The sequence below is a fragment of the Vibrio sp. 10N.222.52.B7 genome (assembly GCF_041474275.1).
Classification (GTDB): domain Bacteria; phylum Pseudomonadota; class Gammaproteobacteria; order Enterobacterales; family Vibrionaceae; genus Vibrio; species Vibrio crassostreae_C.
This window is the reverse complement of sequence record NZ_JBFRTU010000053.1, coordinates 1-51,132: the sequence shown is the minus strand read 5'-3', so window position 1 is coordinate 51,132 and position 51,132 is coordinate 1. Positions and strand designations below refer to the sequence as shown.

48 protein-coding genes are annotated in these 51,132 nt (G+C 44.6%); 29 read left to right on the top strand and 19 right to left on the bottom strand.

The window, feature by feature from the left end:
* Positions 1-193: 193 nt before the first annotated feature.
* The gene (locus tag AB4512_RS14835; protein ID WP_017069848.1) at positions 194-1,219 is read right to left on the bottom strand and encodes a GGDEF domain-containing protein; all 1,026 of its coding nucleotides are present in this window, start codon (positions 1,217-1,219) and stop codon (positions 194-196) included.
* Positions 1,220-1,228: 9 nt separating this feature from the next.
* Positions 1,229-1,684: a hypothetical protein gene (locus AB4512_RS14830; RefSeq protein WP_017069847.1), complete on the bottom strand. Its 456-nt coding sequence runs from the start codon at positions 1,682-1,684 to the stop codon at positions 1,229-1,231.
* Positions 1,685-2,146: 462 nt separating this feature from the next.
* Here AB4512_RS14830 and AB4512_RS14825 point away from each other — a divergent pair, with 462 nt between their 5' ends.
* The 6 genes from AB4512_RS14825 (at position 2,147) to AB4512_RS14800 (ending at position 7,709) form a co-directional block, all read left to right on the top strand.
* Positions 2,147-2,521, top strand: a complete 375-nt coding sequence (locus AB4512_RS14825) for a cytochrome c (RefSeq protein WP_029235248.1) — start codon at positions 2,147-2,149, stop codon at positions 2,519-2,521.
* A gap of 37 nt (positions 2,522-2,558) precedes the next feature.
* Positions 2,559-3,983, top strand: coding sequence for a cytochrome-c oxidase, cbb3-type subunit I (gene ccoN, locus AB4512_RS14820; RefSeq protein ID WP_017069846.1), 1,425 nt, complete (start codon positions 2,559-2,561; stop codon positions 3,981-3,983).
* Positions 3,984-4,598: a cbb3-type cytochrome c oxidase subunit II gene (locus tag AB4512_RS14815; protein ID WP_372175109.1), complete on the top strand. Its 615-nt coding sequence runs from the start codon at positions 3,984-3,986 to the stop codon at positions 4,596-4,598.
* The gene (locus AB4512_RS14810; protein ID WP_102393760.1) at positions 4,595-6,751 is read left to right on the top strand and encodes a cytochrome c; all 2,157 of its coding nucleotides are present in this window, start codon (positions 4,595-4,597) and stop codon (positions 6,749-6,751) included. Before AB4512_RS14815 ends, AB4512_RS14810 begins: the two co-directional genes overlap by 4 nt.
* 265 nt (positions 6,752-7,016) lie before the next feature.
* Positions 7,017-7,244, top strand: coding sequence for a PAS factor family protein (locus AB4512_RS14805; RefSeq protein ID WP_004730426.1), 228 nt, complete (start codon positions 7,017-7,019; stop codon positions 7,242-7,244).
* Positions 7,245-7,526: 282 nt separating this feature from the next.
* A complete protein-coding gene (locus tag AB4512_RS14800; protein ID WP_372131852.1) occupies positions 7,527-7,709 on the top strand; it encodes a hypothetical protein in 183 nt (60 codons plus the stop codon).
* A 171-nt stretch (positions 7,710-7,880) separates the two neighbouring features.
* Here AB4512_RS14800 and AB4512_RS14795 read toward each other — a convergent pair whose 3' ends face one another.
* The 7 genes from AB4512_RS14795 to AB4512_RS14765 all read right to left on the bottom strand — a co-directional run bounded on the left by AB4512_RS14795 (position 7,881) and on the right by AB4512_RS14765 (position 17,465).
* Entirely contained in the window at positions 7,881-9,173 is a 1,293-nt protein-coding gene (locus AB4512_RS14795) for an alpha/beta fold hydrolase (protein WP_017064721.1), read from the bottom strand.
* 396 nt (positions 9,174-9,569) lie between these two features.
* Positions 9,570-10,307: a DUF3726 domain-containing protein gene (locus AB4512_RS14790; RefSeq protein WP_017064722.1), complete on the bottom strand. Its 738-nt coding sequence runs from the start codon at positions 10,305-10,307 to the stop codon at positions 9,570-9,572.
* Positions 10,304-12,115 carry a hypothetical protein gene (locus AB4512_RS14785; protein WP_372175108.1) on the bottom strand — a complete coding sequence of 604 codons (1,812 nt, stop codon included), beginning with the start codon at positions 12,113-12,115 and terminating at the stop codon, positions 10,304-10,306. Before AB4512_RS14785 ends, AB4512_RS14790 begins: the two co-directional genes overlap by 4 nt.
* A gap of 263 nt (positions 12,116-12,378) precedes the next feature.
* On the bottom strand, positions 12,379-13,986 hold the full coding sequence (locus AB4512_RS14780) for a BCCT family transporter (protein WP_372073224.1): 1,608 nt from the start codon (positions 13,984-13,986) through the stop codon (positions 12,379-12,381).
* A 230-nt stretch (positions 13,987-14,216) separates the two neighbouring features.
* Complete coding sequence (locus AB4512_RS14775; protein ID WP_017060833.1) at positions 14,217-15,212, bottom strand: membrane dipeptidase; 996 nt, start codon at positions 15,210-15,212, stop codon at positions 14,217-14,219.
* 206 nt (positions 15,213-15,418) lie between these two features.
* Positions 15,419-16,879, bottom strand: a complete 1,461-nt coding sequence (locus AB4512_RS14770; RefSeq protein ID WP_372175107.1) for an aldehyde dehydrogenase family protein — start codon at positions 16,877-16,879, stop codon at positions 15,419-15,421.
* A 187-nt stretch (positions 16,880-17,066) separates the two neighbouring features.
* A complete protein-coding gene (locus AB4512_RS14765) occupies positions 17,067-17,465 on the bottom strand; it encodes a RidA family protein (RefSeq protein WP_004741170.1) in 399 nt (132 codons plus the stop codon).
* A 157-nt stretch (positions 17,466-17,622) separates the two neighbouring features.
* On the opposite strand from AB4512_RS14765, the gene AB4512_RS14760 reads away from it, so the two are divergent.
* The 10 genes from AB4512_RS14760 to AB4512_RS14715 all read left to right on the top strand — a co-directional run bounded on the left by AB4512_RS14760 (position 17,623) and on the right by AB4512_RS14715 (position 26,165).
* A complete protein-coding gene (locus AB4512_RS14760) occupies positions 17,623-18,507 on the top strand; it encodes a LysR family transcriptional regulator (RefSeq protein ID WP_105058091.1) in 885 nt (294 codons plus the stop codon).
* Positions 18,508-19,264: 757 nt separating this feature from the next.
* Complete coding sequence (locus AB4512_RS14755) at positions 19,265-19,666, top strand: ATP synthase subunit I (RefSeq protein WP_372073222.1); 402 nt, start codon at positions 19,265-19,267, stop codon at positions 19,664-19,666.
* A gap of 1 nt (position 19,667) precedes the next feature.
* Positions 19,668-20,438: a F0F1 ATP synthase subunit A gene (gene atpB, locus AB4512_RS14750; RefSeq protein WP_017060838.1), complete on the top strand. Its 771-nt coding sequence runs from the start codon at positions 19,668-19,670 to the stop codon at positions 20,436-20,438.
* Positions 20,439-20,485: 47 nt separating this feature from the next.
* Positions 20,486-20,722, top strand: coding sequence for a F0F1 ATP synthase subunit C (atpE, locus tag AB4512_RS14745; protein ID WP_004730405.1), 237 nt, complete (start codon positions 20,486-20,488; stop codon positions 20,720-20,722).
* 54 nt (positions 20,723-20,776) lie between these two features.
* On the top strand, positions 20,777-21,247 hold the full coding sequence (locus AB4512_RS14740) for a F0F1 ATP synthase subunit B (protein WP_017060839.1): 471 nt from the start codon (positions 20,777-20,779) through the stop codon (positions 21,245-21,247).
* A gap of 11 nt (positions 21,248-21,258) precedes the next feature.
* Complete coding sequence (locus AB4512_RS14735) at positions 21,259-21,810, top strand: F0F1 ATP synthase subunit delta (protein WP_017060840.1); 552 nt, start codon at positions 21,259-21,261, stop codon at positions 21,808-21,810.
* A gap of 9 nt (positions 21,811-21,819) precedes the next feature.
* Complete coding sequence (atpA, locus tag AB4512_RS14730) at positions 21,820-23,361, top strand: F0F1 ATP synthase subunit alpha (RefSeq protein WP_017060841.1); 1,542 nt, start codon at positions 21,820-21,822, stop codon at positions 23,359-23,361.
* A 46-nt stretch (positions 23,362-23,407) separates the two neighbouring features.
* Positions 23,408-24,277 (top strand): F0F1 ATP synthase subunit gamma, encoded by an 870-nt coding sequence (gene atpG / locus AB4512_RS14725; protein WP_017064727.1) that lies wholly within the window; start codon positions 23,408-23,410, stop codon positions 24,275-24,277.
* Between the two features lie 44 nt (positions 24,278-24,321).
* Positions 24,322-25,707, top strand: coding sequence for a F0F1 ATP synthase subunit beta (atpD, locus tag AB4512_RS14720; protein ID WP_017060843.1), 1,386 nt, complete (start codon positions 24,322-24,324; stop codon positions 25,705-25,707).
* Between the two features lie 14 nt (positions 25,708-25,721).
* Positions 25,722-26,165 carry a F0F1 ATP synthase subunit epsilon gene (locus AB4512_RS14715; RefSeq protein WP_017060844.1) on the top strand — a complete coding sequence of 148 codons (444 nt, stop codon included), beginning with the start codon at positions 25,722-25,724 and terminating at the stop codon, positions 26,163-26,165.
* A gap of 184 nt (positions 26,166-26,349) precedes the next feature.
* Here the strand turns inward: AB4512_RS14715 and AB4512_RS14710 are convergent, their stop codons facing one another.
* The 5 genes from AB4512_RS14710 to AB4512_RS14690 all read right to left on the bottom strand — a co-directional run bounded on the left by AB4512_RS14710 (position 26,350) and on the right by AB4512_RS14690 (position 32,686).
* Entirely contained in the window at positions 26,350-26,886 is a 537-nt protein-coding gene (locus AB4512_RS14710) for an RNA-binding S4 domain-containing protein (RefSeq protein WP_017064730.1), read from the bottom strand.
* 117 nt (positions 26,887-27,003) lie between these two features.
* A complete protein-coding gene (gene yejF, locus AB4512_RS14705) occupies positions 27,004-28,626 on the bottom strand; it encodes a microcin C ABC transporter ATP-binding protein YejF (RefSeq protein WP_372175106.1) in 1,623 nt (540 codons plus the stop codon).
* 9 nt (positions 28,627-28,635) lie between these two features.
* Positions 28,636-29,658: an ABC transporter permease gene (locus AB4512_RS14700; protein ID WP_017060847.1), complete on the bottom strand. Its 1,023-nt coding sequence runs from the start codon at positions 29,656-29,658 to the stop codon at positions 28,636-28,638.
* Between the two features lie 31 nt (positions 29,659-29,689).
* Complete coding sequence (locus AB4512_RS14695) at positions 29,690-30,778, bottom strand: microcin C ABC transporter permease YejB (RefSeq protein WP_004730359.1); 1,089 nt, start codon at positions 30,776-30,778, stop codon at positions 29,690-29,692.
* Positions 30,779-30,790: 12 nt separating this feature from the next.
* A complete protein-coding gene (locus AB4512_RS14690; RefSeq protein ID WP_108208165.1) occupies positions 30,791-32,686 on the bottom strand; it encodes an extracellular solute-binding protein in 1,896 nt (631 codons plus the stop codon).
* A gap of 393 nt (positions 32,687-33,079) precedes the next feature.
* Between AB4512_RS14690 and AB4512_RS14685 the strand changes: the two genes are divergently transcribed.
* Positions 33,080-34,123, top strand: coding sequence for an endonuclease/exonuclease/phosphatase family protein (locus AB4512_RS14685; protein WP_108149531.1), 1,044 nt, complete (start codon positions 33,080-33,082; stop codon positions 34,121-34,123).
* Positions 34,124-34,238: 115 nt separating this feature from the next.
* Here the strand turns inward: AB4512_RS14685 and AB4512_RS14680 are convergent, their stop codons facing one another.
* The gene (locus AB4512_RS14680; protein ID WP_372175110.1) at positions 34,239-34,757 is read right to left on the bottom strand and encodes an outer membrane beta-barrel protein; all 519 of its coding nucleotides are present in this window, start codon (positions 34,755-34,757) and stop codon (positions 34,239-34,241) included.
* Between the two features lie 86 nt (positions 34,758-34,843).
* Between AB4512_RS14680 and AB4512_RS14675 the strand changes: the two genes are divergently transcribed.
* From AB4512_RS14675 to AB4512_RS14640, 8 genes are all read left to right on the top strand, one after another.
* A complete protein-coding gene (locus tag AB4512_RS14675) occupies positions 34,844-35,158 on the top strand; it encodes a winged helix-turn-helix domain-containing protein (protein ID WP_172379169.1) in 315 nt (104 codons plus the stop codon).
* Positions 35,159-35,357: 199 nt separating this feature from the next.
* Positions 35,358-35,777, top strand: coding sequence for a D-ribose pyranase (gene rbsD / locus AB4512_RS14670; RefSeq protein ID WP_017060853.1), 420 nt, complete (start codon positions 35,358-35,360; stop codon positions 35,775-35,777).
* A gap of 99 nt (positions 35,778-35,876) precedes the next feature.
* The gene (gene rbsA / locus AB4512_RS14665) at positions 35,877-37,382 is read left to right on the top strand and encodes a ribose ABC transporter ATP-binding protein RbsA (RefSeq protein ID WP_372175105.1); all 1,506 of its coding nucleotides are present in this window, start codon (positions 35,877-35,879) and stop codon (positions 37,380-37,382) included.
* Complete coding sequence (gene rbsC / locus AB4512_RS14660; RefSeq protein WP_017060855.1) at positions 37,379-38,365, top strand: ribose ABC transporter permease; 987 nt, start codon at positions 37,379-37,381, stop codon at positions 38,363-38,365. Before rbsA ends, rbsC begins: the two co-directional genes overlap by 4 nt.
* 127 nt (positions 38,366-38,492) lie before the next feature.
* On the top strand, positions 38,493-39,371 hold the full coding sequence (gene rbsB, locus AB4512_RS14655; RefSeq protein ID WP_372175104.1) for a ribose ABC transporter substrate-binding protein RbsB: 879 nt from the start codon (positions 38,493-38,495) through the stop codon (positions 39,369-39,371).
* 205 nt (positions 39,372-39,576) lie between these two features.
* A complete protein-coding gene (gene rbsK, locus AB4512_RS14650) occupies positions 39,577-40,521 on the top strand; it encodes a ribokinase (RefSeq protein WP_017064747.1) in 945 nt (314 codons plus the stop codon).
* Between the two features lie 153 nt (positions 40,522-40,674).
* A complete protein-coding gene (locus AB4512_RS14645) occupies positions 40,675-41,676 on the top strand; it encodes a substrate-binding domain-containing protein (protein ID WP_372133071.1) in 1,002 nt (333 codons plus the stop codon).
* 221 nt (positions 41,677-41,897) lie between these two features.
* Positions 41,898-44,357, top strand: coding sequence for a CHASE3 domain-containing protein (locus AB4512_RS14640; RefSeq protein ID WP_372133074.1), 2,460 nt, complete (start codon positions 41,898-41,900; stop codon positions 44,355-44,357).
* Between the two features lie 102 nt (positions 44,358-44,459).
* Here the strand turns inward: AB4512_RS14640 and AB4512_RS14635 are convergent, their stop codons facing one another.
* From AB4512_RS14635 to AB4512_RS14620, 4 genes are all read right to left on the bottom strand, one after another.
* Positions 44,460-45,251 carry a carbon-nitrogen hydrolase family protein gene (locus AB4512_RS14635; protein WP_372175103.1) on the bottom strand — a complete coding sequence of 264 codons (792 nt, stop codon included), beginning with the start codon at positions 45,249-45,251 and terminating at the stop codon, positions 44,460-44,462.
* Between the two features lie 174 nt (positions 45,252-45,425).
* Positions 45,426-45,836, bottom strand: a complete 411-nt coding sequence (locus AB4512_RS14630) for a lysozyme inhibitor LprI family protein (protein ID WP_372175102.1) — start codon at positions 45,834-45,836, stop codon at positions 45,426-45,428.
* Between the two features lie 58 nt (positions 45,837-45,894).
* On the bottom strand, positions 45,895-46,404 hold the full coding sequence (locus AB4512_RS14625) for an NUDIX hydrolase (protein ID WP_372110681.1): 510 nt from the start codon (positions 46,402-46,404) through the stop codon (positions 45,895-45,897).
* Positions 46,401-47,276 carry a hypothetical protein gene (locus AB4512_RS14620; protein ID WP_372110678.1) on the bottom strand — a complete coding sequence of 292 codons (876 nt, stop codon included), beginning with the start codon at positions 47,274-47,276 and terminating at the stop codon, positions 46,401-46,403. Before AB4512_RS14620 ends, AB4512_RS14625 begins: the two co-directional genes overlap by 4 nt.
* Positions 47,277-47,617: 341 nt before the next feature.
* Between AB4512_RS14620 and AB4512_RS14615 the strand changes: the two genes are divergently transcribed.
* From AB4512_RS14615 to AB4512_RS14600, 4 genes are all read left to right on the top strand, one after another.
* The gene (locus tag AB4512_RS14615) at positions 47,618-49,198 is read left to right on the top strand and encodes an EAL domain-containing protein (RefSeq protein WP_372175101.1); all 1,581 of its coding nucleotides are present in this window, start codon (positions 47,618-47,620) and stop codon (positions 49,196-49,198) included.
* Positions 49,199-49,286: 88 nt separating this feature from the next.
* Positions 49,287-49,685 carry a hypothetical protein gene (locus AB4512_RS14610; RefSeq protein ID WP_372175100.1) on the top strand — a complete coding sequence of 133 codons (399 nt, stop codon included), beginning with the start codon at positions 49,287-49,289 and terminating at the stop codon, positions 49,683-49,685.
* 788 nt (positions 49,686-50,473) lie between these two features.
* Entirely contained in the window at positions 50,474-50,722 is a 249-nt protein-coding gene (locus AB4512_RS14605; protein ID WP_004730320.1) for a type II toxin-antitoxin system Phd/YefM family antitoxin, read from the top strand.
* Positions 50,712-51,002, top strand: coding sequence for a type II toxin-antitoxin system RelE/ParE family toxin (locus AB4512_RS14600; RefSeq protein WP_053302227.1), 291 nt, complete (start codon positions 50,712-50,714; stop codon positions 51,000-51,002). Before AB4512_RS14605 ends, AB4512_RS14600 begins: the two co-directional genes overlap by 11 nt.
* Positions 51,003-51,132 lie beyond the last annotated feature (130 nt).

The window sequence follows — 51,132 nt, the reverse complement described above, 5'->3', positions numbered from 1 at the left end:
GTGTTCATGACACGCTTACACTATAGCTATAACTAGTAGTAGAACTATCTTCATCAGAGCAGGAGCTCTCTATTGGCTGCACATTGAATGAGGAGGCAAATAAAGAATGGCAAAAGCCATGATAGTGAAGCGGGAGAATGGTGAGCGTACAGTCAACAAAACCTAATGATCTAACTTATCGCTGATGCGGGGATTAACTCTGCATCGTCGTTAGTAGCTCCATCATATCTTTAGAGCTGATGTTCTTCTTATGCCTGACTACAGCGTCAATCATCAATTCTAAATTCCCCGCAGAGATATAATCCTTAAGCACGTCATTGAATTTTTCCTGTATCTCATCACTTGTGTACAATTGCTCAGGAATGAAGAATAGAAACTGACTGCCACTACTACGAAACGAGATAGTACTTTCCGGTACCTTTGCCGTCAGGGACTTAGCAGCTGAACTCACCACCAAGTCTCCATATTCAAGTCCATACTTTTGGTTTATCTCACTAAGGTTTCTGATTCTTACAAAGTAAAGGTCGAAATTACCGTTTGTTGGATAGCTGTTCTTAACAAACTGCATGAGCGAGACTCGATTGCGAAAGCCAGTAATGAAGTCGGTAGAATGAAGTTTTCGTTTGATTGCAAAGTCGACGTAAAAAATCGCTCCTGTCACAAGCAGTAGCAACACCAGAAATACGCTGCTTATCTGATGCATCATCACCAACTTGTCGACCATTGTGGTGTTTTCTTCAATAACCGGGCTTTGAAGTCGAAACTTTTCGTTAATAAATTCGACCAGCGTGTTGTAACAAATATCAATTTTCTTCTGCAGTGATTCCTTAGGCAAAGCGCCTTGATTCACCAACTTAATTGAGGATTCTAACGACTTAAACTTTTCAAACTCTGCGGTAAAGTACGGTTTAAAGTTTGCTGAGCGAATAAAATTGGACGATTCAGTGCTGTTGATCAGAATATCAAAACGACTCCAAGTAATGTCATATGCCAACCAAAGTTCATCATAATCGATCGTCTTTGCGTGGCTAACCATCAAGAAGTTTGCATACTCTTTGACGAGTTGAAAAACAAACCAAGTGGCCTCATTTTGGCGGTTAGAAAAGCTCTTGTTGATGTCATTAATTCGAGTGACACTGTAGATATTGACGGATAGAACAACCACGGCCAAAGACAAAACAACGACTTTGATTGCGGCCATAGACAACAGCTTCTTCATAATTAGCCTCTACAGGTGAATATCACGAATCTGCCAAATCATCTTGGCATGGAAATCAGGGGTATTGGTTTCAGGGTTCGCAGAGATTGGGTAAATCAACCAAAACGGGCCTTTCTCTCTCACAGACATAAACTCCCCATTCTTTTTAATCGCAATGATGGGTTCATAGGTATCAAAATCTTCTTTGGGCACCGCAATTTTATAGTCATTCAATGCTACGAAAGTGACTTGTGATGATATCGGTAGATCCATATTTTCAAGCACCGTTTGTAACGTCACACCACTATAAACGGTCAGACCCTCGACCCAAGGCAAGGTGGTAGTAATTTCTTTTTGAGGAAGTGACAGGAGTTGCTCTCTACTAAAACCATGCTTTTGCCCGGAGTGGTCGAAAACCGTTAACTCTGAGGCTGCAAAAATCGAAAACGAGCAAAGCCAAAGCATCAACAAGAATACAGTTCTCATTCTAAACTCCATTTAAAAAGGTCACTAATTTGAGTCTAGTATAAATTGACCATTTAACTTGTACCGATACCACTCAGATTGATTGGTATCGCTTTATCCCTAATGCCCCTACACCTCGCTGTTTTTCAATAACTTCGCCGTTTCTCTGTCTCTTCCATCACCGCTCTCGTTCAGCACTCCCTACCCGCTTGACGTATTCCTTCTCAACCGTCTAGTAACAAAAACTCGTATTTTACTCTGCGTAAGTAAACCAATAAGCCCTATGAATACGTATGAAACAACAAAATTAACAATAAATATGAGTAAGTCAGTAGCGAGAATGCTGGTTGCTGCATAACCTTTAATCGAACGTAAGCAGCTTTAAGAGACTTAATAACGAGTTCCAGTCGTTTCTACTTCACCAGTTGATCTCGTGTATTGATCTTAGAAAGCTTACTCATTTCATAATCAAGGGAATCGAGAATGAGTTTGAATATAAAAAAATTTAACCCCATGGCGACACTTTCTACCCTAGTAATGACGCTGGTCATGTTTCCTGTTTCTGCTGAAGTTAATCAAGAACAATTCGAATTAGGTAAACAAAAAGCTAAAGTGTGTATGACCTGTCATGGCGCTGATGGCATCTCAACACAAGATCCCTACCCGAACCTTCGCGGTCAAAAAGTGGGTTATCTCATCTCTTCATTGAAAGATTACCAGACTCGAGAAAGAACCAGTGGCTTAGCGATTCTCATGCAACAACAAGCCGACACGCTCTCAGACCAAGACATCCGTGACATTTCCTATTTCTATTCTGTGCTCGGCAACGAAGCAGGCTCGCTCAGCGATTCAAATTAAGTCAGCGATTCAAAACCTCTAGGCAAGGAGCCTTGTTATGGAACAAGTGACAACGCAATACAGCATTAAGGTCGTGAAGTACTTCATCATTGCATCCTTAGTGTGGGCGATTGTAGGTATGATCATCGGCGTGATTCTCGCCGCGCAATTATATTGGCCAGTCTTAAACTTTGATTCTCAGTATTTCCAATTTGGTCGACTGCGTCCGCTACATACCTCTGGAGTAATTTACGGCTTCGTCGTGAATATCTTGATGGGGACGTCTTTGTACATTGCCCAGCGAACAGGCCATTGTGACTTGTTCAACAAAAGCCTTTCATGGATGGTATTTTGGGGCTGGCAATTCATCCTGTTACTTGCGGTCATTTCCTTACCCGCAGGCCACACGACCTCAAAAGAGTATGCGGAGCTTGAATGGCCAATCGACTTGATGATTGTGTTGGTTTGGGTGCTGTACGCGGTGTTGTTCTTTGGCACCCTTGCTAAACGAAAGGTCAGCCATATCTTTGTGGCTAACTGGTTCTTTGCTGCATTCATTATCGTCGTTGCAATGATTTTCATCGTGAACAACCTCGCGATGCCTGTGTTGGCGATGAAGTCCTACTCTGTGTTTGCAGGCGCTCAAGATGCGATTGTTCAATGGTGGTGGGGACATAATGCCGTCGGTTTCTTGCTGACCGCTGGTGTGATTGGTATGAACTACTATTTCATACCCAAAGCGGCGGATCGACCTATCTACTCGTACCGTTTGTCTGTGATCCATTTCTGGGGCTTGGTCGGCTTTTACACGTGGGCCGGAACGCACCATTTGGTTTATTCTTCTGTTCCCATCTGGATTCAGAACATCGGCATCGTTATGTCTTTGATCCTGTGGCTCCCTTCTTGGGCAGGCGCGTTCAATAGCGCAATGACCCTCCTACAAAATAAAGAAAAGCTGAAGTCCGACTACATTCTTTTATTCTTTTTCTCAGCGATTCTTTACTACTGCTTGGCAACATTCGAAGGTCCGCTACTCGCTATTCGCTGGTTCAACATGGTGGCACACAACACCGAATGGATCATCGGGCACGTACATTCCGCGGCTCTCGGATGGGTTGGGATGTCAGGGATAGCGGTTTTTTACTACTTCATTCCACGCTTATGGGGCCAAACCGATCTATGGTCACGACGACTGATTAAATGGCACTTTTGGCTTGCTCATGCTGGCGTCGCCATCTATGCAATAGCACTTTGGATCGCAGGCATCGGCGAGGGATATATGTGGCTCGCTCAAAATGAAAATGGCGAACTGATTTACAGTTTTGTAGAAGCTATGGACTTTAAAGCACCTTGGCTATTCATGCGTTTCTTTGGTGGCGCGCTGTTTGTACTTGGATTGTTCTTAATGGCTTTCAACTTGTACAAAACGGTTCGTATGCCCGTAACAAATGATGCTAAACACACTGTTAATGAAGGAGCTTAAATGATGAGTAAAGACTTTACACATTCAATCGTCATTTTAATTTTGACCACTGTTGTCGTGGCCTCCTTCTCTTTATTGGTCTGGGTAGTGCCAAGCATTGTCCGTGGCGATGATATTGCCAAAGGCAGCTTAGCGATGCCTCTCACACCGATTGAGTTAGCAGGCCGAGACATATACATCAGTGAAGGCTGCCATGTTTGTCACACACAAATGGTTCGCCCTCTAGAGCCAGAAGTGAAGCGTAATGGTCGCCCGAACCAAGAAGCAGACGATATCTATGAGTTTCCTAACTTGTGGGGCTCTAAACGTACTGGTCCTGACCTCACTAACTTAGGTAGAAAGTATTCTGACCAATGGCATGCTATTCACTTAATTGACCCTCGAAAAGTCGTACCGACCTCGATCATGCCCTCTTACCCGTGGCTATTTGAGCAGACTCTGACTGGCGATGATATTAGCGCCAAAATGGAAGTGTTACGTACCTTAGGTGTGCCTTATACCGATAAAGAAATTGGTGATGCCCGTTTGCAAGTTAGAGGCAAAACCAAAGGTGAAGCTCTGATTCGCTATTTACAAAGCCTGGGTAAAGATACGTCACAGGAGGTATTACAATGAGCACATTCTGGAATCTATGGGCGGTACTCTTAACCTTAATATTCTTTGTTCTGATGGTGTCTGTTGTCGTTAAATACTGGCGTAGCAATCACAAGGCCGATCACGACCACACCATTGGCACCTTTGATGGTATTGAAGAGAAAGATGCGCCTCCACCTAAGCTGTTATTTATCAGTTATGCAGTGGCATTTCTTTTGTCTGCGGGTTATTTGGTGCTCTACCCCGGGCTTGGAGAATGGGAAGGCTTAGTCGATTGGGAACAAAGCGACGATAAGCTCAGTTCACCATCCACCACTCTCAATGAGCAATTTGCACAAACCAGCGAAACCACGTTAGAGGGATTAGCTGCTGTCCCAGAGATCGTGAACAGCGGTAGGATTCTATTCCAAACTCACTGTGCCGCTTGTCACCGAGATAATGCACAAGGTCAGAAACACTTCCCTAATCTTATCGACCAAGAATGGTTATACGGCGGCAGTGATGAAGCTGTGATCCATTCGATTGCCAAAGGGCGAAATGGAGCGATGCCGGGTTGGAGTGAAATCATGCGCCCAGACGAGGTGGCAAAAGTCTCCTACTATCTAGCCTCCCTCAACCAACGTCATACCGATGTGCCGGAGATTAAAGTCGAGCTCGGTAAAACCTTGTTCGTCCAATACTGTTCGTCTTGTCATGCCGATGGTGCTGTCGCTAACCCAGCGATTGGCGTACCTGATCTTTCCGATGATATCTGGCTTCACGGAGGGAGTATTGAAGAGATTCAGCACACCATCAATTACGGTTTGAACAACCTAATGCCTGCGTTTGATGAGCAGCTCAGTGAGAACGAGATACTCGCGCTTGGGGCTTATATCCGACACGCTGGTGACGTAGAGCAACAACGGCTCGCGAGTTTGAAAGCATCATCTGTTGAGCGCGGAGAATATCTCGCTTATGCCGGTGACTGTGTGGCTTGTCATAGTGCAGAAGGTGGCGAACCCTTTGCTGGCGGCCTACCCTTTGTCACCCCCTTCGGCACCGTGTATTCAACCAACATAACGCCACACACTACCGAAGGTATTGGGACTTATGACTTCGATGATTTCCGAGCGGCGTTAGTCGCAGGTAAAGGCAAGAATGGTTACCTGTACCCTGCAATGCCTTACACCTCCTATCAATACCTCACCGACCAAGACATGGTGGATTTATGGGAATACATGCAGTCAATCACCGCCGTGCCGCGACGCAATGATGACAACAGCATGATGTTTCCATCCAATATTCGCTTAGGTTTGCTTGGCTGGAACATCGTATTCATGGATACCGACCCTATTGATTATGAAGTGCCAGAGGAACTCAAAGGAGAAATTGAGAATGTCGATAAGTGGCAACAAGGCAAATATTGGGTCGCAGGACTTGGTCACTGTTCGGAGTGCCATACACCTCGAAATATTGCCCAAGCACTGATACCAGAACGTATTTTCCAAGGTAACTTGATCGACGGTTGGAACGCGCCTGATATTACAGCCAATGAGCTCTATATCGATGGTTGGGATGAAGCAACACTCACAGACTTTTTACACACAGGACATTCAGACAAAGGCACCGCTTTTGCGGGTATGGCTGATGTAGTGAAAAACAGCCTAAGCTTGATGACGCGTGAAGATATTGAGTCGATGTCCTATTACCTACTCAGTGGGGACATCAACAACACCATTGCCAGTGATGCCGTTCAGTTACAGCCTAAAGGGTTTGATGAAGCTGCGTATGCCAGTGAAATCTACACCACGTATCGTCAAACCTGTGGGGCCTGTCATGGTGACGATGGTAAAGGTCGCGATCCAATCGCCCCTACTCTGTTGAACAACGGTATTATCATGCACAGCGACCCATTCAATACCATTGCGGTAACGGTGCGCGGCTTGCAACCCACCTATCTCGACAAAGACAGAAATTTCATGCCAATGGCAAGTTTTGAGGATGTACTGTCGGATCAACGCTTAGCTGAGTTAATCACGTTTGTGCGTTTAAACCTTGGCGACAGAAATGAACCGGTCACGGCTGAGCATGTTCGAGAGGTAAGAGAAACACTTGAAGCAGCAGGCTATGCAGGTGGATTACACACCACACCTGAAATGTACGAAAATCGAGATAAGAACATTAACATACGATAGGCGCTGTAGCTGTGCGTAGCCGATTGGCTCAATAAACAGCGAACAGCACGTAACTTTTATCTTTGCTAACAAGCCAAAAGGAGGCCACTGTGTCTCCTTTTCTTTTGCCCAAACCCGAGTTCCGACACTTTGCCGCACAACACAATTGTAACTAACTGATTACACAATTAAGCAGAGCTGCACATAATGCGATCAATCTCGCAGAACAAAGATGATACCAAGTGCATAATATGCAAAATTTTCTAAAGATGTACTAAGGACAGTTATGGATACAACTACACTCATCTACGATACGTTGGAAGGCCTATCGAGCGCAAAGCCACAGCAACACGCTCAAATCCGCCAAAATCTATATAACCAATTAGATTTATCATTTGAGAAGCAGTTGGCTTTGTATTCATCAGTTCTTGGTCCAGCAAGTGCTGGTAGATTGACCGATTTGGATAGTGCAGTGATGTCTGCACGCAAGATTGTTGGCTTAGAAAACAGCTAAGCAACCTTTAACCTATCTCAACTTTAACGCTGCCATTGTGCAGCGTTTTTTTATGGACGCTATTTACGATAAGTAAGGTTGGTTACAATAAATGCTGTTAGTTGCGATAAATACGGTTAGTTGCGATAAACGCGGTTAAGAAGATAAGTGCAGTTAGGTCTGTTTTTCAAGTTACACGCATTCTCATTTGGTTAATCTTATGTTCCATTTTTAACAGGTGTGTAACCACAATAATGGCGCTAATGTTAGTAGCACGTTAACCACACATCGGATGGAAGAATCATGAGAGTACTTATTGAATATACACAAACAGGCAAATACCGTGATCATGCGTGGGAAGCATTAACGATTCGTTCAAAAGGCGAAATTCAAGCTGTAACTCCCTCTTATGCGGCTCAGCTTATCGAACAGAACCGCGCCAGCTTATTGACCACTGAAAATCAAGATATCGTCATCCAACCTTAATGGCTTCAAGGGCTACCCCTCCTAGTTCCTTAAATCGAATAGTTCGATGACATAAAAAAACGCTGCATGGGTGCAGCGTTTTCTTGTTTCTGGCGTATCGTATTTCTAACGTAGATAGTTTCTAAAGTAGAAAGCTTCTAACGCATCTTGTTTCTAGTGCAAATAGCTTGATTACTTTGGCAGATTTTCTAACGCTTCAACCATCGTCATCAATTTATCGACAATCCTTTCGCCGTCTACTCGCAAGCCATTGTGTTCATATTCATTGGTGATCCACGCTTTCGAGTTAGGAATGTTCGCCAATGTTTCACGGCTGTAATCCAACTCAACGTACATGTCATCGGCGTAAACGGCACACGCCATTGGCACTGTATTCTTGCTCAACTGCTCTGCGTTGTACAAAGTGCCCCAGTCCGACTTTTCAGCCAACATGTTCGCGGCTTCACGCAGTGGCTTCAGCGTTTCAAGTTGGTCGAACATCCATGGGTACACCATTTCACCAGTAAACCAGAACTCACTGCCCGATTGGTAGTTGAAGTGTGGGTACTGCTCACGAACACGATGTGCAGACCAGTTAGACGCTGTACCTTGACAGTAAATCGATTCATGCAAGATTGCGTAAATTGGGTTAGTTAAGTAACCCTGCTCTTGCTGCATTTGATTTAGGAAGCTGTAGCTCAGCTGTCTGTTACCGTTCACTTCAACAAACGCACTCTCCAGTGTGAAATACATTGGAAGGTTTGCTTCGCCGCCACCAAGATTAATACCTATTAGCTGGAACTGTTCAACTGTGAACACCTGACCGTTTGGCAGTCTCACATCGTTGTTGAGCAGGTAATCAGAGATCTCGCGACACATAGCTTGTGCTTGTGGGAACTGAGCAAAGAAAGCTCTGTTTTTGTCTTCTACACGCTTGTAAGTCGCACGATAAACATCGTCAGCTTCTCGTTCAATAGAAGGAATGCCGCCCGTCACATAACAACGCTGCAAGCTCTGTGGGAACAGTGACAAATAGCTCAGTGTACAGAAGCCACCAAAGCTTTGACCAATCGTCGACCATTGCTTAATACCAAACTGTTCACGAATCGCTTCAGCGTCACGAACGATGTTATCCGCTCTGAAATGCGTTAAGTATTCGACTTGTTGTTCTGGAGACAAATGCGCCAAAGTTTCATGGCTGATAACCGTGCTGTTGCCAGTACCACGTTGGTCTAGAAGCAGAACACGGTAGTTTTGTAATGCACGCTTTAGCCAACCCGATTGACCACTCACCCGTGGAGAAGGAAAACCTGGGCCGCCTTGAAAGTAGATCAACCACGGCAGCTCTTGCTCATCTTTAGCGAGATCAACCAGCTCACGTGCGAAGACTTGGATCTGTTGTCCATCTTTGGCTTGATAATCAAGTGGCAACTCGAAAGAGTGCTGACGGTACAGGGTGGTTCCATCAATAAAGTTAGCTTGCACGCTTCATTCCTTTTTATCTGATTCTAAAGTCATTGGTACGAATAAAAATGGCACCCTTTGGCACCGTAGTTAGCAAGATACGCATACTAGCTTGTAAATGAAACCGTTTGTTGAACCTGAATGTGAAGGTACTTCATTAAATCGCCAAATTAACTTTATACGCGTAACAACTTGTGTCAAAACAGAGAGTTTAAGATGTGATCTATTGAGAAGAAGAACAAAAGTGGGACACAAATAAAAAGAGCTTAACGAGGTGAGGATACGTTAAGCTCTTTGGTTTTATCTGTTGTAAATGAGGTTTTTAGGTTGAACAAGCTCAGGCTTTATAGGTTTAGTTTCTATAAGCCAAAGATCTATAAACTGAGCTTCTGTAACTTATAGCTCTATAAAACAAAGCTAAGAAGCCTCGAGCTCACCTGCACCTTGAATTGAACGTTGGCTGTTTTCAACAAGGATAGCCGTCGCCGTTTCTTTCAACGCGCCCCACTCTCCATCGTCAACTTCAATGCCCTCGTTCCACGCCTTCTCTTGAGTTTTAAAAAGCGCTTCCGATTCAATGTGTGTTTGGTAGCCATCTGACAAACGTTCGATATCGAAATCCTGGACGGAAAGCTCGATGGTCATATTGTGGATATGATCGTCCGATGCCAGAGGCAAATCTGATAAAAACAGTTCTGGTGCAACGCAACCACGGTTAAGCACATACAAGGTGCTCTTAGGATTTGAGCCATTATCCCAACGTGCGGTACATGCGATGCCTTTCGCTGCCAGTTTTACAAGCTCACTGTACGCTAACCAACGGTTATGACAGTTGTTTAGCTCGATTTTCAGCGTCTTTTTACCGACCATTTTTTCAATGGCGTAATCCATCACCACAGGAAGATGACACGCTAAGCTCGCCTTGTGCAGGTCCACTTCAACTGTGTTGTCGCTTGTCACTTGGATGTCTACAGGGCAATCGTCTTCTAGCCCCATAAAGTTGCTCGCATTGTTAAAATGACGAACACCATCCAAGCCAACCATTTGTAAATCTGCCACCATGTTCGCTATCACATCGGCTTCACCACATGTACGACGCATACCCAGAAAGGCTTTATTAACGGCCGCTACCAGTTCATTGTGAGAAACGATCATAACGATTTACCTCCATGTTGGCCGTTGATATGTGTAGGAACTTTATTTGAGTCAGCGATCTCCGCTTCACTTGGTAAGATTGGGAACACCCATTCGTCCTGATGAATTTCATCAAGCAACGGTGCGCCTTGGAAGAAGGTCACGCGAACCCAACGATCTGAGCGAGGATCAAACTTAGTCGCTCCAAACATCGCTAGCTTACAACGCAGCAAATGCATTGGTGGCGAGTCTTGGTGCAGCACGTTCATTTGAATGTCGCCCATCGCCTTGTTACCTAACGTCCACACACGGCGCGCAATGGCACGATGCTGCGGTTGTTTAACAAGGAATTCAGCCAATGAAAGCTCTGGCGCGAATTGCAATAAAGCATGGTACAGACGGTAAGCTTGACGGCCGATATCCAACGGCAGTTCGCGCTCTTCGCCGAGTTCCTCGCCTCGAACACCGAGCCTTGGCTCTTCTTTGTCCTGAGAGCGATACCAGAACCAGTAGTTATTTTCTGCTTTCGTAAAGTCAGTCGTGATCGCCCAACGGTACTTTTCTTCTAACACAACCAATAGGTCTTGGATCTTTTTGCCACTAGGAAGCGAGAGTGTTTCGCTACAATTCATTTGCTCTTGATGGGCGTCCACTAATTCTGGGTACAATTCCATCAAGCATGAGATAAGGATTTCTTGGGCTTCCATACTCATGTGCTTAGATTGTTCAACTAACTGCGCCCATGTATCGCAATGGTTTACAGAAGCTTCTAGTGACTGTTCTGCGTGTTTCAACTCATCAACAGCGGTTTTGTTCAACTCTTGCTGATTTTCATTGATGGTAACAACTTGTTCTAAATGACAAATCGCTTTTTTAACTAATGTACGTAGTGGCTCAATCAACTCCGTATCCGTGTGACTAACTAACACGTCAGCTAATGCATGCTCACGTGTTGTCATCCACTGATCGACAATACTCGGGTGGTTAATAAGGTATGGCGCCATGCCTAAACCAGTCGCATTACCAACACCAAGGTAACGCTGTAATCCTCTATGCAAGGTAATCGCTTGTTCACCGCCCTGTTGCTCGGCTAGGTAATGAACCCAATCTAGGCTGAACTCACGCAGCATATAAACCGCACACATTTGCGCACTAAACGACTGATTAAAATCTGGATTCTTTTCCAAGATTTTAAAGTCAGCAATACCAAACTTACCATTACCATAAACCGCTGTGGTTCGTAGGATGTAGCCAACTTCCGCTAGCTCTTTTGGCGTTGGTTGAACACCTTTAGCCAAGTGACTAACAATATGTTCAAACACTCGTACACTTTTGTTGGCACGCGCTAAAACAAGCACATTGTTAGGGTTACGGCCTGCTTCTTGTAGCGGTACATTCGCACGAAGTCTCTCAAGTAGGGTGACATCAACATCACCAAGAACCAGAGCAAACGTTACGTCCCACTTTTCAGCAATTACACGGTCATTTCGTTCGTCGTCTGCAATCTCATCGCAGAAAACAACCAAATGATAAACATGATTTGGCGTCGCAAGCTTATAGATAACATGACCAAAGCCCTGAGCGTCTAATTGCCATTCATGTTTGGTCACTTTCCATTCTTGCTGCGCCATTTTACGAATCAGAGTTCTAACGAAGCTGATACGTGTTTGGTGCATTGCACCTAGCCTTTCCGGTGCCATGACGACAGTCGCGTCACGTAGTGCTGATTCAGTGTAGGTAGAACGATGTGCATCCATTTTGCTCACCACCTTATAGTTATAGGATTTTGCTAGCCATTCAGAACCGATCGTTGCTGTCTTTTGAAGCATATATAGCGACAGTATGTTGGTTAGCTTTCACGTTTTTAATCGTTATTGATATTATCGAGGCAAGCGAACTCGCCACTTATTATTTGTCCTGACTAGATCGATTGACCTAAATACGTGCCGCCCGGTGTATCTTCACCAGTACGGTTTTTATCTTCCTTCCGGAATCTTGTATCAGCCTTCTTTCAAAGGCTCACACCTTGTTTATCTTCAGTTTTTAGAGAGCTTTATCTCTACATTTTCTTCTTTATACCGGCATTGATGTTTTATAAGCCTTGATCTTTCGCCATCTTGATTGCGATTTGAGGCGCATTCCAAAGTGATGGCAACAAGATTAAGGACACCGGTACCGCGGTGATAACAATGAAGGATTGCAGCGCTGAAATACCGCCAGAGCCTAGGGAAATCAGAATTAACGCTGTTACCCCCATCATCACACCCCAGAAGGTACGAATAATTGCATTCGGTTCTGTCTCACCACTGATCACCACACTGATGGTGTAAGTCATTGAGTCACCGGTCGTTACGATGAAGATCGTGGTTAAGATCAAGAACAGAATTGAGATAAGCATTGGCATTGGTAGCTGCTGAGTTACCGCCAGTAGCGCACCTGGTAAGTTAAAACCTTCAAACGCCTTACTTACGCTGCCTGGGTCTGCAATTTCAAACGCAAGGCCAGAACCGCCAACAATGGTGAACCAGAAACATGTTACGAACGGTGCAATAAGACTGATGGTTGATACCAATTGGCGAATACTACGACCGCGTGAAATACGTGCGATGAAGATTGCCATCATTGGGCCGTAACCTAAGAACCAACCCCAGAAGAATACTGTCCACCAGCTCAACCAACCTTCGTCACCACGGTATGTTGCCATTGGGATGAAGTTGTCTATCATGCTGCCTACACCTTGGATGTAGCCATTGAAAATGAAGTTTGTTGGGCCGAAGATCAGAATGTAGACCATCAATGACATTGCTAAAATTACGTTGTAACGGCTTAGCATTTGCATTCCGCGGTTAAGACCACTTAATGCCGACAATGTGTATAGAACGATAGCGAACAGGATGATGATAAGCTGCGTCGTGAAGCCATCAGGAATATCAAACAGTGCGTTCAGTGCGTAGCTCACTTGCAAGCCTAAGAAGCCGATAGGACCAATGGTGCCCGCCGCTACTGCGACAATACAACATGCATCAATCAATGCGCCGGTGTGACCTTTCAATGCTCGCTCGCCTAAAACTGGGTAAAGCAAAATACGAGGTTTAAGCGGTAAGCCTTTGTCGTAGTGAAGGTGCATCACCACAATAGACGTTAAGCTACCGACAATGGCCCATGCTAGAAAACCCCAGTGCATGAAGGATTGCGATAAAGCATTCACCGCGCCTTGCTGTGCGTTTTCTTGTGCGCCGTACAATGGTGGTGGGCTAACGTAGTGAGCGATAGGCTCTGCTGCTGCCCAAAATACACCGCCACCTGCCAGTAGCGTACAGAAGATGATCGCCATCCAACGGAAGCCGTCCATTTCAGGTTTAGCGATGCCGCCTAGGATAACCTTGCCTGTTCGCCCTGCCGCCAGGCCAAGACCAATAAGAAAAGTCAGAAGAAGAAGCATTTGCCAGTAAGGACCGAATACTTTTACAGACCATGCAAAGCCCGTATTTACTAGGCTTGATAACAGCTCGCCATCAAATAGAGCAAGTGCCACGAACAGAGCGATAAAACCGCCGCTGTACCAAAGTGCTGGGTTGGATAGGCCTAATTTGTCTGACGTAGACTCAGACTCGTTTGTGTTGCTTTTTGCATTAATTGTTGTGTGTGCTTGACCCGCATTTAAGCTTGAAGATTTCACGCTATTGGTTAAATCAGACATACTCTGACTCCAGAGGTTTCTTTGCAGCTGTCATTTGAATGATGACTACAAGGGTGTATTTAACACCTGCCCTATTGTTTTTTGTGTTGGGCAGGCTAATCCATGTTTGGGTTACCGCGTTGCGAAATAGACCGTTGTTCCTTTTGAATAGTGAAATTGGTTTAAGCAGCACTTGCTTATTGAACGTTTGTTAGAAGGCTGCTAATTCGATGATGGCTCGCGAGAAACCGTTAACCCTTGGTTTGAGGCTCTAGGCCATCTTTCAAGAAGTTAAACCAGTTTTCTCCCAAGACTTGCCCAGCTTCAGACTCGCTGAAACCATGACGCATCAATCCGTTATATATGTTTTCCATACCCGCACTACCACAGAACCAAGGCAACGCATCTGGCCAACCTGAGTTGTTCGCAGAGCCTTCGCCGTAGTCCATTGCTTTAGACCAACGACCATTTCTCATCCATTCAAGAACGGCTTGAGGTTGGTTTAAGCATAGGTCACTGCCAATACCGAGGTGCTCTACGCCGACCATGTCAGCCGTAGTCGCAACCATCTGGCAGAAATCTTCCAAGGTACATTGGCTGCCGTTTGGTAGGTGGAATGGGTACAAGCTGAATCCGATTAAGCCGCCGCGTGCGGTTAGAGCTTTAATTACATCGTTTGATTTATTTCGTAGTGCATCATGAGCAAACGTCGGGTTCGCATGGCTGATACAAATAGGACGAGAAGACAAGTCGATAGCTTCAAGTGTTGAGCGCTCTGCACTGTGAGACATATCTATGATCATGCCCACTCGGTTCATCTCTTCGATGGCTTGTTTACCAAAGCGAGTAATACCTGTGTCGTTCTTCTCGTAGCAACCCGTCGCCAATAAGCTCTGGTTGTTGTACGTCAGTTGCATGATCAAAAGACCTTGCTTACGCATCACTTCGATAAGACCGATCTCATCGTCGATTGGAGAACAGTTTTGAGCACCAAGGAAAATGCCGACTTTGCCAGTCGCTTTTGCAGTCTCGACATCAGCCATTGAGTGAATCGGCATGATAAGGTCTGCGTTCTGCTCGAATCTTAAATTCCATTCTGCAAAGCGAGATAAGGTTTCACGAGCCGTCTCGTGGTAAACCGCGGTAGCGTGAACTGCTGTAATGCCGCTCGCCTTTAGTGTTTGGAAATATTCTCTGTTCCAATTGCAGTATTGCAATCCATCTATAACAATCCGTTGCTGGTACATAACCACTCCTATTGAAAGCTCAGTGTTCTAGCTCGGTTTTGAAAACACGCTCAAATAACATGTTTTCAAAAATGGGTTAAATCACTTGTCTAAGTTCGTTTGCTGCTTTGGTTTGAATGTTGGCCTGACTCTGTGAATCAGGCCAATTCGATAGCTGGATAGCTAGGAAGTTAATTCAGCTATCCAATTCTTATTTAGAAAGTGGATTAGTAAGGACGTTGGTAAGCCGTCTTAACCACTGTGTAGAACTCTTTCGCGTATTGACCTTGCTCACGAGGACCGAAGCTAGACTCTTTACGACCACCAAACGGTACGTGGTAATCCGTGCCTGCTGTTGGTAGGTTGACCATCACACAACCGGTCTGCGCTTGTTGCTTGAACATTGCGCTAGTACGTAGGCTCTGAGTAATGATGCCGCCTGTTAGACCGAAGCGAGTGTCGTTGGTTGTCGAAATCGCTTCTTCTAGGTCAGCGACACGAATCACACTTGCCATTGGTGCGAACACTTCTTCTTGGTTCACTTCCCAATCGTTCTTAGTGTTCAAGAACAGCGTTGGAGACATGTAGAAACCTTCGTGCTTCATACTCAAGCGTTCGCCACCAAATGCCAGCTCACCGCCGCTTTGACGTGCTTTCTCAACCCAACCTAGGTTTGCTTCAAGTTGGTTGCCATCAACGACAGGGCCCATGAACACACCCTCTTCCAGTGCGTGACCCACTTTCAGCTCGCTCATACGTTTAATCAGTGCTTCAACGTATTGGTCGTGAATGCTATCCATAACCACAAGGCGAGAAGACGCGGTACATTTTTGGCCTGCGCCAGAGAAAGAACCTGCAATCGTTGCATCAACCGCAGTTTGGATATCAGCATCGTCAGCAATAACAAGTGCGTTCTTACTGCCCATTTCTAGTTGGCATCGAACGAAGTTTGGCGCTGTAGCCGCTGCCACTTTACGACCCGTATCAACAGAACCGGTAAAGCTCACACCGTTCACTTCTTTAGAGTTGATCAGTGCATCACCTACTGTTGAACCGCTACCCAGTACAAGGTTAAACGTACCTGCAGGGATACCTTGGCGGTGGATGATCTCTGTAAGCGCGACCGCACTTGCTGGTGTTAGGTTTGCTGGTTTCCAAATAACGCTGTTACCGAAAGCCAATGCTGGAGCAATTTTCCAAGCTGCTGTTGCTGTCGGGAAGTTCCAAGGAGAGATAATGCCGATAACGCCCACCGCTTCGCGAGTCACTTCAACAGAAACACCCGGGCGTACAGAATCTGCGTTGTCACCAATTTGGCGAAGCACTTCAGCCGCAAAGTATTGGAAGAACTGACCTGCACGGTAAATCTCACCGCGACCTTCAGCAAAAGGCTTACCTTCTTCACGAGATAGCAAAGTGCCCAGCTCATCACAACGGGCAATCAGCTCATCACCAATCGCTTGAAGCACCGCTTGCTTGCGTTCAATCGGCGTTTTTTCCCACTCTGGTTGAGCGTGTTTCGCCGCTGAAATCGCTTGTTGAACTTGTTCAGCACTTGCTTGTGCAAAGTTGCCAATATTTTCAGAAATATCTGATGGGTTAATGTTCGCTACGGTGCTTACACCCGCTTGCCATTCGCCGCCAATGTAAAGTGCGTTTTCTGCTTGAACATTCTGTAAGTGAGTCATCATTCTGTCCTTGTAACGTTAGGTTGCGGTTGAGTCTGGCAACCATCGGATTAATTAATAAATTGTTAATTCATATAGAGAATAAGTATTAATTTTGTATCTAGACGTAAAACTATTCGCTTGTATTAGTAAAGATCTGCGTAGACAAACAGCTTTGATTGGCAAATTGCCTCAGTTCACAGTCCATTTATTCAGGTTGAGACGCCGATGCATAAACCACGAACTCAACCAACATCTCTTCTCTAGCTAGCCCTGCAACAACGACTGCTGCACGATTTGGATAAGGTGCGTTGAAGTATTCTCCGTATACGCTGTTTACCGTTTTCAGGTATTCACGGTCAGTCACGTAAATCAGAACCTGCAGCACAGAATCCATCGATTCACCTGCACACTCTAAGGTATGAACAAGGTTGTTAAAAGTCTGACGCGTTTGCGCTTCAATACCGCCTTCTACTACTGCGCCCGTTTCATCGATTGGAATCTGCGCAGTGTATAGAGTGCCGTTATTAACGATTGCCCACTCTAGTGGTGCTTTTGAAGCGAAAAGAGCGGTTTTTACTGGGTGTTTTTTAGTTTGTGCGTTCACGATTCCATCCAACTTTGTAACAACTATGTTTCAAGATGGTTAAATACTGCACCTTGACGCCTGATAAATCTAACGGTAAATTTTGTGCATTTGATAAATAAAATCTATCACCTTTCAAAAAGTAAGGTATAGCAAGGGCTAGAGAAGGATCGGAGTCATGAGTATTAAGCTACAACAGTTAAAACATTTTGTTTTAGTGGTCGAAGAAGGTGGATTTCGTGCCGCCTCTCACCGAGCAAATCGATCTCAAGCGGCACTGTCTACTTCAATAAAAGAGCTTGAGAAAATACTTGGTCAGCCACTGTTTGAAACAGGCAACAAATCTACGCTTACACCTTTTGGTGAAATATGCCTACCGAAAATCATTCAATTCTTGAATGTTTACAAAGCATTAGACAACGACTTACGTGCAGCGGCGGCTGGGCAACAAGGAAGAGTTCGAATAGCGAGCGTGCCTTCGGTGGCAGCCAAATTGATCCCTAGCGTGTTAGGGGCGTTTTGTGAGCAATACCCGAATGTAGAAGTGAGTTTGATTGATGATAATGCGGCAGGTGTAGAAGCACGATTACTCTCTGGAGAAGTAGATGTCGCCCTAGGCAACACCTCCCATTTAGAAGAAGAGAGTATCGACTTCACCCCACTTCTTTCCGATCCTATCGGTGTGGTCTGCTTAAAGGACAACCCTATCGCCGCTCAACCTGAAGGGATCGAATGGCAAACTCTGTTAAAACAGCCCTTCATTCGTAACGGTACTTGCACCCTACTCGATCCAACACCTGCACGTATGCTCAGCGAACAAGCCCTATATTCCGTAGAAAACATTACTTCTCTGTTTTCTGTATTGGAATTAGGCATTGGGGTAACCACGCTGCCTAAGCTTGCTTTTCCAACCAATGAAACGCGTTTAGTGTGGATTCCTTTGATCGACCCGCCGTTACAGAGACAAATTGGAATATTCCGACTGTCTGACCGTACTATCTCACCCCAAGCGCAAGCTTTTCATGACTTGTGTATTCAATATCTGAGCTATGAAGCTTCATAAACAAGGTTTAGCAAATGGCAGTGCTGCACTGCCATTTGTTGCTTTAAAATACGCTTTATCTGGCCGCATCAACCACTATCAACAAGCTCTTAAGTGGAGTTTGAACTTCATAAAAACGGCTTTAACACTCTCAATTCTTCTTCTCACCTTCCAATATAACCGGCCATAAATACCTCGATGAGTAACAAAAATGCGGATAACCATTGATGTGACACAGTTTTTCCACGCTTCATGAGTAATAGATAAAAAATATATATTCCCGCGTTAATAAACGCACGCTGCTCGCTATAAATAACCAAATAGTGATGAATTAACACATCTAGAGTCCGACTCTAACTCTGATGAAAAGTTAATTTAAGTGCCTGAAAAATATAAATTGATTGCCGTCAAAACACTTGGCTTGACCCTGATTTATTCGAGCAGTTATCAATACTTCAAGTTATCAGTAAATCATCTGAAATATTCATGATTATAGTGACAGAATTATTACTTTCATAAATGGAAAACACCCATTTCAAAAATGGAATTATTGATGTCGATATTTGTCGTTTTGATCACATAATTTTAGGCGTAGTTTATATTTTGTCGAAACGAGAGCGAATTAGTTTATATCGTTCTATTTCGTCAGGAGATATAAAACCAGCAAGATTATCTCTTTGTTAACAAGCAAAGTTTTATTAACAAGTAAATGCGAGTAGCAAGACATATTCAAACTGTGTTTTATATGAGCTTACACTGTTAAATATAAGGTTTTATTATGAGGCTTAATGGGATAAGTGGTGACATTCTTGTTGCTGCTAAAAGAGTTGTTCTCTGCCAAGTAGTATTAGCCGTCGGTGTAGTTTTATATGAAGTGTTTTTTGGTAATAAAGTAGATATGGAATCGTCGGCTTTGGGTATCGTTATTGCGATGCTACCTCCGCTGTTTGGTTTTATATATGCAAGCCTAAAGGTGCACAAGAATCCTAATTATAGTTTACGTGACTTAATGCAAATGAGTCGTGTCGTGAAAATAACTTATACGTTCTTAATGTTTATCTTGGCGTTCCAGTTTTTCAAATTGGATAACCCAGTAATATTGTACGCATATATTCTCACTATGGTTGGGTACTTCTTAACACCATTTATTACTGCCTCTACAAGATCGGAGTACGTGTAGTATGGATCAAGTAACTACCGCTCACGAATACATAGAGCATCACTTAACCTTCTTAACTACAGGTGATGGTTTCTGGGCGTTCAACATCGACTCGATGTTGGTATCTTGGATTACGGGTTTACTGTTTATTGGAGCGTTTCGATACGTAGTGACCAAAGGCACCAGCGGTGTTCCAGGTCGATTTCAATGTTTTATCGAACTGATATTTGATTTTGTAAACAACCTAGTAAAAGAGATTTTTCAAGCGGAGGATAAATTAATAGGGCCACTGGCATTAACCACTTTTGTTTGGGTGTTGTTAATGAACGCGGTCGATTTATTACCAATAGATTTCATACCAGCATTAAGTCGTGCAATGGGTCTAGAACACTTTAGAGATCTACCAACGGCGGACGTAAATATACCAATGTCGATGGCACTCGGTGTATTTATCTTACTGTTGACTTATACATTTAAAAATAAAGGATTGAAAGGCTTTATCAAAGAGCTTACTACGCAGCCATTTGATAACCCTCTTTTATACCCTGTTAACTTAGTTCTTGAATTAATAACATTAATTTCAAAACCTATATCACTAGGCTTACGATTATTTGGAAACATGTATGCAGGTGAGATGATATTTATTCTGATCGCATTAATGCCATGGTGGATGCAATGGGCACTGAGTGTTCCTTGGGCACTATTCCACATATTAATCGTATTCTTGCAAGCATTTATATTTATGGTACTGACCGTTGTTTATTTAGGTATGGCAACAGAAGAACACCACTAATTAATAACTAAAAAATTTAACTAACAAATTATTTATCGGAGATACAAATGGATATCGTAAGCGCAGTTTTATATGTAGCAGGTGCATTACTGATCGGTTTAGGTGCAGCAGGTGCAGCATCTGGTATTGGTAACTTAGCAGGTAAATACCTTGAAGGTGTTGCGCGTCAACCAGACCTTACTCCAATGCTTCGTACTCAATTCTTCATCATGATGGGTCTTGTGGATGCAGTACCGATGATCGGTGTTGGTATCGGTCTATACATCATCTTCGCCGTGGCTTAATCAAACCGCTTTGAAAGATCGATTTGTAAATAATCAAGATTTAGTGAGGAAGGTATGAACTTAAATGCAAGCATGTTTGGACAAGCAATCTCATTCGTGATTTTTGTTTGGCTCTGCATGAAATATGTATGGCCCCCTCTCACCGCGATGTTAGACGAGCGCCAAAAAGAAATCGCTGATGGTTTACGCCACTCAGAGAACGCTGCGAAAGAGCTAGAACTAGCAAAATCAAATGGCGCGCAACTCATCGAAGATGCAAGAAAAGATGTGACTGAACTGGTTGAACAGGGCCGAAAACGCCGCAATGAAATCATCAGCTTAGCGCAACAAGAAGCCGAGCAAGAAAAGGCACGCATCTTAGAACAAGGTAGAGCTGAGCTAGAAGGCGAACGCCAAAAGATACGCCGTGAACTTCAGGCAGATATGGCAGACGCAGTAATTCAAAGTGCACAGAAACTGATTAGCAAAAACCTAGATTCCGCAACGAACCGAGCGCTAGTTGACCAAATGATTAGCGAACTCTAAGGAGAGGCAATATGTCAGATTACACCAATATTGCTCATCCCTACGCCAAAGCATCGTTTGAATTTGCTTTAGGTGAAAACCAGTTACAAGAGTGGCACTCAATGCTGTCCATTCTTGTGGCTGTCGCGGAAGAAGAAACGATCGCTAGTCAGATTTCTTCAGCAGAAGGTGCTTCTACACACCAAACAGAAGAGCTGGCAAACCTCATCATTCATATTTGCCAAGGACTCGTTGATGACCACGTCATTAATCTTATTCGAGTCTTGGCCGAGAACGGCCGCCTTTCTGTTGTAAGAGACCTGTTTGAATTGTACTGCGAGCTAAAGGACGAACATGAACGTGTAGTGCCTGTCACTGTCACCAGTTCAGAAATGCTGACACAAGATCAAGTTACGTCACTAACAGCTGCACTTGAGAAGAAATTAGAGCGTCAGGTTGAAATGAAGCAGGTTATTGATGACACGTTAGTAGGTGGAATGGTCATCAAGGCGGGTGAAACCGTTATCGATGGTTCTTTAAACACATCAATTGACCGATTGGCTCATCAACTTCACGCGAGATAGGTAACAATTATGCAATTAAATTCAAATGAAATCAGCGATCTAATCAAAGAACGCATCTCGAAATTTAATGTGAGCACCGAGGCTCGCAATGAAGGCACTATCGTATCGGTTCGTGATGGCATCATCACAATCAATGGCCTTGCTGATGTTATGCAAGGCGAGATGATTGAGCTACCAGGTGGCAAATACGCACTCGCACTTAACCTCGATACGCACTCAGTAGGTGCGGTGGTTATGGGCCCCTACACTGACCTATCTGAAGGTATGAAAGTGAAAGGTACAGGTCGTATCTTGGAAGTCCCCGTCGGTAACGGTCTTCTTGGCCGTGTTGTGAACACATTAGGCGAGCCAATCGATGGCAAAGGCCCAGTAAGTTGTGACCGACTCGACCCTGTAGAAGTGATTGCACCCGGTGTAATCGAACGTAAGTCTGTTGATCAGCCAATTCAAACTGGCTATAAAGCGGTTGATACCATGGTGCCAATCGGTCGTGGTCAACGTGAACTTATCATCGGTGACCGTCAGACGGGTAAAACAGCGTTAGCTATCGATGCGATCATCAATCAGAAAGATTCTGGCATCAAATGTGTGTATGTAGCGATTGGCCAAAAAGCCTCCACTATCGCTAACGTGGTTCGTAAACTCGAAGACCACGATGCGCTTAAAAACACCATCGTAGTCGTGGCATCAGCATCAGAGTCTGCAGCGCTTCAATACCTAGCCCCTTATGCGGGTTGCACCATGGGTGAATACTTCCGTGACCGCGGTGAAGATGCACTGATCATCTATGATGACCTATCAAAACAAGCCGTTGCTTACCGTCAAATCTCGTTGCTATTGAAACGCCCACCGGGTCGTGAAGCCTTCCCTGGCGACGTATTCTACCTTCACTCACGCCTTCTAGAACGTGCAGCACGAGTGAATGCAGAGTATGTAGAGAAGTTCACTAACGGTGAAGTGAAAGGTCAAACTGGCTCATTAACGGCGCTTCCGATCATTGAAACTCAAGCGGGTGACGTATCAGCGTTTGTACCAACCAACGTAATCTCAATCACCGATGGTCAGGTTTTCCTTCAAACCCAATTGTTTAACTCAGGCTTACGTCCTGCAGTAGACCCAGGTATCTCGGTATCTCGTGTGGGTGGTGCGGCGCAATGCAAGATCATCAAGAAACTGTCTGGTGGTATCCGTACTTCATTAGCTCAATATCGCGAGCTGGCGGCCTTTGCTCAGTTCTCTTCTGACTTAGATGAGATGACGCGCAAACAGCTAGACCATGGTGAGCGTGTTACCGAATTAATGAAGCAAAAACAATACTCTCCAATGTCAGTCGCTGAGCAAGCAACGGTTATCTACGCAGCAGAGAAAGGCTACTTGGTCGGTGTTGAGCTAAACAACATTGCCCGTTTTGAAGAAGAGCTGATTGCTTATGCCAAAGGTCAGAACCCTGCGTTGTTCGAAAAAATCAACGCGACAGGCGATTACAATGACGAAATCGACGGTGCTCTTAAAGAGATCCTAGAAGGTTTTGTTGGGATGAAAGCTTGGTAAGTGCTCCGGTTTGTTAGCTGGAAATCAAAACAAATAGGAGCAGATTATGGCAAGTACTAAAGAAATTCGCACCAAGATAGCCAGTGTTAGTAACACTCAGAAAATCACTAGCGCAATGGAAATGGTTGCAGCAAGTAAGATGCGCAAGGTTCAAGACAACATGACGCTAACTCGCCCCTACGCCGAGAACATGCGAAAAGTTATCTCTCATGTTGCATCGGGTTCCCTGGAGTACCAGCACCCTTACCTGCAACAGCGTGAACCTAAGCGTGTCGCTTACATCATTATCTCGTCCGATCGCGGCTTGTGTGGTGGCTTGAACTCAAACTTGTTCAAGAAAGTGTTAGAAGAAATGGAGCAATGGCGCACCAAGGGAGTCGAGGTAGAAACAACCTTAGTGGGATCTAAGGCTATCTCGTTCTTCCAACGCGGCGGCAACGTTATTGCACAAACGTCAGGTCTTGGCGATACACCTAAGTTAGAAGACATCTTAGGTACGGTGAATGCGATGCTCGGGCATTACGACGAAGGTAAAATCGATAGCTTGTATCTCGTTTACAACCAGTTCGTCAACACCATGGTTCAAGCGCCAACGACCTTGCAGTTGCTCCCCCACCCTTCGGATTCTGAGGAAGGTGGTGAGCCTAAAAAAGCGCGTCGTTGGGACTACATCTATGAGCAAGCACCCAAAGACATACTCTCAGAACTGTTACATCGATACATCGAATCGCAAGTGTATCAAGGCATTGTTGAGAGCATTGCCTGTGAGCAAGCAGCCCGAATGGTCGCTATGAAAGCGGCGACTGATAACGCAGGCCAACTCATTGATGACTTGCAGTTGGTCTACAACAAGGCGCGTCAGGCTGCCATTACCCAAGAGCTGAGTGAAATAGTCTCAGGTGCCCAAGCTGTCTAGGGCTAGAAAAGACTGGGTCAAGAACAGAATTTGAGGATTTAAGAATGAGTGTTGGAAAAATAGTTAAAGTAATCGGCGCGGTGGTTGACGTCGAGTTCAGCGGCGGCAACAGCCCACGCGTTTATGATGCATTGAAAGTGACTAGCGACGAAGCAAGCTCGTTAGTATTGGAAGTACAACAACAACTGGGTAGCAATATCGTTCGTTGTATTGCAATGGGTACGTCAGATGGCTTACGTCGTGGCCTAACGGTTGAAAACACAGGCTCTCCAATCACGGTTCCTGTCGGCGAAGAAACGCTAGGCCGTATCATGAACGTGCTTGGTCAACCTATCGATGAGTGTGGTGAAATCGGTCAGAAAGAAAACTACGAGATTCACCGTGAAGCCCCTTCTTATGAAGAACAAGCAAACAGCACTGAGCTTCTAGAAACAGGCGTTAAGGTTATCGACCTTATCTGTCCATTCGCTAAGGGTGGTAAAATTGGTCTGTTCGGTGGTGCTGGTGTAGGTAAAACCGTCAACATGATGGAGCTTATCAACAACATCGCCAAAGCCCACTCAGGTCTTTCTGTATTTACCGGTGTAGGTGAGCGTACTCGTGAAGGTAACGACTTCTACTACGAGATGAAAGAAGCAGGTGTACTAGACAAAGTAGCCATGGTTTACGGTCAAATGAACGAGCCACCGGGAAACCGTCTACGTGTAGCACTTACAGGCCTAACTATGGCTGAGCGCTTCCGTGATGAAGGTCGTGACGTACTGTTGTTCATTGATAACATTTACCGTTACACGCTTGCGGGAACAGAAGTATCAGCTCTGCTAGGTCGTATGCCTTCAGCAGTAGGTTACCAACCAACACTGGCTGAAGAGATGGGCGTACTTCAAGAGCGTATCACGTCAACAAAACAAGGCTCTATCACCTCTATCCAAGCAGTATACGTACCTGCGGATGACTTGACTGACCCATCGCCAGCAACAACCTTTGCTCACTTAGATGCGACCGTTGTACTGTCTCGTAACATCGCGGCACTGGGTCTATACCCTGCGATTGACCCGTTAGATTCAACGTCACGTCAGTTAGATCCGCTGATCGTAGGCCAAGAGCACTACGACATTGCACAAAAAGTACAAACAACGCTGCAACGCTACAAAGAGCTAAAAGACATCATCGCGATTCTTGGTATGGATGAGCTGTCTACTGAAGACAAACAGACCGTATCTCGCGCTCGTAAGATTGAACGTTTCTTAACGCAGCCTTACCACGTAGCCGAAGTGTTTACCGGTCAGAAAGGTGTCTTTGTACCGCTAAGCGAAACACTAAGAGGCTTTAAAGGTCTATTGAGCGGTGAATATGACGATATCCCAGAGCAAGCGTTCTTGTACTGTGGCTCTATCGACGAAGTGCTTAACAAAGCAAAATCACTCTAAGAGGCAGGTGCACCATGGCTATCGGAATTACAGATAATACATTTCAACTTAATATTGTAAGTGCGGAAGGTACGCTGTTTTCAGGTCCAGCGTATGCCCTAGCCGTTTCTGGCGCTGACGGTGAACTGGGGATCCGCCCCGGTCACTCCCCGCTTCTCAGTAAGATCAAACCGGGCGTAACCGTGTTTGTTACAGACCCTAAATCAGAAGGCCAAGTGCTGTATGTCTCTGGTGGGATGCTGGAAGTTCAGCCGGATGTGGTTACGTTATTAGCCGACACGGCCTTGCATGGTAAAGACATTGACCGCGCTCGCGCAGAAGAAGCGAAATATGCCGCTCTAGAGAACATCAACAAGGGCAACATAGACATTAACTTTGCACAAGCTCAGCTAGAACTAGCGAAAGCCGTTGCTCAGTTACGTGCATCAGAGCTAACTTCTTCTCACACAAGACACTGAGAATAAGCGTTATTGGCCGTTAGCTGTGCTAGCAAACAAATACAAAAAAGGCTCACTAACTAGTGAGCCTTTTGATATCTGCGTAACGTAAAACCTAGGTCTAACGTTGCTTGATGTTCAAACGAATAGTTTTAAAAGATTCGTTTTAGAAAAGCAGTTTAGAGCAGTCGTTTAGAACTGTAGTTTAAAAGAACTCAATCGAATTACGGCCGCTTTTGTCATCACGTGTTGGCTTTGGCGTATCCGCTTTCTTTTTCGGTTTCTTCTCTTTTTTCTCTTTCTTTGGTTCAGCCTTTGCGCTTAGCATTTCTGCTTTGCTTTTCTTAGATTCCTTCTTCTTAGAATCCTTTTTAGACTGACCTTTCTTCGCCTTGTTCTCTTTTTTAGGCGTTTCTTTCTTTTTCGGCTTTTCTGATTCTTCTTGTACTGGCTGATCACACACCACTACATAGTATTCTTGGTTGAATTCAAAGAAGTCGCCATCGTACATTTTACGACGCTTACGGGTTTCTAGCTCACCATTTACCGCTACGTAGCCTTCAGAGATGATGTGTTTAGCTTCACCGCCACCACTCACTAGGTTAGCAATTTTAAACACTTTGTAGAGCTCGATTGGCTGTGATGAAACATCAATACCAATTGCTTCAATTTCAATCTCTTCGCCTTCTTCGCCCAGCTCTTGGCCTTCGTAATCAGCGTCTTCGTAATGTTCTTGGTCCATGGTGACCTCTACCTAAGTATGTACTTCTGAAATATTGGGCGCAGTGTAATCTTAAAACAACGAAATGACCATGTTGAATTCAACCAGAGCCCATTTGTTTTAAACAAACCCTCTGCGTTATAAAACACCACCAACATTCGAAAGACTCACCAACTGCTTAGTATATTCATGCTGCGGATTACCAAACAAAGTCTCAGTGTCGCCCTTCTCTATTACCTCGCCAGCTTTCATGACGATGGTGTAATGACACAAGGATTTCACGACATTCAGATCATGACTGATAAACAAATAGGTCAGGCCATACTTTTCTTGAAGTGACTTCAGCAAATCCAATACTTGAGCTTGAACGGTTCTGTCCAATGACGATGTTGGTTCATCGAGCAGGATAAACTCTGGCTTTAAAATCAAAGCACGAGCAATCGCAATACGCTGCCTTTGACCGCCAGAAAACTCATTTGGGTAACGGTGACGCGTTTCAGGATCGAGGTCAACCTCTTTCATTACGTCACAGATGCGTTGGTCGAGTTCGTGCTCATCCAATTGTTGATGCACTAACAAACCTTCGCCAATCACCTGAGCGACCGACATTCTCGGGTTTAGCGCAGAAAACGGGTCTTGAAAGACTACTTGCATACGGCTTCTAAACGGAAGCATCTGTTTTCGATCTAAACCTTGAAGCTGTTCACTCGAGTAGGTGATTGACCCTTCACTATCTACCAGCTTAAGTATCGCCATACCGGTCGTCGATTTACCAGAACCACTTTCGCCAACCAAACCGATTGAGTGCCCTTTCTTCAAAGTGAACTCCATGTCGGTCACAGCTTTAACATGAGAAATGGTGCGCTTGAATAAACCGCCCGTGATCGGGAACCAAACACGAAGTTGATTTACATCGAGTAGCGGTTTGCTTTCGGGTGACACAGGAACGGGCAAACCTTTCGGATCAGAGTTAATAAGTTTTTGAGTGTAAGGGTGAGCAGGCGCGTTAAACAGGGTATGACAGTCGTTACTTTCGACCAAGCGACCATCTTTCATTACTGCTACTCTGTCGGCAATCTTACGAACGATACTCAAGTCATGAGTAATGAAAAGCATTGCCATACCCAGCTCTTGCTGCAGGTCTTTTAGAAGGTCGAGGATCTGCGCTTGCACCGATACATCCAAAGCCGTTGTCGGCTCATCAGCAATAAGCAGCTCTGGTTCATTGATCAGTGCCATCGCGATCATCACGCGCTGGCGTTCTCCACCAGATAGCTCGTGCGGATAGGCTGAAATCTTTTGCTCAGGATAGCGAATGCCAACCTTTGAAAGCCACTCTATCGCCAAGGCTTGTGCTTTGTTGGTTCGCATACCACAATGAATTGCTAAGGTTTCAACAAGCTGTTTTCCAATTCGATGAAGCGGATTTAGGGAAACCATAGGCTCTTGGAAGATCATTCCAATACGACCACCACGAATCCCACGTAGCTGTCTTTCAGAACAACTCAGAATATCGGTGCCAGAGAAATTGATCTTACCGTTTAAGTAATGAGACGAGCCTTTTGGTAACAGCTTTAAAATCGAGTTAGCCGTGACCGATTTTCCGGAACCACTCTCACCCACCAGCGCTAATGTCTCACCTTTGTATATTTCTAAAGAGACATCTTGTGTCACTTGCTCTATCGAGTTTTTTCGCCCGAAACCGACAGACAGTTTATCTATGGTCAAAACCGGAGAAGCAGGCGTTGTATTTGAAGTCATAACCTATCCTTACTTCTGTTGATGCGGGTCGAAAGCATCACGCACCGCTTCACCAACGAAGACCAGTAACGTAAGCATCAGTGAAAGTACAACGAATGCGGAAATACCAAGCCAAGGCGCTTGTAAGTTGGCTTTACCTTGCGCCAGAAGCTCGCCTAACGAGGGCGACCCCGCAGGAAGACCAAAGCCCAAGAAATCTAACGACGTCAGCGTGGTCACCGAACCAGACAAGATAAACGGCATCATGGTTAGCGACGCAACCATAGCGTTTGGCAACATGTGACGAAGCATAATGCGCTTATCATCGACGCCCATCGCTTGTGCCGCGCGTACATAGTCGAAGTTACGACAACGTAAGAACTCGGCGCGAACAATGCCCACCAAACTCATCCAGCTGAACAGCACCATAATCCCCAGCAACCACCAGAAATTCGGCTCGATAAAACTCGACAAAATAATCAGCAAGAACAGGGTCGGCATACCAGACCAGACTTCAATGAAGCGTTGTCCGAATAGATCAACCCAGCCACCGTAGTAGCCTTGTGTTGCGCCAACCACGACACCAATCACGCTCGATACAATGGTCAGAATAAAACCAAATAGAACGGAAATACGGAAGCCATAAATGATACGAGCTAATACATCTCGCCCCTTATCATCAGTCCCTAACCAGTTCACCGAATCGGGCTCCGATGGCACCGCACCTGAAATATCGAAGTTTATTGTGTCGTAGCTAAACGGAATGATTGGCCACACGATGTAACCGTTGTCTTCAATGAGCTCGATAACATACGGGTCTTTGTAGTCGGCCTCGGTTTCAAACTCACCACCAAACTCCGTCTCGGCATATTCATTGATAACAGGCACAAACCACTGATTATCATAAGAAACCAAGAGTGGTTTATCATTGGCAATGATCTCAGCGAACAGGCTCAAGCCAAACAAGATGGTAAATATCCAAAGGGAGATAAAACCACGCTTGTTTGCTTTAAAACGTAACCAACGAGCTTCAGCTAAAGGGTTGTTAAACATTTATTATCAATACCTTGTTATTCGTTCGCCATTAACGCGCTTCAAAATCAATTCGAGGATCAACCCAGGTATACGTCAGGTCGGAGATAATGCTCAGCACCAAGCCAAGCAAGGTCATGATATAGAGAGAGCTGAACACCACGGGATAGTCACGTTGAATGGTTGATTCAAAGCCAAGCAGACCAATTCCTTCGAGTGAAAACATCACTTCAATCAACATAGAACCCGTGAAGAAAATACTAATAAATGCGCTTGGGAAACCCGCAATAATGATCAGCATGGCGTTACGGAAAACGTGCTTATAAAGAATACTGCTCTCGTCCAAGCCTTTCGCTCTCGCAGTCACTACATATTGCTTATTGATTTCATCAAGGAAGGAGTTTTTGGTCAGCATGCTGAGCGTGGCGAATCCACCGATAACCATGGCGAAAATGGGCAACGCCAAGTGCCAGAAGTAGTCGCCAATTTGCTGATACCAGTTGAGCTGGTCGAAGTTACTCGACACAAGCCCTCGCAATGGGAACCAACTGAAGTAGTTACCGCTTGCAAACAAGATAATCAGAATAATCGCAAACAAGAAGCCCGGCACCGCGTAGCCGACAATCACCACCGCGCTCGACCAAATATCAAAGCGAGAGCCGTGATGTATCGCCTTCATAATGCCTAAGGGTATCGAAATCACATAGATGATTAACGTACTCCACAACCCTAAGGAAATGGAGACAGGTAAACGCTCGATGATTAAATCAATCACGTTACCACCCTTAAACAGGCTTTCACCAAAGTTAAAGGTCGCGTAGTTTTTCAACATATCGAAGTAGCGAACGTGAATCGGTTTATCAAACCCAAACTGCTTTTTGATCTCTTCAACCACTTCAGGATCAAGCCCGCGTGAGCCTTTATAGCCACTGGCAGACGCTTGATCACTTTCACTTAAATCAACTTCTTGTCCACCACCAGAAAAACGCTCCATAATGCCAGAGTTATGCCCTTCTAATTGAGCAACAGCTTGCTCTACCGGGCCTCCAGGCGCTATCTGGATGATGAAAAAGTTGATGGTGATGATCGCCCACAGCGTGGGGATCACCAACAATAAACGTCGAAATATATACGCGGCCATGCTAACTAACTCCTAGCGACGTTTTTCAGGAAGCAAAGCCGCCTTCTCTTCTGAAATCCACCATGTATCGATACCTAAATCGTATTTAGGCAATACATCTGGACGCTCAAACTTGTCCCACATTGCTACGCGATACTCGCCAACGTGCCATTGCGGGATGTTGTAGAAATTCCACTGCAATACTCGGTCTAGTGAACGACCTAGTGTAAGAAGCTTTTCAGGGTGCTGTTGGTTACGCGCAATTTCTTCTGTTAATGCGTCAACCACTGGATCCATCACACCTGCAGTATTGTAAGTAGAATCAATGTAGTTAGAGTTCCAAACAATCATTAAGTTCGGGCTAGGATAAGGGTTTGCGGAAAATGAAGACGACACCATGTCGAAATCACGATCACGCAAGCGCTTGATGTACTGAGTGGTATCGATGGTACGGATCTTCATCTCGATACCCATGCGTTTCAGGTTTTTTTGAACCGGTGTTGCGATACGCTCGGTGGTTGGGCTGTAAATCAGCAACTCAAATGACATCGGCTTGCCGGTCTTTTCGTTGGTCATCACTTTGTCTTTCAGCACCCAACCCGCTTCTTTCAGCAATTTGAAAGCTGTGCGCATTTGGCTACGAATACGGCCACTGCCATCGGTGACTGATGGCTGGAATTCTTCAGTAAAAACTCTCGGTGGAATTTGGTCTTTGTATTGAGACAACAACTCAACTTCAGCTTCGCTTGGTAAGCCTTTCGCTTCATAGTCAGTGTTTTGGAAGTAACTACGAGTCCGTTTGTACTGACCATAAAACATGTTCTTGTTCATCCACTCAAAGTCCATCGCGTACGTTAACGCTTCACGAACTTTAGGATCAGAGAACACTGGAGATTGAATATTGAAGACAAAACCTTGAGTCGTTTCAGGCTTCTCATGGTTGATCTCTTCTTTAATGATGTAGCCTTTATCGAAGTTTGCGCCCGTGTAAGAGTTGGCCCAGAACTTAGCCGAGTTCTCGGTTCGAAGATCGAACTCCCCTGCTTTGAAGGCTTCGAGCATTACGGTGTCATCGCGATAGTAATCGTACTGCACTTGCTTGAAGTTATTGCGACCAACATTGACTGGTAGGTCTGCTGCCCAGTAGTTTTCATCTAGGCCGTAGGTAACACTTTGCCCAGATTTATAGCTGATGATCTTATAGGGACCACTACCTACTGGTGGTTCGCTTAGAGGCTCAGACAGTTTTCTGTCTTTCCAGAAATGTTTCGGCAATACACGAGTGCTTTGCGCGAAGCTAAACAGTTTTTCGCGGTTTGGACTGTTCATTTCAATACGAACAACCAAATCAGAGACCGCTTTTACTGACTTAATCTCTTTGTAATACACACGATACTGAGGCACGCCCTCGGTTGAGAACTTGTCAAAAGTAAAGGCAACATCATGCGCAGTGATAGGCTCGCCATCTTGGAATTTAGCATTTGGGTTGATGTCGATTTCCATCCAAGTGAAATCACTGGAGTAGCGAACCTTTGAAGCGATCAATGGATAGTACGCATCAATCTCGTCACTCGGAGAAAACATCAAGGTATCGTAAATCTCTCCGGTATAACTTGCAGCAACGCCGCGGGAACCGAATCGATTAAAGCTATCGTACGTACCTATGCTGCCATAGGTCACTTTGCCCTGCTTTGGCGCATCAGGATTAACGTAATCGAAGTGAGTGAAATCGGCTGGATATTTTGCTTCACCAAAACCAACCAGTTGTGTGGTTTCAATAACGGTGACAGCAGGAGTTGATTGAGTTTCAGAAGCGTAAGTAACGGAGGGTTGTAAAGCAATAAGCGGCAACATGATTGCACATGACTTCAATTTAAACCTGAAAAACTGAGTGCGTTGCGAGGCTTTGCGTCGAAAAACTGTTCCCATTTGACTCTCCCTTCAAATGTCATGAATTCTATATTCAAGTTGATTTATCGGCTTTGAATGCATGCCGTTAAATCAAGTATAGGTTCAAATCTAACATCATGTAATAACTAATAAAACCATCAGCACTCTATCTCTGACGGTTTATTTACAATTAACTCGTCACAGCTCGAAGTTATTGGATGCAGTGAGCTTTGATTGAGTTGATTAGCTTGGTGGCGTTGGAAAGCTCGGGGGAAGGCAGAAGCACTAAGATTGCTTAGCGTGAATGACACAAACCTCCACGGCTTAGATTCCTTTGGTTGGCTTCTAAAGTGAAATTTAGGCTCTAAATAATCAACAAACTATACTTTTACTGGAGTATCCTTGCAGCCTAGGTCTAAATGGAATGACACTTTGAACAAACCAAACCAAATAACATTCGCAACGTTCAATCTTCTGAACTATCTCGAGCCACCGAATGCTTATTATGATTTTGAGAACATCTACAGCTTTGAAGAATGGCAGAAGAAGCAACATTGGATGGCTGAAGCGATTCGTTCGTTAGATTGCGATGTGATTGGCTTCCAAGAGATATTTAGCCCGCAGTCTTTAGAGCAATTGATGAACGAGTTAGGGTATCCATACTTTGCAGTGGTCGATAGCGCACACGTTGAAGATGATTACCTATACACCTCACCTGTCGTTGGGATCGCTTCCCGTTACCCGATTGAAAACGTACAGCCTGTTGCGCCAGATTCGAAGTTACTGACAGCATTCAACCTTGACGACAAATTCTCATTCAACAGAACGCCTGTTCACGCGACGATTACGTTACCCCATTTAGGTTCAACCGACTGTTATGTGGTGCACTTCAAATCACAACGTCCGACAGAACCAAAGGTAGAATCTGGTGATGCGAACAACACTCAGCAAGGTGCAAAACCACAAAGTGACACGCTCACTCGTTTTCACCAAGAACAGCTTGGTTCTTGGCTATCGAGTGTCCAACGCGGTCTAGAAGCTCAGATGCTGCACCAATACATCACCCATCAACGCTACCAGACCGACCAGCCAGTTGTGTTAATGGGTGACTTTAATAAGCCACTGTTTAATGATGAGTTTAAAGGGCTGTTGAGTTACTCAATCAACCGAGACGAAAACAGCAAGCATTGGCTATCCCACTTTCAATTGAAAGACAGCTGGGATCTTTATCATCAACTGCATGAAGAAGACTTGCTTGAACAGCGTAAGCCAACCCATTACTACGGCGCTTCTGGGTCTGTACTGGACTACATTTTGATGTCGAACGAGTTTGATTGTCAGAACTCTTCAAGCTTAATGGAGATCTCTAGCTACACAGTGTTAGACCATCACCTGATTAATCCAAGCTTCGAGCATGACCAATTCAGTACCGACCATGCCATCGTGTCTGTCACCGCTCATATTCGTGAAGCCTAGAGTTAAACATAAAAAAGCCGCAGTCAAAAACTGCGGCCTTCCACTTTAGTTAAACGGGTTGAGCCAACCGACGCCCCATTTAGAAACCGATTTACCGTTCAACAAAGTGTGAAACTTAGAATGTGTACATTGCGCCTAAGTAGAAAGAATCCAGAACAACAGTATCTTCTGTCTTGTGTCCGTTTTCGTAATCTTCGATATCAAAAGCATCGGCTTCGTATGCTAAGCGAAAGCTCAACGAAGACATTGTAGGTGGCGTATATCCAACACCAACACCAACACCCATACGGATGCCATCTCCCGAATCATCAAAACCATCTCCTGAAGGGCGAGAGCCACCAGCAAGCTTCATGTCTAGATCAATAGTCGACAGACCGATAGTGCCAAATGGACGAATGCCATTATCAAACGTGTAACCGAGGTTCGCCGTTACCGAAAAGATTTGAGGTGTCCAAGTGAAAACCTTATTACCAGATTTCGTTTTCAGGGCGATATCACCAAAATCTGTGTATTGAGCTTCAACCGAAACAATGCGGTTAAATTTGTAACCAGCAATTAATCGGTAAGTATTGTCTTCGGCTTTAAAAGTAATAGGCTCACTGATCGTGTCAGTTAACCCGCCCACTTCGACCATTAGCACACTTAAATAGTTACCCGCTCGAACAGCAGACCAGTTTTGCTCAATCTCCACAATTCAGAATAAGACGAACAGAAAACACGATGAACCACACAATAGACCTCAACGGCTTAATCATTGATATCGACGCTCGAACGATTACCAATCAGCAAGGAAACAAAATCACTTTGCGCCCTCACCTATTAGCAGTGCTCTGCTTATTATTGGAAAATGTGGGAAGACCGATTTCAAGAGAGCATATTGTTGATGTGTGTTGGGACGGGCAACTCTCGTCACCGCATGTTCTTGCTAACGTCGTCTATAACCTACGCAATGTCTTCGCGCGATTAAGAGCACAAAACGTCCATATCATTACCATCAGTAAGTTTGGATATGCGCTATCGATTGAACCCACATAAAGGATTTATGCAATCAATGGCGGTGACTAAGATCACCAAAAAACGCCCCATCGAAACGTTTCGATGATCATTATCACACTCTAAAACAATCAAACGTGCAAATGATAAATCAGACACTATTATCACTATCGAAACGTTTCGATGGCTTTTCTTGAGTTGTTCTCAACCCATCAAGCGTTATTTTTCGATAGGTCGTGATATGAAAAAAAGTACTCTAATAAACTCTGAACTCTCTTACCTAGTGGCGACTCTTGGCCACACAGATGAAATCACGATTTGTGACGCGGGCCTGCCAATTCCAGACCACGTAACTCGTATTGATCTTGCTTTAACTCACGGTGTCCCTAGCTTTCAGCAAACGGTAAAAACCATGCTGGATGAATCTCAAATCGAAGGCGTTGTGATTGCAGAAGAGTTTGCGAAAGTAAGCCCAGAGCACCACGCAGCGCTGATTGATTTGATCAAGACAGAAGAAGCACGTTGTGGCAAATCGCTTTCTATTACTTACATCACTCATGAAGAATTCAAACAGCGAACGCATGAAAGCCGTGCAGTGATTCGCACCGGTGAATGCACACCCTACGCAAATGTTATTTTCCAAGCTGGCGTAACCTTTTAGCTCAAGCAAAACGCAACGACAGCTCAGTGTCATCACTGAACCAAAAGAATACATAGACAGAACAATCAAATACAACTGGCCCCGAGTAAAGGAACCGACATGACTCAAGCCATTTTAGAACTTAGCTCAATTGAGAAAGCCTTCCCTGGTGTTAAAGCACTGGATAAGGCAAGCCTCAACGTTTATCCAGGACGCGTAATGGCGTTAATGGGTGAAAACGGTGCGGGTAAATCAACGCTCATGAAAGTGCTTACGGGTATCTATCACTTGGACGGCGGCACTATCGCCTACCAAGGAAAACCTGCTGCATTTAAAGGGCCACGTGATTCTCAACAAGCAGGCATTAGCATCATTCACCAAGAACTGAATCTAATTCCTGAGTTGACCATCGCCGAGAACATCTTCTTAGGTCGTGAAATCACGGGCACCATGGGTCGTATCTTGTGGAACGAGATGTACCAAGAAGCCGACAAGCTACTTAAACGCCTTAACGTGAAACACAGCTCGAAAACACCTTTAGGCCAGTTGAGCCTTGGTGAGCAACAAATGGTAGAGATCGCAAAAGCCCTATCGTTTGAATCTAAGGTCATCATCATGGATGAACCAACTGATGCGCTTACCGATACCGAAACCGAGTCGCTATTTAAGGTAATTAACGAGCTACGTTCTGAAGGCTGCGGCATTGTTTACATCTCTCACCGCTTGAAAGAGATCTTTGAGATTTGTGACGACATCACGGTACTTCGTGACGGTAAGTTTATTGGTCAGTGTGAAGTTAAAGACACCGACGAAGATGGCTTAATCGAAATGATGGTTGGCCGTAAGCTAGACGAACAATACCCACGTATCGGGCAGAGCCACGGTGAAACCTGTCTTGAAGTGATTGGCCTGACGGGTTCTGGTGTTCATGACGTGAGCTTTACTCTAAAGCGCGGCGAAATCCTGGGTGTATCTGGCCTTATGGGTGCAGGCCGAACTGAACTGATGAAAGTGATTTACGGTGCCCTTCCAAGTGAACGCGGCGTCATCAACCTAGAAAATAAAACCATCAACCCTGTAAGCCCGAAAGACGGCTTGGCCAATGGCATTGCTTACATTTCTGAAGACCGTAAAGGCGATGGCTTAGTTCTAGGGCTTTCTGTTAAAGAAAACATGTCGTTATGTTCACTTGACCTACTAACAAAGAGCGGTCAAATCCAACATAAAGACGAAGTGATTGCAGTAGATGACTTCATCAAGCTATTCAACATCAAAACCCCGACGCGCGAACAGATTATTGGCAACCTTTCTGGTGGTAACCAACAGAAAGTGGCTATCGCTAAGGGCTTGATGACCAAACCAAAAGTACTGATTCTCGACGAGCCAACGCGCGGTGTCGATGTCGGTGCTAAGAAAGAGATTTACCAACTCATTAATAAATTTAAAGCCGACGGCATGAGCATCATTTTAGTCTCATCTGAAATGCCAGAAGTGTTAGGAATGAGTGACCGCATCATGGTGATGCATGAAGGCCGTGTAAGCGGTGAATTTGATGCTAAAGAAGCAAACCAAGAATTATTACTGGCGTGTGCGGTCGGTAAAAAGATCAACGAGGACGCAGCATGAGTACTAAAACCATGAGCAAAACAACTGAAGCTCCAAAGAAAAAACCGTTAATCAGCAAAGAGTGGCTGATTGATCAAAAGTCATTGATTGCTTTGCTCTTCCTGATTGTTGTCGTTTCTTTCTTAAACCCGAACTTCTTTACTGTCGACAACATCCTAAACATTCTGCGCCAAACCTCGGTTAACGCAATTATCGCTGTAGGTATGACGCTGGTTATCTTAACCGCGGGTATCGACTTGAGTGTTGGTTCTGTACTGGCGCTTTGTGGTGCGTTCGCAGCCAGCATGATTGGCATGGAAATCCCTGTGATGATCGCAGTACCAACCGCTCTTGTAGCAGGTGCAGCATTAGGTGCGATTAGTGGTGTGATTATCGCTAAGGGTAAGGTTCAAGCCTTCATCGCAACGCTTGTCACCATGACACTACTTCGCGGCGTAACCATGGTTTACACAGATGGTCGTCCTATTTCAACAGGCTTCACAGACACAGCAGACGCATTCGCTTGGTTCGGTACTGGCTACGCAATGGGTGTACCGGTTCCAGTATGGATCATGGTCGTGGTATTCGCAGCAGTATGGTACCTACTTAACCACACACGCTTTGGTCGCTACGTTTACGCACTGGGTGGCAACGAATCAGCAACTCGCCTATCAGGCATCGACGTAGACAAAGTAAAAATCGGTGTTTACGCAATCTGTGGTCTGCTAGCTGCAGTGGCAGGCATCATCGTGGCATCGCGTTTGTCATCTGCTCAACCAACCGCAGGTATGGGTTATGAGCTAGACGCTATCGCAGCCGTAGTTCTTGGCGGGACAAGCTTAGCTGGCGGTCGTGGCCGTATCATGGGCACATTGATTGGTGCTCTGATTATCGGCTTCCTAAACAACGCCCTAAACCTACTAGACGTATCTTCTTACTACCAGATGATTGCAAAAGCAGTGGTTATTCTTCTGGCAGTATTGGTCGACAACAAAAACAAATAAAACCTATTCACACTCTAGGTTAATACAAGTAACACCCTGTTTTACCTTAAAATATTAGAATCTATAAATAATGTAACAACGAGCTAGGACTCACCTCTTAGCTCCCCCTACACAAAGGACTTACACCATGAAAAAATTAGCGACTCTTATTTCTGCTGCTCTTCTTTCTACAACAGTATCTGTGTCTGCACAGGTGCAAGATACAATGGCAATCGTTCTGTCTACATTGAACAACCCATTCTTTGTAACCATGAAAGATGGCGCAGAAGCGAAAGCTGAAGAGCTAGGCTACAAGCTTATCGTTCTGGATTCTCAAAACGACCCAAGCAAAGAGCTGTCGAACATTGAAGATCTAACCATTCGTGGTGTTAAGGCAATCCTGATCAACCCAACAGATTCAGACGCCGTGTCTAACGCAATTCGCATGGCTAACCGTTCAAACATCCCAGTACTAACACTAGACCGTGGTGCAAGCCGTGGTGACGTAGTAAGCCACATCGCTTCTGATAACGTAATCGGTGGTGAAATGGCAGGTCACTTCATCATGGAAAAAGTGGGCGAAAAAGCGAAAGTAATCCAACTTGAAGGTATTGCTGGTACTTCTGCAGCTCGTGAACGTGGTGAAGGCTTCATGAATGCAGTAAACGGCAGCGACCTTGAGCTTCTTGCAAGCCAACCTGCTGATTTCGACCGTACTAAAGGTCTGAACGTAATGGAAAACTTGCTTGCTGCTAACCCAGATGTACAAGCAGTATTTGCTCAAAACGATGAAATGGCACTAGGTGCACTTCGCGCAGTTCAAGCGTCAGGTAAAGACGTAATGATCGTTGGCTTTGATGGCACTGAAGACGGCATCGCTGCTGTTAACCGTGGCCTACTTGGCGCAACGGTTGCACAACAGCCTGATCTAATCGGTTCTCTAGGTATCGAAATGGCAGACAAAGTACTGAAAGGCGAAACAGTAGACGAGTACGTACCAGTACCTCTAAAAATCATCGCTAAGTAATAGTTACTAGGTAACGCGATATAAAGCAGGGGTCCCCTATCCCCTGCTTTGCTTAACTCATCAGCCCATTAGATCACTGACTTAACATAAAAACTAAACCCGACAGTGCATCGCTGTTTCTCATAAGCCGCTAACAAGGCGAGTAATCAACACCATGAGAAAGACCCATGCATTTTCAAATACGATATATCATAAGGCTCGTATCATGACTCAACTGATTGTTTTAGGTAGCGTTAACGCTGACCACGTACTGCAAGTTCCTTCGTTCCCTCGTCCGGGTGAAACCTTGATTGGCGGTAACTATCAGGTCATCCCTGGCGGTAAAGGCGCAAACCAAGCAGTCGCTGCTGCGCGATTAAACGCAGATATCGGCTTCATCGCCTGTGTCGGTGACGACCCATTCGGCATCAACATTCGTCAAGACTTCGCTAAAGACGGCATCAACATCGACGGTGTTATCGTGGCAGACAACACGCCAACTGGCATCGCGATGATCCAAGTATCCGCAACGGGTGAAAACAGCATCTGTCTTTCTGCAGAAGCTAATGACAAGCTGACTTGCGACCAAATCGAACCACATCTAGAGAAGATTCGCGGCGCTAAATACTTGCTGACTCAGCTTGAAACGCCAATTGAAGGCATTGAATACGCTGCGAAAGTAGCAAAAGAGAGTGGCACGCAAGTCATTCTAAACCCGGCTCCTGCTCGTCCATTATCGGATTCACTGCTTGCTTGTGTTGACGTGATTACACCGAACGAAACTGAAGCAGAAGTGCTGACAGGCATTACCGTGACGGACAACGCGTCTGCTCATCAGGCTGCGTTGGCTCTGCATGCTAAAGGCATCGAAACGGTAATGATCACGCTAGGCGCGAAAGGCGTTTGGGTGAGTCATCGTGGTCAAGGTAATGAAGCTAGCGAAGGTGAATTAATCGCAGGCTTCCGCGTTGAAGCTACGGACACAACCGCTGCTGGTGATACTTTCAATGGCGCATTAGTCACAGGCTTGCTTGAAGACATGCCATTAGAACGCGCGATTAAGTTTGCTCACGCTGCCGCTGCCATTTCAGTGACTCGCTTTGGCGCTCAAACGTCGATTCCAAGCCGTGCTGAAACCGATGCGTTTTTGGCAGAACAACTGTCGGCTTAGCTTGATACCTATTTGAAGGGTTAACTCCTGAGCTAAACCGTAGTTAACGGATGTAAGCCTTCAAATTCGGCAACAACAAATATCAAGCATAAGCCCCTGTTTTCAGGCAGAATATCGCCCAACGTGGAAAAGTGATTCCCACAAGGATTTTATATGGCAACAATGAAAGACATCGCTCGGGTTGCAAAGGTTTCAACGTCTACCGTGAGCCACGTGATCAACAAGTCACGTTTTGTCAGTGAAGAGATTGCTGAGCGTGTTAACAGTGCGGCTAAAGAACTCAACTATGCGCCGTCTGCATTAGCTCGCAGCTTGAAAATGAAGCAAACCAAAACCTTGGGAATGCTAGTGACCACATCCACCAACCCATTCTTTGGCGAAGTGGTAAAAGGTGTGGAACGTCGTTGCTACGAAAAAGGCTACAACCTTATCTTGTGTAACACCGAAGGCGATAGCGAACGCATGAAATCCTCTATCGATACCTTGCTGCAAAAGCGAGTCGATGGCCTGATGCTAATGTGTTCTACCCTTGAAGGCGAACATATCGATGTATTCGAGCGCTACCCAGAACTGCCTGTTGTAGTCATGGATTGGGGCCCTATGTTGTTTGCGAGCGATAAGATCCAAGACAACTCGCACCAAGGTGGCTACATGGCAACTAAGCACTTGATAGATAACGGTCATTCTCAAATTGGTTGTATCACTGGCCCACTGCACCGTAATCAAGCTTCGTCTCGTTATCAAGGCTTCAAGCAAGCAATGGAAGAAGCCAATTTAGAGATCAACCCTAAGTGGATTGTTGAATCCAACTTTGAATGTGACGGTGGTTTTGACTCTTATCAGACATTGAAAACTCGTGGTCAAATGCCGTCTGCCTTGTTCGTCAGTAACGATATGATGGCGATGGGCGTGATTCACGCTGCGGCGCAAGATGGCACATCGATTCCGAATGATCTGTCTATCATTGGCTACGATGACATCCACCTGTCGAAGTACATGACACCCGCGTTAAGCACTGTCCACCAGCCAAAACATCGTTTAGGTAAAACCGCAGTGGATACGCTTTTGAGTAGATTACAAACTCCAGATGCTTATCCGCAAGTCGTTGAACTTGAACCTACTCTTGTTGAACGAAGCAGCGTAAAAGCGCTTTAATACTCGCCACACTCATCACACCGTTGAAAGCTAGCTTATTGAGCTAGCTTTTTTGTCTTTGAAACATAATAACGCCGCTTAATCGCCCCTAAAATGCCGTTAATATGCGAAACTTACACGCTAAAGTATGTATTTACGCACTCAGCAACTATTTGCGCACTTAACGACTAATGATCATCTACACTAACAGTGAATAACAACGACATGGAGAGCGCTGTTTTATGATCGCGGGTTGGTTTGACAATATATCCCTACAGAAAAAGCTATTAGTCAGCTTTTTGATTCCTATCGCTTTGATGCTTATCGTGGCTTTTTCTGTCCATGAAAACACCCGAACGGTTGTAAAAGACAATAATTGGGTTGTACACACACATAAAGCCATCGCTCGGGCTCAAGAACTTCTCAGCTTAACAGTCGACATAGAAACGGCTGAACGTGGTTACTTGATCACGGGTGATCCTGTTTTTTTAGAACCCTACCATTTAGCTCTTGATGTATGGCCTCAAAAACTCCAAACCCTTGCGAATCAAGTGAGTGATAACCCACCTCAAGTAGAACGCCTATATAGAATCGATGATATTCATAAAACATGGCTGAAACAGTCTGGAGAGAAAGAGATCAATCAACGCAGCCTTGTCAATAAAGGCGAAGCTGAAATACAAAGTGTCATCGACCTCACTCAGCAGCAAACCGGAAAAAAATTGATTGATGAGATTCGCCAAGAGATTGCTCAATTCATTGAAATTGAACAACAACTTATTATTACCAGGGTCGAAAAATCGGAGAACTCAGCCAATCAAACCAGCTACATATTAATCCTCGGAACACTGTTTTCCGTGTTCATATCACTCCTTGTTGCTGCGTGGGCGTCAAAGCGTATTAATCGAAGATTACACACCCTACTTGAGGCCACTAACCAAGTTGCCGCTGGCCATTTGGATCAAGGTGCTGCAACTCTGGAATTGAGTTCGAATATAAACACCCAAGACGAAATCGCTCATCTCAAACAAAGCTTTCAAAAAATGACAGACAATTTGATCAGTAATGACAGTGAAATGAGAGCGAAAACTCGGGAGCTAATCGCCGAACGAACCAAAGCTGAAGCCGCAGTAAAAGCTAAGGGCGATTTTCTGTCTACCATGAGCCACGAGATCAGAACGCCAATGAACGGCGTTCTTGGAATATCTCAAATCATTGCAAGCCAGACCCAAGAACCCGAAACAAAAGAGAACATCAACATCATTCTCGATTCTGGTCACCACTTGATGACAATACTCAACGACGTTCTCGACTTCTCAAAAGTCGAAGAAAACAAGCTTGAGCTAGATGTGGCACCCTTTAATTTTGTTCAAGTCATGCAGCCTGTATGCAGCGCTCTAAAACCCTTAGCCGATGAAAAAGGCATTCGCCTGTTGATCGAAAATAACATACCGAAAAACATCCAACTCGTCGGAGACTGTGCAAGGCTACGTCAAATCATGTTCAACTTGGGCGGCAATGCGACCAAATTCACCAAAGAGGGTCATGTGTCCATTCAAGCTGACCTCAATCGCCCCAACAATCAACTGATTCTGACCGTGACAGACACCGGAGTTGGTATCCCGAAAGATAAGCACGAACAGGTATTCAATTCGTTCGAACAAGCAGACACTTCCACAACAAGGAAGTTTGGCGGAACAGGGCTTGGCCTCGCAATCGTCAAGAACCTAGTCAACCTCATGAATGGAGAAATCACATTAACCAGTGCTGTTGGGCTTGGCACAAAATTCCAAGTCTCTCTGCCTATCACATGGCAAGAAAGCAAAGCGAAAGACATCGCAACCCATACAGTCGATGCAGAAACTCTCAGTTATGACTCGTTAAGTATCCTGTTGGTGGAAGATAACCGTATTAATGCCATTGTTGCACAGGGCTTTTGTGAAAAGCTCGGCCATCATGTCGATCATGCAGAGAACGGAAAACTAGCAATTGAACGCCTCAAAACCACTCAATATGACCTTATCTTGATGGACAATCATATGCCTGAAATGAACGGGGTCGAGACAACAAATTACATCCGCGAAAAGCTGAAACTCGATACCTTGATATTCGCTTATACGGCCGATGTATTCCGTGAGGCGCATGACAACTTCATTCAAGCCGGTGTCGACCATATTCTGACCAAGCCTCTGCAGCAAGAGAGTTTCTTCGACGCCCTACAACAGTTCTCAAGTCGATTACCGAAACAAACCGCAGCCGAAGGTTCGAGTGAGAATGAAAATATTGTCGAGCTTCATCGTAAGCCTATTGAAACGCTGAGGTTAACGGAAGAAGAGATCAGCCACTCAGAAGTGATACACATACTGAAAGACGACACGGAAGGGTTCAGCTTACTCATCGACTCAACCATTATTGAGTTCGAACAGTCGGTTGACCGTGTCATCGAATACTATTTAGCGAAGGAGTTGGAGCCACTTTGTCGCACCCTGCACTCCATTAAAGGCATGTCACTAAACTTAGGCCTTAACATGCTTTCTAAGCAGGCATTGGAACTAGAAGTCGAAGCCAAAAATCAACAATTGCCGGATATTGAACGACTGCAAAAGCTGCTCAATCGCCTTATGGTCAATATCCATCAAGCTCAGCGGATGAAAAACGCCCATTCAGTCGAGCATCTGAATCAAATGAACGATCAAGCTTAAGAACGCTTCGCTCCCAAGCTAAAACGCAAGGCTTAATCACCTTGCGTTTTTCGATCTTATACCGCGCTAGTCTCTGTTCTAGCGATTTAACGGTCTATCGGTTTAGCGGTTTAACAGATCGGTGATTTGCTGCATCTCATCTTCAACATCAACGCCATTGTATTGCGGCGCAATCGAGAGATCTTGAATACTCACGGTTTCTACCGATTGCTTGTCGTTAAGTTTAGTCACTAACTCCCCTTTGGGTGAGTAGGCTCGGCTTCCACCACAATAAGCCGCGGTAAACGCATTAACCACATCTTGCCCGAGGCGATTACAAGTAACCATGTGACACCCTTCCTCCAAGGCTCTCGCTTGAGCAATGGCAAAACTATGATGCCCACCGAAGTTGGCAGGGTGAAGAATAACGTCGACCGACTGATACCCTCTCATGATCTCCGGGAACCAAATATCAAAGCAAATCGCGACACCAAACTTTAAGCCTTTGTGCTCAAACGAGAGGCGTTCCTCCCCTCTCGAGAAATACTGCTTATCGAATTTGGTTTGACTGATTTTTCTATATTTGTGTCGTAAACCGGAAGCATCCACAACCACGACGCTGTTGTAATATTGGCCGCTATCTTTCTCGGCAATACCAGCAACAATCAAGGTGTGATGCTTCGCTGCAAGCTGCGTTAATGAATCAATAGTACTGCTGTCGGCGAAGTCTTCAGCCAATTCATGAATTTCTTCAGCCTCATTAAAAATATACCCAGTCGTGAACAGTTCAGGCAGTAAAGTAATATCGCCAACTGACGGCTCCGCTTGCAAAAGATCAGAGACCGAATCTATATTCTTTTGTTTGTTTTTGTATTCAACTTCAAGCTGAATAAGCGTGATACTGACATTATTCAAAATCGAATCCTTGCTAGGTAAAACTTCAAGCTGTAATGCTTCAAGCTAGAGACTAAGAACTAAGAACTAAGAACGAAAGAGTAAGGCAATCCCCTATCGCTTTCTTATTCGCCCGCCAAAGGTTGAAGCAGGTGCACAGTCCTGTACGTATTTTAAACCTGCCTACGGCGCTAATTAAGGCTCTGGTAAAACGGGAGGCGTGCTGTCCATATAGGTTAAGAAATTCACCCACACCTCATGCGTGCGCTGCTTGGTTAACGTCATCTTGCAGGAAAGCGCCATAACCCCTCGAATAGAACCTTCACGCCATTGGGTGTACACAGAATCACAATGTGCTGTCATGTACGCCTGCCAGCTCTCCTGAGCCTTCTTAATTGACGCCACCAGCTCAGCATCGTAAGCATTGTGCTCAAAGCTGACCGCAAGGTATTTATCCAGTTCCGCTTGTGCAGATTCCAACTCAATTGCCGCACACTGATTGATCTCGATGGTATTCATCGCATTCTCGCAATCAACAACACCTTCGTCGGCCAACGCAGAGAATGAGAAGCACACCGCTATAAGTGCTGATATCAGTTTTTTCATAATGGTTTATACGAGATGTTCATAAGTAATAGGAAAAGATTAAGCCTCAATGACCATTTCAAGATTCAATAGATAGTGGATACTTGCTCCAAAGTAATGCAAAAGCACTCAATGTAAATCCATCCGTAATCTCACCACGAGAAATCAACCTTCGAATATCTGACTTGGCAACGTTCACAATCCCATTTACTTCGCTGTCACATTCTTTAACGCGCTGTTCTTCCCTAACTTGTGCTAAATAAATATCGACTTCAGAAGCTAAAATGGCAGAATTAGGTTTAACAGAGCCAAGTTTTTCTACCTGTGATGGCTCAACTAAATAACCAGCTTCTTCAAACAGCTCCCTCATAGAAGTTTCAAGGCTGGACTGTTGGTCTTTCCCATAACCTCTTGGGGCTTCAATTTGGTTTTCTTTGCCGTGAGCAATCCTAGGTATCAAGACAAAAATATAAGAGTCACTAGTTTCTACTAGCACCACAGCACCATTTTCAGAATCTGGCTCTATGACATAGTGGAATACACCGTCTTTGACTACGCTGAACCAAGGGTTTGAATACTGTTCAATCATTTTATTTCAAGTCCCATATATTTTTGCATTTTTGGATACATGCCAAACCAGTTCTGTCTTGTCATGGTCTTCTCTGCACTGTCTTTGAGCTTGTCTTCTATGTAGCCCATGGCTTCATCAGTTATAAGCTGCATCAACTCTACACTGCCCAATGTGGAAATTATTTCAAAAGCTTTGTAAGGATATTGGATCAACTCAATTTCATTTTTTAATGATTTGTATACAACACCTGCATCAAGTATTTTCTCGGGAACATTATTTAGTATTTTTATGTCGTCTAACAAAAAGCCTTCTCCCTTAGTCGCAAACAGTGAGTTGTATGCAGGGTTAATTACCTCACTCTTAAACCTCAAAGACTCTATTGAACTAATTTTACCGAAGTAAATGTCCGATTGACTGTACCAGTCTGATCTTGAATACACTTTGTCGGTCATGCTCTTAAATAGAATCCTATCACCGTCAGACTCAAAATAATGGTTCAATGCTGAGTCATCGTCGATACGACGAAATACCTCATGTTGTAAAGCATCTTGCTGTAAAGCGACTCTCTCTGAACGATAGATTATGCTGTCGAGTGCAAACTGAGTATCTCGCAAGCGCTTACGTAAAATACCTAACTGATGATTGCTTAAACTCCCTTTAAGAGGATTCCCTTCAAAGCTTGAGAAAATGAAATTGTCAGGTAAATTTTCAAAATATTCCTCCAATTCAAAGTTACTCTCTAAGTTAAACCCTCTAATAACTAGTTTGCCAGCTCCTTCTTCATTTAAGTATTTTACAAGGTTTGCCCGCATCAGGACTTCATCAAAACATGGGTTATCAATCAATGTGTTCGGGGACAGCACTACACCATCTCCAAACGTCATTCCCATTAAAAATCTCTTTCGTAACTCACAACGGTCTAACTGCCTCACTGAATCACAATTTGAGAGCAATAGTTTTTCTTTGAATAACAATTCGAAATCCTTTTCATCGACGCATATTGTAGTAAAGCAACAATAGCTAACCTGCTAAAACTTGCTCAAAATCATATCAACCCCACCAAGAAAAAACGAGATAACATCAAGATTTTGCTGGTAAAACTAGAAAACATATTATTTATATCAATAATTCGTGCCTGCACTCACACTATTAATTATTTATATTGCTACCTAAACGCTAACTTTATAAATTAAATCGAATGCTCACATAAATCGGTAACGCTTCTCCAACTATGGATATCAAGTACCAAAACATTGCCAAGACTTCATTTTACTTTGCCATCTCTTTCTTTTTTTCCATGGCAATGCTCATTCCTTTTACACCGTATCACTACCAAACATTAACCGAAGACACATCAAGGTTAGTCGAAACCAGGTTAGAAGGGATCCAATCAAGGTTCGACCGTTTTTTATCTGAAGTTAGACCTGAACAGTCATGCGACGCGATCGTTAGACAGCTTCGACAAAACGTTTTTGAAGCCGATTGGGTAAAAGAAGCAGCGGTATTCAATAAACAGAACCGATTTTACTGTTCAACCACCGATGGTGACGTTTCATTTCGCCTATACAGCACCATCAGGCAGCGACTCAATGACGACCCGAATTTAACAACCCTGTCGTATTCCAACTCGGCCATCACGCAAGTTCAGTCCATCATGCTCATTTTCTCGAACAAAGAAGATGCCGGAGTGAGCCTGATGATTCCGCCACACTTCATCTATGACCTTGTTGAAACAAACCTGAGCAGCCATGGAATACAGGCCAAAGTTGAAGTGATCAAAAGAGATATCCACCCTACCGATATTGACTCATCAATCGCCAAGGTGCGGATACAATCAAACACCTACCCATTGACCATCACCTCATACATTGGGTATCAGTTTTATCTTCACTTCATGTTGAGTTATTTATGGTTTGGCTTTTTGATGGCCGGAATCACCACCATTATTCTCCTTTCCATCAAGCATAAAAAGCAGAGCCAACGCAGCTTAGAATATTCGCTTTCAAGTGCGCTAAAAAACCAACACCTTCATGTTCACATGCAGCCTATCGTTAACCAAAACACCAATGAGATCGTCGGCTGTGAGTCACTATTACGATGGAACGACCCAATTGAAGGTAACGTCTCCCCGGCTATTTTCATTCCGCTTGCTGAAAGCTTAGGCTTAATTGAGGAGCTCACCTACTTCGTGCTGCGCAAAGTATTAATGACGTTGAAAAGCAATCAAGATGTGTTCGACTCAAAGTACATCAGCGTCAACATCAGCCGCAACGTAGTGTCTAACAGTAACTTCTCTAACAAAGTGATCAGCATCTTTAAAAGACACCCTGAGATCCTCAAGCAGGTGGTTTTTGAAGTAACCGAATATGGTGAATGTTCTGATGCCGACATGGTCAAAATTAGAGACAACCTAACCAAGCTATCGAACAGGGGCGTCAGAGTCGCGATTGATGATTTTGGTACAGGCTACGCAGGGTTAGATTTCGTAAGACAGTTCCCGTTCAGCATTCTCAAAATCGATCGCGTGTTTGTGAAAAACATATCCGACGAATCCAGCTTTGGTCTCCCTTTGCTAGAGTCCATGCTTCAACTATCACGCTCCTTAGGCATGCAAGTCATCGTCGAAGGTGTCGAGTATGAATCCCAAGTGAAAATCTTATCTAAGCTCGGTGTCGACTATATCCAAGGCTTCTATTTTTATAAGCCGATGCCGATAAACCTGACTGTCAGCTTACTCAGGCAGCAGCATTTTGAGTCCGATAACGTTGAGGAACAAACCAACCAGACATTTCCTTGTTACATAAGGCACTAAAAAACTGCGAAAGAAAACGCGAAGGCTATGGGTCTCCTTTGATGAACATTTAAATCATCGCATCATTGAATGCATCACAAGGGATATCATGGAAAAGACACTTCAAACCAAACTGGCGACTAGCCTACTACTGCTGAGAATCGGCATTTTTATCGTCTTCTTATTCTGGGGCTTAGATAAGATCCTTGTCCCTGAGCACGCGACAAAAGTACTGTCTGGCTTTTACGGCATCGACATCTCGAACAATGCGATGATGGCTCTGGGTGTCGCGCAGCTCGGATTTTTAGGCGCATTCGTTGTAGGCATGTGGAAAAAGTACACCTACGGAGCCATTTTGGTCTTGCATGCAGGCTCAACTTTCGCCTCTTTTGGAAAATACATGGACCCGTTCAATAACCTTCTATTCTTCGCCTCTTGGCCAATGCTCGCAACCTGTGTCGCACTCTTCTTACTGCGCGACTACGACACTTACAGCGTTGCCAACTAATACAAAGGGCGCCGTTATTGGCGCCCTGTTTGGTTGGGTTGATTCTTATCAACCTAAAATACTCTGTTAGCTGTATGACCCTATTTTACATTTCTATAAGTTACTAGAAACCCTGTCAAACCTATTGAGAGAGCAGCAATACATACTCCCCTCAGTATTGCATCATTGAGATAAGCTGAGTAGAAAAGCATTGCAATAAATGCACTACATGACACCAAAAAAGGTGCAATTGAACGATGGGTAAAACGTGAAGTATCAACCACACTATAACGATCTAGAACCAAATCCAAGAGCAAGAGCATGTGCATAACAAACAAAACATTTAGTACTGGAAGTACCCAGTAAAACCAACTATCTACAGGAAAGCTAAATAGTTGAACAAAGGTAAGGTGAGCCAATATAAAAAACAAAATACTTTTCCAACCATTCGAACTACTTTGTACTCTAATGCGGTATGTTCGTCGGGCGACAGAAGCAAGTGGCTTGACTGAAGAAACCCAAATAGCCAACCAAACTATAAGTAATACCATGGTTCAAGAGCCTCTAAATTAAGGTTTACGCAGCTATTTTGAATTAGATATCTAGAACTATAATCCCAAGATATCGACACTTTACGCCTTGCTAAGGTGTGAGCAAACCAATACCTTAGCCTCCGCATAATACCTTAAACACATAAACCAACGCATAGTAAAAATGCCACGCGTTGCGAATTATTCTTAAGCAACTTGTTATACCTCTTGGTTGAGGCTAAAATGACCAAAACAAAGACCACTTAAGAGACCTATTACATGACCACTAGAATTTTAGCCGATGTTGCTGCAAGCATTACTGAGTTGAAAGCTAACCCTATGAAAGTTGCAACTAGTGCTTACGGTGAACCTGTTGCTGTACTGAACCGAAATGAGCCAGCATTTTATTGCGTACCAGCCGAAGCGTACGAAATGATGATGGACAGACTCGAAGATCTTGAACTACTAACTATTGCGAAAGAGCGTGAATCTGAAGAGAGCATTTCGGTAAATATTGATGACCTATAAACTCGACTTTAAAAAGAGCGCACTCAAAGAATGGAAAAAGCTTGGCTCAACGCTTCAACAACAATTTAAGAAAAAGCTAATCGAGCGTTTAGATAACCCGCATATTCCGGCTTCAAAACTCTCTGGAGCTGACAACATGTATAAGATTAAGCTACGCCAATCGGGCTACCGTCTCGTCTACAAAGTTGAAGACGATGTCATCATTGTAACCGTCTTAGCAGTCGGAAAACGCGAACGTAGCGATGTTTACCGTAAAGCTATGAAAAGGTTAGATGATTGATTGCGGTATCAACGAATGACATGGATTCCCCCTACCGAGGATCTGCCACACTTATGTGGTACTTAAATGCATCGGAGGCACCATGTCTGATTATTCTTATTTCTGCGGTATCGACCTAGCTAAAAACCAC

Excerpts from the sequence above, each read along its gene's own strand:
- AB4512_RS14835 (WP_017069848.1), bottom strand. The coding sequence starts at position 1,219 with ATGAAGAAGCTGTTGTCTATGGCCGCAATCAAAGTCGTTGTTTTGTCT.
- AB4512_RS14830 (WP_017069847.1), bottom strand. The coding sequence starts at position 1,684 with ATGAGAACTGTATTCTTGTTGATGCTTTGGCTTTGCTCGTTTTCGATT.
- AB4512_RS14825 (WP_029235248.1), top strand. The coding sequence starts at position 2,147 with ATGAGTTTGAATATAAAAAAATTTAACCCCATGGCGACACTTTCTACC.
- ccoN (WP_017069846.1), top strand. The coding sequence starts at position 2,559 with ATGGAACAAGTGACAACGCAATACAGCATTAAGGTCGTGAAGTACTTC.
- AB4512_RS14815 (WP_372175109.1), top strand. The coding sequence starts at position 3,984 with ATGATGAGTAAAGACTTTACACATTCAATCGTCATTTTAATTTTGACC.
- AB4512_RS14810 (WP_102393760.1), top strand. The coding sequence starts at position 4,595 with ATGAGCACATTCTGGAATCTATGGGCGGTACTCTTAACCTTAATATTC.
- AB4512_RS14805 (WP_004730426.1), top strand. The coding sequence starts at position 7,017 with ATGGATACAACTACACTCATCTACGATACGTTGGAAGGCCTATCGAGC.
- AB4512_RS14800 (WP_372131852.1), top strand. The coding sequence starts at position 7,527 with ATGAGAGTACTTATTGAATATACACAAACAGGCAAATACCGTGATCAT.
- AB4512_RS14790 (WP_017064722.1), bottom strand. The coding sequence starts at position 10,307 with ATGATCGTTTCTCACAATGAACTGGTAGCGGCCGTTAATAAAGCCTTT.
- AB4512_RS14785 (WP_372175108.1), bottom strand. The coding sequence starts at position 12,115 with ATGCTTCAAAAGACAGCAACGATCGGTTCTGAATGGCTAGCAAAATCC.
- AB4512_RS14780 (WP_372073224.1), bottom strand. The coding sequence starts at position 13,986 with ATGTCTGATTTAACCAATAGCGTGAAATCTTCAAGCTTAAATGCGGGT.
- AB4512_RS14775 (WP_017060833.1), bottom strand. The coding sequence starts at position 15,212 with ATGTACCAGCAACGGATTGTTATAGATGGATTGCAATACTGCAATTGG.
- AB4512_RS14770 (WP_372175107.1), bottom strand. The coding sequence starts at position 16,879 with ATGACTCACTTACAGAATGTTCAAGCAGAAAACGCACTTTACATTGGC.
- AB4512_RS14760 (WP_105058091.1), top strand. The coding sequence starts at position 17,623 with ATGAGTATTAAGCTACAACAGTTAAAACATTTTGTTTTAGTGGTCGAA.
- AB4512_RS14755 (WP_372073222.1), top strand. The coding sequence starts at position 19,265 with ATGAGGCTTAATGGGATAAGTGGTGACATTCTTGTTGCTGCTAAAAGA.
- atpB (WP_017060838.1), top strand. The coding sequence starts at position 19,668 with ATGGATCAAGTAACTACCGCTCACGAATACATAGAGCATCACTTAACC.
- atpE (WP_004730405.1), top strand. The coding sequence starts at position 20,486 with ATGGATATCGTAAGCGCAGTTTTATATGTAGCAGGTGCATTACTGATC.
- AB4512_RS14740 (WP_017060839.1), top strand. The coding sequence starts at position 20,777 with ATGAACTTAAATGCAAGCATGTTTGGACAAGCAATCTCATTCGTGATT.
- AB4512_RS14735 (WP_017060840.1), top strand. The coding sequence starts at position 21,259 with ATGTCAGATTACACCAATATTGCTCATCCCTACGCCAAAGCATCGTTT.
- atpA (WP_017060841.1), top strand. The coding sequence starts at position 21,820 with ATGCAATTAAATTCAAATGAAATCAGCGATCTAATCAAAGAACGCATC.
- atpG (WP_017064727.1), top strand. The coding sequence starts at position 23,408 with ATGGCAAGTACTAAAGAAATTCGCACCAAGATAGCCAGTGTTAGTAAC.
- atpD (WP_017060843.1), top strand. The coding sequence starts at position 24,322 with ATGAGTGTTGGAAAAATAGTTAAAGTAATCGGCGCGGTGGTTGACGTC.
- AB4512_RS14715 (WP_017060844.1), top strand. The coding sequence starts at position 25,722 with ATGGCTATCGGAATTACAGATAATACATTTCAACTTAATATTGTAAGT.
- AB4512_RS14710 (WP_017064730.1), bottom strand. The coding sequence starts at position 26,886 with ATGGACCAAGAACATTACGAAGACGCTGATTACGAAGGCCAAGAGCTG.
- yejF (WP_372175106.1), bottom strand. The coding sequence starts at position 28,626 with ATGACTTCAAATACAACGCCTGCTTCTCCGGTTTTGACCATAGATAAA.
- AB4512_RS14700 (WP_017060847.1), bottom strand. The coding sequence starts at position 29,658 with ATGTTTAACAACCCTTTAGCTGAAGCTCGTTGGTTACGTTTTAAAGCA.
- AB4512_RS14695 (WP_004730359.1), bottom strand. The coding sequence starts at position 30,778 with ATGGCCGCGTATATATTTCGACGTTTATTGTTGGTGATCCCCACGCTG.
- AB4512_RS14690 (WP_108208165.1), bottom strand. The coding sequence starts at position 32,686 with ATGGGAACAGTTTTTCGACGCAAAGCCTCGCAACGCACTCAGTTTTTC.
- AB4512_RS14680 (WP_372175110.1), bottom strand. The coding sequence starts at position 34,757 with ATGGTCGAAGTGGGCGGGTTAACTGACACGATCAGTGAGCCTATTACT.
- AB4512_RS14675 (WP_172379169.1), top strand. The coding sequence starts at position 34,844 with ATGAACCACACAATAGACCTCAACGGCTTAATCATTGATATCGACGCT.
- rbsD (WP_017060853.1), top strand. The coding sequence starts at position 35,358 with ATGAAAAAAAGTACTCTAATAAACTCTGAACTCTCTTACCTAGTGGCG.
- rbsA (WP_372175105.1), top strand. The coding sequence starts at position 35,877 with ATGACTCAAGCCATTTTAGAACTTAGCTCAATTGAGAAAGCCTTCCCT.
- rbsC (WP_017060855.1), top strand. The coding sequence starts at position 37,379 with ATGAGTACTAAAACCATGAGCAAAACAACTGAAGCTCCAAAGAAAAAA.
- rbsB (WP_372175104.1), top strand. The coding sequence starts at position 38,493 with ATGAAAAAATTAGCGACTCTTATTTCTGCTGCTCTTCTTTCTACAACA.
- rbsK (WP_017064747.1), top strand. The coding sequence starts at position 39,577 with ATGACTCAACTGATTGTTTTAGGTAGCGTTAACGCTGACCACGTACTG.
- AB4512_RS14645 (WP_372133071.1), top strand. The coding sequence starts at position 40,675 with ATGGCAACAATGAAAGACATCGCTCGGGTTGCAAAGGTTTCAACGTCT.
- AB4512_RS14640 (WP_372133074.1), top strand. The coding sequence starts at position 41,898 with ATGATCGCGGGTTGGTTTGACAATATATCCCTACAGAAAAAGCTATTA.
- AB4512_RS14630 (WP_372175102.1), bottom strand. The coding sequence starts at position 45,836 with ATGAAAAAACTGATATCAGCACTTATAGCGGTGTGCTTCTCATTCTCT.
- AB4512_RS14625 (WP_372110681.1), bottom strand. The coding sequence starts at position 46,404 with ATGATTGAACAGTATTCAAACCCTTGGTTCAGCGTAGTCAAAGACGGT.
- AB4512_RS14620 (WP_372110678.1), bottom strand. The coding sequence starts at position 47,276 with ATGGGAATGACGTTTGGAGATGGTGTAGTGCTGTCCCCGAACACATTG.
- AB4512_RS14615 (WP_372175101.1), top strand. The coding sequence starts at position 47,618 with ATGGATATCAAGTACCAAAACATTGCCAAGACTTCATTTTACTTTGCC.
- AB4512_RS14610 (WP_372175100.1), top strand. The coding sequence starts at position 49,287 with ATGGAAAAGACACTTCAAACCAAACTGGCGACTAGCCTACTACTGCTG.
- AB4512_RS14605 (WP_004730320.1), top strand. The coding sequence starts at position 50,474 with ATGACCACTAGAATTTTAGCCGATGTTGCTGCAAGCATTACTGAGTTG.
- AB4512_RS14600 (WP_053302227.1), top strand. The coding sequence starts at position 50,712 with ATGACCTATAAACTCGACTTTAAAAAGAGCGCACTCAAAGAATGGAAA.